Source organism: Cribrihabitans marinus (assembly GCF_900109035.1).
Taxonomy (GTDB): Bacteria; Pseudomonadota; Alphaproteobacteria; order Rhodobacterales; family Rhodobacteraceae; genus Cribrihabitans; species Cribrihabitans marinus.
Window position 1 is genome coordinate 1 of record NZ_FNYD01000017.1, and the last position, 40934, is coordinate 40934.

Annotated in this window: 43 protein-coding genes and 2 tRNA genes; 22 read left to right on the forward strand and 23 right to left on the reverse strand. The window is 66.0% G+C overall.

Annotated features, from left to right (window positions below):
* Positions 1 to 94 precede the first annotated feature (94 nt).
* From BMX57_RS19225 to fabI, 4 genes are read right to left on the reverse strand one after another with little or no spacing between them, the layout of a single operon-like run.
* Positions 95 to 1264: an aminotransferase gene (locus BMX57_RS19225; protein WP_092371256.1), complete on the reverse strand. Its 1170-nt coding sequence runs from the start codon at positions 1262 to 1264 to the stop codon at positions 95 to 97.
* Between the two features lie 12 nt (positions 1265 to 1276).
* Positions 1277 to 1780, reverse strand: coding sequence for a xanthine phosphoribosyltransferase (gene gpt / locus BMX57_RS19230; RefSeq protein ID WP_092371258.1), 504 nt, complete (start codon positions 1778 to 1780; stop codon positions 1277 to 1279).
* 16 nt (positions 1781 to 1796) lie between these two features.
* Positions 1797 to 2405, reverse strand: coding sequence for a LysE family translocator (locus BMX57_RS19235; RefSeq protein ID WP_092371260.1), 609 nt, complete (start codon positions 2403 to 2405; stop codon positions 1797 to 1799).
* A 5-nt stretch (positions 2406 to 2410) separates the two neighbouring features.
* The gene (gene fabI / locus BMX57_RS19240) at positions 2411 to 3217 is read right to left on the reverse strand and encodes an enoyl-ACP reductase FabI (RefSeq protein ID WP_092371262.1); all 807 of its coding nucleotides are present in this window, start codon (positions 3215 to 3217) and stop codon (positions 2411 to 2413) included.
* Between the two features lie 143 nt (positions 3218 to 3360).
* Between fabI and pdxH the strand changes: the two genes are divergently transcribed.
* The 4 genes from pdxH (at position 3361) to BMX57_RS19260 (ending at position 5221) form a co-directional block, all read left to right on the forward strand.
* Positions 3361 to 3966, forward strand: coding sequence for a pyridoxamine 5'-phosphate oxidase (gene pdxH, locus BMX57_RS19245; RefSeq protein ID WP_092371264.1), 606 nt, complete (start codon positions 3361 to 3363; stop codon positions 3964 to 3966).
* Positions 3967 to 4087: 121 nt separating this feature from the next.
* On the forward strand, positions 4088 to 4621 hold the full coding sequence (locus BMX57_RS19250; protein ID WP_092371352.1) for a cold-shock protein: 534 nt from the start codon (positions 4088 to 4090) through the stop codon (positions 4619 to 4621).
* 12 nt (positions 4622 to 4633) lie between these two features.
* Positions 4634 to 5101 (forward strand): DUF192 domain-containing protein, encoded by a 468-nt coding sequence (locus tag BMX57_RS19255; protein WP_092371266.1) that lies wholly within the window; start codon positions 4634 to 4636, stop codon positions 5099 to 5101.
* A 43-nt stretch (positions 5102 to 5144) separates the two neighbouring features.
* Positions 5145 to 5221, forward strand: a tRNA-Pro gene (locus BMX57_RS19260).
* 9 nt (positions 5222 to 5230) lie between these two features.
* Here the strand turns inward: BMX57_RS19260 and BMX57_RS19265 are convergent.
* On the reverse strand, positions 5231 to 5617 hold the full coding sequence (locus BMX57_RS19265) for a hypothetical protein (protein WP_143057961.1): 387 nt from the start codon (positions 5615 to 5617) through the stop codon (positions 5231 to 5233).
* A gap of 596 nt (positions 5618 to 6213) precedes the next feature.
* On the opposite strand from BMX57_RS19265, the gene BMX57_RS19270 reads away from it, so the two are divergent.
* The 3 genes from BMX57_RS19270 (at position 6214) to BMX57_RS19275 (ending at position 10886) form a co-directional block, all read left to right on the forward strand.
* A complete protein-coding gene (locus BMX57_RS19270) occupies positions 6214 to 9846 on the forward strand; it encodes a vitamin B12-dependent ribonucleotide reductase (protein WP_092371270.1) in 3633 nt (1210 codons plus the stop codon).
* A 12-nt stretch (positions 9847 to 9858) separates the two neighbouring features.
* Positions 9859 to 10122 carry a hypothetical protein gene (locus tag BMX57_RS20520; RefSeq protein ID WP_143057962.1) on the forward strand — a complete coding sequence of 88 codons (264 nt, stop codon included), beginning with the start codon at positions 9859 to 9861 and terminating at the stop codon, positions 10120 to 10122.
* A gap of 518 nt (positions 10123 to 10640) precedes the next feature.
* Positions 10641 to 10886 carry an EF-hand domain-containing protein gene (locus BMX57_RS19275; protein ID WP_092371272.1) on the forward strand — a complete coding sequence of 82 codons (246 nt, stop codon included), beginning with the start codon at positions 10641 to 10643 and terminating at the stop codon, positions 10884 to 10886.
* 127 nt (positions 10887 to 11013) lie between these two features.
* On the opposite strand, the gene BMX57_RS19280 is transcribed toward BMX57_RS19275, so the two are convergent.
* Positions 11014 to 12561 (reverse strand): trimethylamine methyltransferase family protein, encoded by a 1548-nt coding sequence (locus tag BMX57_RS19280; protein ID WP_092371274.1) that lies wholly within the window; start codon positions 12559 to 12561, stop codon positions 11014 to 11016.
* A gap of 358 nt (positions 12562 to 12919) precedes the next feature.
* On the opposite strand from BMX57_RS19280, the gene BMX57_RS19285 reads away from it, so the two are divergent.
* Positions 12920 to 13498, forward strand: a complete 579-nt coding sequence (locus BMX57_RS19285) for an outer membrane protein (RefSeq protein WP_092371276.1) — start codon at positions 12920 to 12922, stop codon at positions 13496 to 13498.
* A 39-nt stretch (positions 13499 to 13537) separates the two neighbouring features.
* Here BMX57_RS19285 and BMX57_RS19290 read toward each other — a convergent pair whose 3' ends face one another.
* Complete coding sequence (locus BMX57_RS19290) at positions 13538 to 13888, reverse strand: MmcQ/YjbR family DNA-binding protein (RefSeq protein ID WP_092371278.1); 351 nt, start codon at positions 13886 to 13888, stop codon at positions 13538 to 13540.
* A 220-nt stretch (positions 13889 to 14108) separates the two neighbouring features.
* On the opposite strand from BMX57_RS19290, the gene cysS reads away from it, so the two are divergent.
* The 3 genes from cysS to BMX57_RS19305 are packed head-to-tail and all read left to right on the forward strand — an operon-like array spanning position 14109 to position 17911.
* Complete coding sequence (gene cysS / locus BMX57_RS19295) at positions 14109 to 15479, forward strand: cysteine--tRNA ligase (protein WP_092371280.1); 1371 nt, start codon at positions 14109 to 14111, stop codon at positions 15477 to 15479.
* Between the two features lie 28 nt (positions 15480 to 15507).
* Positions 15508 to 17145: a citramalate synthase gene (gene cimA / locus BMX57_RS19300; RefSeq protein ID WP_092371282.1), complete on the forward strand. Its 1638-nt coding sequence runs from the start codon at positions 15508 to 15510 to the stop codon at positions 17143 to 17145.
* Complete coding sequence (locus BMX57_RS19305) at positions 17135 to 17911, forward strand: squalene/phytoene synthase family protein (protein ID WP_092371284.1); 777 nt, start codon at positions 17135 to 17137, stop codon at positions 17909 to 17911. Before cimA ends, BMX57_RS19305 begins: the two co-directional genes overlap by 11 nt.
* A 3-nt stretch (positions 17912 to 17914) precedes the next feature.
* Here BMX57_RS19305 and BMX57_RS19310 read toward each other — a convergent pair whose 3' ends face one another.
* Entirely contained in the window at positions 17915 to 19141 is a 1227-nt protein-coding gene (locus BMX57_RS19310) for an MFS transporter (RefSeq protein ID WP_092371286.1), read from the reverse strand.
* Between the two features lie 100 nt (positions 19142 to 19241).
* On the opposite strand from BMX57_RS19310, the gene BMX57_RS19315 reads away from it, so the two are divergent.
* From BMX57_RS19315 to BMX57_RS19325, 3 genes are all read left to right on the forward strand, one after another.
* Positions 19242 to 19874, forward strand: a complete 633-nt coding sequence (locus BMX57_RS19315; protein ID WP_092371288.1) for a DNA-3-methyladenine glycosylase family protein — start codon at positions 19242 to 19244, stop codon at positions 19872 to 19874.
* Positions 19871 to 20536 (forward strand): alpha/beta hydrolase, encoded by a 666-nt coding sequence (locus tag BMX57_RS19320; RefSeq protein WP_092371290.1) that lies wholly within the window; start codon positions 19871 to 19873, stop codon positions 20534 to 20536. The genes BMX57_RS19315 and BMX57_RS19320 overlap by 4 nt, the downstream gene beginning before the upstream one ends.
* A gap of 106 nt (positions 20537 to 20642) precedes the next feature.
* Entirely contained in the window at positions 20643 to 20942 is a 300-nt protein-coding gene (locus BMX57_RS19325) for a putative quinol monooxygenase (RefSeq protein WP_092371292.1), read from the forward strand.
* On the opposite strand, the gene BMX57_RS19330 is transcribed toward BMX57_RS19325, so the two are convergent.
* The gene (locus BMX57_RS19330; RefSeq protein WP_092371294.1) at positions 20939 to 21382 is read right to left on the reverse strand and encodes a VOC family protein; all 444 of its coding nucleotides are present in this window, start codon (positions 21380 to 21382) and stop codon (positions 20939 to 20941) included. The genes BMX57_RS19325 and BMX57_RS19330 overlap by 4 nt on opposite strands.
* Positions 21383 to 21394: 12 nt before the next feature.
* On the reverse strand, positions 21395 to 21970 hold the full coding sequence (locus BMX57_RS19335; protein ID WP_092371296.1) for a pseudouridine synthase: 576 nt from the start codon (positions 21968 to 21970) through the stop codon (positions 21395 to 21397).
* Positions 21971 to 22178: 208 nt separating this feature from the next.
* Between BMX57_RS19335 and BMX57_RS19340 the strand changes: the two genes are divergently transcribed.
* Positions 22179 to 22763, forward strand: a complete 585-nt coding sequence (locus tag BMX57_RS19340) for an HNH endonuclease (protein WP_092371298.1) — start codon at positions 22179 to 22181, stop codon at positions 22761 to 22763.
* A gap of 114 nt (positions 22764 to 22877) precedes the next feature.
* On the opposite strand, the gene BMX57_RS19345 is transcribed toward BMX57_RS19340, so the two are convergent.
* Both BMX57_RS19345 and rocF read right to left on the reverse strand, forming a co-directional pair.
* Complete coding sequence (locus tag BMX57_RS19345; protein ID WP_092371300.1) at positions 22878 to 23921, reverse strand: ornithine cyclodeaminase; 1044 nt, start codon at positions 23919 to 23921, stop codon at positions 22878 to 22880.
* A 68-nt stretch (positions 23922 to 23989) separates the two neighbouring features.
* A complete protein-coding gene (rocF, locus tag BMX57_RS19350; RefSeq protein WP_092371302.1) occupies positions 23990 to 24916 on the reverse strand; it encodes an arginase in 927 nt (308 codons plus the stop codon).
* A 110-nt stretch (positions 24917 to 25026) separates the two neighbouring features.
* On the opposite strand from rocF, the gene BMX57_RS19355 reads away from it, so the two are divergent.
* Positions 25027 to 25452 carry an Lrp/AsnC family transcriptional regulator gene (locus tag BMX57_RS19355; RefSeq protein ID WP_092371355.1) on the forward strand — a complete coding sequence of 142 codons (426 nt, stop codon included), beginning with the start codon at positions 25027 to 25029 and terminating at the stop codon, positions 25450 to 25452.
* A 6-nt stretch (positions 25453 to 25458) separates the two neighbouring features.
* Here the strand turns inward: BMX57_RS19355 and BMX57_RS19360 are convergent, their stop codons facing one another.
* Together BMX57_RS19360 and BMX57_RS19365 are read right to left on the reverse strand one after the other, a co-directional pair.
* Positions 25459 to 25923 (reverse strand): disulfide bond formation protein B, encoded by a 465-nt coding sequence (locus tag BMX57_RS19360; protein WP_092371305.1) that lies wholly within the window; start codon positions 25921 to 25923, stop codon positions 25459 to 25461.
* Positions 25920 to 26498, reverse strand: coding sequence for a YqaA family protein (locus tag BMX57_RS19365; RefSeq protein WP_092371308.1), 579 nt, complete (start codon positions 26496 to 26498; stop codon positions 25920 to 25922). The genes BMX57_RS19360 and BMX57_RS19365 overlap by 4 nt, the downstream gene beginning before the upstream one ends.
* A 156-nt stretch (positions 26499 to 26654) precedes the next feature.
* Here BMX57_RS19365 and BMX57_RS19370 point away from each other — a divergent pair.
* Positions 26655 to 26740: transfer RNA gene (locus tag BMX57_RS19370), tRNA-Leu, on the forward strand.
* A gap of 186 nt (positions 26741 to 26926) precedes the next feature.
* On the opposite strand, the gene mepK is transcribed toward BMX57_RS19370, so the two are convergent.
* Positions 26927 to 27496: a peptidoglycan L,D-endopeptidase MepK gene (mepK, locus tag BMX57_RS19375; RefSeq protein WP_092371311.1), complete on the reverse strand. Its 570-nt coding sequence runs from the start codon at positions 27494 to 27496 to the stop codon at positions 26927 to 26929.
* Positions 27497 to 27856: 360 nt separating this feature from the next.
* Here mepK and BMX57_RS19380 point away from each other — a divergent pair, with 360 nt between their 5' ends.
* From BMX57_RS19380 to BMX57_RS19395, 4 genes are read left to right on the forward strand one after another with little or no spacing between them, the layout of a single operon-like run.
* On the forward strand, positions 27857 to 29470 hold the full coding sequence (locus tag BMX57_RS19380) for a L,D-transpeptidase family protein (RefSeq protein ID WP_092371314.1): 1614 nt from the start codon (positions 27857 to 27859) through the stop codon (positions 29468 to 29470).
* Positions 29471 to 29507: 37 nt separating this feature from the next.
* Entirely contained in the window at positions 29508 to 30599 is a 1092-nt protein-coding gene (lpxD, locus tag BMX57_RS19385; RefSeq protein WP_092371317.1) for a UDP-3-O-(3-hydroxymyristoyl)glucosamine N-acyltransferase, read from the forward strand.
* Positions 30600 to 30633: 34 nt separating this feature from the next.
* Positions 30634 to 30891 (forward strand): acyl carrier protein, encoded by a 258-nt coding sequence (locus BMX57_RS19390; RefSeq protein ID WP_092371320.1) that lies wholly within the window; start codon positions 30634 to 30636, stop codon positions 30889 to 30891.
* Positions 30892 to 30899: 8 nt separating this feature from the next.
* Positions 30900 to 32108: a beta-ketoacyl-[acyl-carrier-protein] synthase family protein gene (locus BMX57_RS19395; RefSeq protein ID WP_092371323.1), complete on the forward strand. Its 1209-nt coding sequence runs from the start codon at positions 30900 to 30902 to the stop codon at positions 32106 to 32108.
* Between the two features lie 71 nt (positions 32109 to 32179).
* On the opposite strand, the gene BMX57_RS19400 is transcribed toward BMX57_RS19395, so the two are convergent.
* Positions 32180 to 32782: an invasion associated locus B family protein gene (locus BMX57_RS19400; protein ID WP_092371326.1), complete on the reverse strand. Its 603-nt coding sequence runs from the start codon at positions 32780 to 32782 to the stop codon at positions 32180 to 32182.
* 495 nt (positions 32783 to 33277) lie between these two features.
* Between BMX57_RS19400 and BMX57_RS19405 the strand changes: the two genes are divergently transcribed.
* Positions 33278 to 34819 carry a helicase HerA-like domain-containing protein gene (locus BMX57_RS19405; RefSeq protein ID WP_092371329.1) on the forward strand — a complete coding sequence of 514 codons (1542 nt, stop codon included), beginning with the start codon at positions 33278 to 33280 and terminating at the stop codon, positions 34817 to 34819.
* 16 nt (positions 34820 to 34835) lie between these two features.
* On the opposite strand, the gene BMX57_RS19410 is transcribed toward BMX57_RS19405, so the two are convergent.
* The 7 genes from BMX57_RS19410 to BMX57_RS19440 form a co-directional block, all read right to left on the reverse strand.
* Positions 34836 to 35087, reverse strand: a complete 252-nt coding sequence (locus BMX57_RS19410) for a hypothetical protein (protein ID WP_092371332.1) — start codon at positions 35085 to 35087, stop codon at positions 34836 to 34838.
* A gap of 68 nt (positions 35088 to 35155) precedes the next feature.
* Positions 35156 to 36460 carry a branched-chain amino acid ABC transporter permease gene (locus tag BMX57_RS19415; protein ID WP_092371335.1) on the reverse strand — a complete coding sequence of 435 codons (1305 nt, stop codon included), beginning with the start codon at positions 36458 to 36460 and terminating at the stop codon, positions 35156 to 35158.
* The gene (locus tag BMX57_RS19420; RefSeq protein WP_092371338.1) at positions 36457 to 37467 is read right to left on the reverse strand and encodes a branched-chain amino acid ABC transporter permease; all 1011 of its coding nucleotides are present in this window, start codon (positions 37465 to 37467) and stop codon (positions 36457 to 36459) included. The genes BMX57_RS19415 and BMX57_RS19420 overlap by 4 nt, the downstream gene beginning before the upstream one ends.
* Positions 37467 to 37838: a hypothetical protein gene (locus BMX57_RS19425; protein WP_092371341.1), complete on the reverse strand. Its 372-nt coding sequence runs from the start codon at positions 37836 to 37838 to the stop codon at positions 37467 to 37469. The genes BMX57_RS19420 and BMX57_RS19425 overlap by 1 nt, the downstream gene beginning before the upstream one ends.
* 2 nt (positions 37839 to 37840) lie before the next feature.
* Positions 37841 to 38665, reverse strand: a complete 825-nt coding sequence (locus tag BMX57_RS19430; protein WP_092371344.1) for an ABC transporter ATP-binding protein — start codon at positions 38663 to 38665, stop codon at positions 37841 to 37843.
* Complete coding sequence (locus tag BMX57_RS19435; protein ID WP_092371347.1) at positions 38662 to 39450, reverse strand: ABC transporter ATP-binding protein; 789 nt, start codon at positions 39448 to 39450, stop codon at positions 38662 to 38664. The genes BMX57_RS19430 and BMX57_RS19435 overlap by 4 nt, the downstream gene beginning before the upstream one ends.
* A 128-nt stretch (positions 39451 to 39578) precedes the next feature.
* Positions 39579 to 40775 (reverse strand): ABC transporter substrate-binding protein, encoded by a 1197-nt coding sequence (locus tag BMX57_RS19440; RefSeq protein ID WP_092371350.1) that lies wholly within the window; start codon positions 40773 to 40775, stop codon positions 39579 to 39581.
* Between the last annotated feature and the right edge of the window lie 159 nt (positions 40776 to 40934).

A 40934-nucleotide genomic window follows, 5' to 3' on the forward strand; every position in this document is an offset into this window, starting at 1 on the left:
GCCCAGAACCTTGATGTCCATCAGATGCTCCTCTCTCCACCTATGCCCGCCACGGTAGCAGCGGGTTGGTGGGAAGGCAGTTCATCCCATTAGCTCAGATGGAAAGCGCCTGCAGGCGCTTGAAAAGCGTGCCGATCCCGGTCGGATCGAGATTGGCGAAGGCCACCCGCAGCTGCCGCGCGCCGGCGGGGTCCGAGGCTGGCATGAACATGGTTCCCGGCAGCAGCAGGATGCCCGCCTCGGCCACCAGGTGCCGCGCCAGATCGTCCGAGCGCATGTCGAACGGATGCTCGAGATAGGCGAAATAGGCGCCCAGCCCCAGCAGCCGCCACCCGCGCGCCTCCAGCTTCGGCATTTCCCGGAGAATGGCCGCCCGGCGGTCCAGGATCTCGGCTCGTTCGCCGGCCAGCCATTGGCCCAGGTTGCGTATCCCCCACAGCGCCGCGTGCTGTCCGATCTGACCGGGGCATATCGCAACCGTGTCGAGAAACTTCTCGATCTGAGCCAAGCGGGCAGGGCTGGTGGCCATCGCGCCGACCCGGTGGCCGGTCAGCCGATAGGCCTTGGAGAACGAATAAAGATGCACCAGCGTCTCGTCCCAGCCAGGGCGCGAAAAGAGGTCGTGCGGCGGGCCGCTCCGGCTGTCGAAATCGCGATAGGTTTCATCGACGATCAGCGCCAGGCCGCGGTCCCGGGCCAGGTCGAAAAGGGCCGCCACCAGTTCGGCGGGATATTCGACGCCGCCGGGATTGTTCGGGGTGACCAGGGTGATCGCGCGGGTGCGTTCGGTAATCAGCGCCGCGGCCCGGTCCGGATCGGGCAGCAGGCCGGGGCCGGTGGCCAGCGGCACGGCCCGCACGCCGCTCATGTCCAGCCACATCTTGTGATTGAAATACCACGGGGTCGGCAGGATCACCTCGTCGCCCTCGCCGGTCAGGGCCGATAAGGCCGCGGCAAAGGCCTGGTTGCATCCCGAGGTGATCGCAATCCGGCCCGGATCCATGTCGGCGCAATAGTGCTCGGAGATTTCGGTCGCCAGCGCCGCCCGCAGCTCGGGGTTGCCCAGAACCGGTCCGTAGAGATGTGCGGCATCCTCGGTCAGCGCGAACTCGGCGATGGCCCGTCGCAGCCCGTCGGGCGGCGGATCCACCGGCGCGGCCTGGCTGACATTGATCAACGGCCGGTCGGGCGGAAAGCTCACGCCCTCCAGCCAGCGCCGTGCTTCCATCACCGGGGGTGCGAAGGTCTGTGCCGTGCGTGTCATGGCGCGGGCGCTTCAGTCGGTGCCGCGATAGGGCTCGACATATTGCAGCGCCATGTCCCAGGGAAAGAAGATCCAGGTGTCCTGGCTGACCTCGGTGATGAAAGTGTCGACCATCGGGTTGCCCTTGGGCTTGGCATAGACGGTGGCGAAATGCGCCTTGGGATACATGGCGCGCACCAGTTCCAGGGTCTTGCCGCTGTCGACCAGGTCATCGACGATCAGGATGCCGGTGCCGTCGCCCATCATCTCGGCATTCGGCGCCTTGAGGACCTCGGCCTCGCCCTGCGACTGGTGGTGATAGGACTTGACGCTGATCGTGTCGACGGTGCGGATGTCCAGCTCGCGCGCGACGATCATCGCCGGCGCCATGCCGCCGCGGGTGATCGCCACCACGGCCCGCCAGCCGCCATCGTCGGGGCCATGACCGTCCAGCCGCCAGGCCAGCGCGCGCGAGTCGCGGTGGATCTGGTCCCAGCTTATGTGAAATCCCTTCTCGTGGGGCAGGCGGTCGGTCATGTCGGCATATCCTTCGTTATTGTCGGCTGATCAGCAGGCGCAGGCCCAAAATCCCCAGAACCCCGGCGGCGATGCGGTCGAACAACGGTTTCATGCGCAGGTATCCATTGCGCGCGGGCCCGGTGGCCAGCAGCAGGGCAAAACCGGAATAGGCGATCCATTCGACCAGCAGGTGGTTGAGCACGATCAGCGCCTTTTCCCCCGGCGCCAGGTCCGGCGGGAAGATCACCAGAAGCACGGCCGAGGCAAAAAGCACGGATTTGGGATTTCCGAGGTTGACCAGGAACCCGGTGCGAAAGGCCCGGCCGCGCGGCACGGCCACGGCGTCGCCCACCGGCCGGCGCGCATCGCGCCACATGCCCCAGGCGATCCACAGCAGGTAGCCGGCCCCGGCCAGCTTGATCGCGGCATAGGCCCAGGGCACCAGTGCGAACACCGCCTCCATTCCCAGCAACGCCAGCATCGTCCAGAGCGCGGCCATCAGCCCCAGCCCCAGTCCGGTGGCGATCCCGGCGGCGGCGCCGGAGACCAGCGACGTGCGCAAGGCAAGCAGCAGCGCAGGGCCCGGCGAGGCCAACGCCGCCAGCAGCGTCAGGTTGAAGGCGAGGAGGTGCTCCCAGCCCATCGCGCTCAGTGCTTCTCGATATCCGGCGCGTCCACGGCCTTCATCCCGACGATGTGATAGCCCGAATCCACGTGCAGGGTCTCACCCGTCACGCCCGAGCTGAGATCGCTCAGCAGATAGAGTGCCGATTTGCCCACGTCATCGGTGGTCACGTTGCGGCGCAGCGGCGAGTTGAACTCGTTCCATTTCATGATGTAGCGGAAATCGCCGATGCCGCTGGCCGCCAGCGTCTTGATCGGGCCGGCCGAGATGGCGTTGACGCGGATGCCGTCCTTGCCCAGGTCCTCGGCCATGTATTTCACCGACGCCTCCAGCGCCGCCTTGGCCACGCCCATCACGTTGTAATGCGGCATCACCTGTTCGGCGCCGTAATAGGTGAGGGTGAGGGCGCTGCCGCCTTCGCCCATCATCTTCTCGGCGCGTTGCATGACGGCGGTGAAGGAATAGACCGATATGTCCATGGTGAGCGAGAAGTTGCCCCGGCTGGTGTCCACATAGCGGCCGCGCAATTCGTTCTTGTCGGAGAACCCGATGGCGTGGACCACGAAATCCAGCTCGCCCCAGGTCTCGGCCAGCGCGGCGAACAGGGCATCGAGCGAGTCCTCGTCACCGACGTCGCAGGGCAGGACGATCTGGCTGCCCAGCTGCGCGGCCAGCGGATCCACCCGCCGTTTCAGCGCCTCACCCTGGTAGGAAAAGGCCAGTTCGGCCCCGGCGTCGGCCAGGGACCGGGCGATACCCCAGGCAATGGACTTGTCGTTGGCGAGGCCCATGATGAGGCCGCGTTTTCCGGCCATCAACGCATTTGACATATTCGGTTCTCCGCCTGTCGTCCCGTTCCTGTTCAGGTGGTTTAGGCGATTGCCGTGAAGGCATCAAGGCCGGGAGACGCGCACCCTTGCGGCGTGTCCCGCTTGCGCCTAACGTCCGGCCGTCAACGGCACGAGGGCAGGGCATGAGCGACAGGGACGGCATATTCGCAGGCGGCGACCCGTTCGAGATCGCCCGCCGTTGGCTGGCCGAGGCCGAGGCGACCGAACCCAACGACCCAAACGCCATCGCGCTCTCCACCGTCGATTCGAGCGGCCTTCCGAATGCGCGGATGGTGCTGCTCAAGGAGATCGAGGCCGACGCCTTCGTGTTCTACACCAACTATGAAAGCGTGAAGGCGCAGGAAATCGAAGGCGCCGGCAAGGCTGCTTTCGTGATGCACTGGAAATCGCTGCGGCGTCAGATCCGCGTGCGGGGCACGGTCAGCCGCGAGGAGGGCCCGCAGGCCGATGCCTACTACGCCTCGCGCTCGCTCAAGAGCCGGCTCGGGGCCTGGGCCTCGGCCCAGTCGCGCCCGTTATCGAGCCGGACGGCCCTGATGGCCGAAGTGGCCAAACTGACCTCAAAGCTCGGCACCAATCCGCCGCGTCCGCCGTTCTGGGGCGGGTATCGGATCAACCCCAGTGAGATTGAGTTCTGGGCCGACGGCGCCTTCCGGTTGCACGACCGGTTTCGCTGGACTCGGGCCGAGGGCGGCGATGGATGGCAAATTTCGCGTCTGAATCCCTGAATTCCACGTGACGCGAAATGCAACCTCTTGATTTCAAGTCGTGTTTTTTGCTTGAACTTTTGTTGTAAAATCTTGCACACCAAGAGGATAGTTTACGATAACATTCCCGTTGGGACATCCGGTGGCAGAAGACTTGACGGAAATGCAGCATGTGAAGGGCCGCGTGAAGTGGTTCGACCCTTCCAAGGGTTACGGGTTCGTCGTTGCGGCTGCGGGCGGCCCGGATATTCTGTTGCATGTTAACGTCTTGCGTAACTTCGGTCAAAGCTCCGTCGCCGATGGCGCCGAGATCGAGATTGTGACCAACCGGACCGACCGCGGCGTGCAGGCGGTGGAGGTGGTCAGCATTGCGCCGCCCGAGCGCGCCGATACCGGTGTGCTTGCCGATTTCGCCGAACTCGACCCGGAAACCATCCGTGCCGCGCCAATGGAACCGGCCCGAGTCAAGTGGTTCGACAAGGGCAAGGGCTTCGGTTTTGCCAACGTGTTCGGTCGCAGCGAGGATGTCTTTCTTCATATCGAGGTGCTGCGCCAGTCCGGGCTTGCCGACCTGCAGCCCGGCGAGGCGCTTGCGATGCGCGTGATCGAGGGCAAGCGCGGCCGGATGGCCGCTGAGGTGCTGGCCTGGGAAGCGGCGCTTTCGCTCAAGACCTGAAGGGTGATGTGTATGCGTGCGTTGTTTCTCGCCTGTCTGCTCTGGGTCGCAGTGTCGGGTGCGGCACGCGCGGGAGAATGCAGCCCCGATATAGTGACCCTGCGCACCGACCAGGGTGTTCTGCAATTCTCGGTCGAACTTGCCGACACGCCGCAAGAGCGGTCGCGCGGCCTGATGTTCCGCGAAGACTTGCCGAAATGGGCCGGCATGCTCTTTGTCTACGAGCGTCCGCAGCCCGCAAGCTTCTGGATGAAGAACACGCTTATCCCGCTGGATATGCTGTTTGCGGACCGGACGGGGCGCGTCACCCGTGTTCATCACCGCGCTGTGCCCGGCGACCTGACCCCGATCGACGGGGGGCGGGAGGTCTTTGCGGTGCTGGAAATCAACGGGGGATTGGCCGAGGAGCTGGGCTTGGACCCGGGGGCGGTGATGCGTCATCCGGCGTTCGCGGGCGGGCCCGCGGCCTGGCCCTGTTAGGGCTTTTCGAATCCTTTGCGCCCCGCTAGGAAGGCGCACGGTCCGGGGCGTGGCGCAGTCTGGTAGCGCACCTGTTTTGGGTACAGGGGGTCGTGAGTTCGAATCTCGCCGCCCCGACCAGTTTTCCTACTACATCGGCTCCCCGCCCGCGGCGCGGTAGAGACGGTTGATCTGGCGGGTGATCCGCGGATCCGACGGCGCGATGCGCCGGGCCAGGCCGGTCCGCTGCGGGACGTTCAGGAACAGTTCGGAATCCACCCGGTAACCCGGCGCGTCCTCGCTGGCGAGAAACCGGATCACCAGCTGCGGCAGGTCCTGCGGATAGCCGTCATATTCCACGATCGCGGCCGCGGTGGCGGCCGGGGCCATGAATTCGCGGCATTCCAGCGCGCCGGTGCTCAACTCGCGGAACTCGCGCGCGGGCCCGATGCAGGACGCCTCGAACGCCTCGAGGAATCGCGTCGGCGGGTCTTCGAACCGGGCCGAAGGCGCCACCGGCCCAACATCTTGTGCCACGCATCCGCCAAGCAGGAATATCATCAATGCGGATCCCCGGACGGGCATGACAGCAACCCTTTCGGCCTTGGTGCGCTCTTTCGGTGACGGTAGGACAAACCGCGCGGGGCGGCGAGGCGCGATTTGCCGCTACCGCCGGTTGTGGCCATTCAGGCGCAGGCCGACAGGCCGATTTCCCCGCGCCGCCCGGAAAACCCTGATGCGGCCGGCATTTGGCGGCACAAGGGCAGGGCGCAACCCACGGGCGACCATGTGGAGGAATCGGAACGCAGCGCCCTGCGCCCCGCGATCCCCCGCAGGTCAACAAAAAAGAGTTCCCGAAATTTGAAATTTTGCGTTGACCAATTGGGTGAACATACGCCAGATTGTGTGGACCGACCGCGCCGACACTAAATCTGGTAGGCAATGCCAGAAATCGGGGCGCAGGGACAGATGACAACCTGACATGATGGACGGGGCTTGCCGCGTCTTCTTGGCCGGTGCGCATGGCGCGGCGGCATGGGATCTGTCCGGTCGGACAGCCCGGCGCGGCCGGGAAGGGAATGCGGGGCCACGCCCCGGCTAGGGACGGATCGAAAAGCTCAGGGGCGGCGACCATGAAGATCGAAAGAAAGTTCACCACGGCAGGTCAGGATGCATATGCGGACCTGGATTTCGTTTCGGCGACGTCCGAGATCCGCAATCCTGACGGCACCATCGTCTTCCGACTGGAAGGTATCGAGGTGCCCGCGACGTGGAGCCAGGTCGCCAGCGACGTGATCGCGCAGAAATACTTCCGCAAGGCCGGCGTGCCGGCGCGGCTGAAGAAGGTGCGCGAAAAGGACGTGCCGGAGTTCCTGTGGCGGTCGGTCCCCGACGGCGACGATGTCGAGATGGGGGGCGAGACCTCTTCGAAGCAGGTGTTCGACCGACTGGCCGGCGCCTGGGCCTATTGGGGCTGGAAAGGTGGCTATTTCACCACCGAAGAGGACGCGCGCGCCTATTTCGACGAGATGCGCTATATGCTCGCCACCCAGCGCGCCGCGCCCAACAGCCCGCAATGGTTCAACACCGGCCTGCACTGGGCCTATGGCATCGACGGGCCGGCGCAGGGGCACCACTATGTCGATTACAAGACCGGCAAGCTGACCAAGTCCAAATCCGCCTATGAACATCCGCAGCCGCATGCCTGCTTCATCCAGGGGGTGCAGGACGACCTGGTGAATGACGGCGGCATCATGGACCTGTGGGTGCGCGAGGCGCGGCTGTTCAAGTATGGCAGCGGAACCGGTACCAATTTCAGCCACTTGCGCGGCGAAGGTGAAGCATTGTCCGGCGGCGGCAAGTCGTCGGGCCTGATGGGCTTTCTGAAGATCGGGGATCGTGCCGCCGGCGCGATCAAATCAGGCGGGACAACCCGTCGGGCAGCGAAGATGGTGATCGTTGATGCCGATCACCCCGATATCGAGCAATTCATCCAGTGGAAGGTGCTCGAAGAGCAGAAGGTGGCCTCGATCGTTGCCGGATCGAAGATGCACGAGAAGATGCTGAACGGTATTTTCGAGGCCATCCGCACCTGGGACGGAGGCGAGGCGGATGCCTATGACCCGAAGGTCAACGAGGCGCTGAAGGGCGCGATCCGCGAGGCCAAGAAGGTCGCGATCCCGGAGACCTATATCAAGCGCGTGCTGGACTATGCCAGGCAGGGCCATACCAGCATCGAGTTTCCGACCTATGATACCGACTGGGATTCCGAGGCCTACAACTCGGTCTCGGGGCAAAATTCGAACAATTCCATCCGCGTCACCAACGCGTTCCTGCGCGCGGTGGAAAAGGACGCCGACTGGGAGCTGGTCAACCGCGTGAACGGCAAGGTCGCCAAGACCGTCAAGGCGCGAGACCTGTGGGAAAAGGTCGGCCACGCCGCCTGGGCCTGTGCCGATCCCGGCATCCAGTATCACGACACGGTCAACGAGTGGCACACCTGCCCGGCGGATGGCGAGATCCGCGGCTCGAACCCGTGTTCCGAGTATATGTTCCTCGACGACACCGCCTGCAACCTGGCCTCGATGAACCTGCTGACCTTCCTCAAGGATGGCGAGTTCCAGGCCGAGGATTACATGCACGCCACCCGGCTGTGGACGCTGACGCTGGAGATCAGCGTGATGATGGCGCAGTTCCCGTCCAAGGAAATCGCGCAGCTTTCCTATGACTTCCGCACGCTGGGTTTGGGCTATGCCAATATCGGCGGGCTGCTGATGAACATGGGCTATTCCTATGACAGCGACGAGGGGCGGGCGATCTGCGGGGCGCTGACCGCGATCATGACCGGCGTGTCCTATGCCACCTCGGCCGAGGTCGCCGGCGAGCTTGGCCCCTTTGCCGCCTACGAGCGCAATGCCGAGCACATGCTGCGGGTGATCCGCAACCACCGCGCCGCCGCGCAGGGCAAGGCCAACGGTTATGAGAAGCTGAGCGTGAAGCCGGTGCCGCTGGATCACGCCAACTGCCCCGATGCGCGCCTGGTCGAACTGGCGATGACCGCCTGGGACGAGGCGCTGTCCCTGGGCGAGAAGAACGGTTACCGCAACGCGCAGGCCACGGTGATTGCACCCACCGGCACGATCGGCCTGGTGATGGATTGCGACACCACAGGGATCGAGCCCGATTTCGCTCTGGTGAAGTTCAAGAAGCTGGCCGGCGGCGGCTATTTCAAGATCATCAACCGTTCGGTTCCCGCCGCGCTCGAGAAGCAGGGCTATTCCAGCGCGCAGATCGAAGAGATCGTGTCCTATGCCGTGGGTCACGGGACCATCGGCAACGCGCCGGGGATCAACCACACCTCGCTCACCGGGCACGGGTTCGGCCCGAACGAGCTGGCCAAGGTGGATGCGGCACTTGGCTCGGCCTTCGACATCCGCTTCGTCTTCAACCAGTGGACGCTGGGCGAGGAGTTCTGCACGCAGGTTCTGGGCATCCCCGGCGACAAGCTGAACGATCCCACCTTCGACCTGCTGCGGCACCTGGGCTTCTCCAAGGCCGATATCGATGCGGCCAACGATCATGTCTGCGGGACCATGACCCTGGAAGGCGCGCCGCATCTGAAGGAAGAGCACTATTCGATCTTCGATTGTGCCAATCCCTGCGGCAAGCGCGGCAAGCGGTTCCTCAGCGTGGACAGCCACATCACCATGATGGCGGCGGCGCAGAGCTTCATCTCGGGCGCGATCAGCAAGACGATCAACATGCCCAATGACGCCACCATCGAGGATTGCCAGAAGGCGTATGAACTCAGCTGGTCGCTGGGCGTCAAGGCCAACGCGCTCTACCGCGACGGCTCCAAGCTGAGCCAGCCGCTGGCCGCCGCCCTGGTCGAGGATGACGACGACGCGGCCGAGATCCTGGAAAGCGGCACGCCGCAGGAACGGGCCGCGGTGCTGGCCGAGAAGGTCATCGAGAAGGTCGTGGTCAAGGAGATCGTGCGCTCGCATCGCGAGAAGATGCCGGAACGCCGCAAGGGCTATACCCAGAAGGCGATCGTCGGCGGGCACAAGGTCTATCTGCGCACCGGCGAATACGGCGACGGGCAGCTGGGCGAGATCTTCATCGACATGCACAAGGAAGGCGCCGGCTTCCGCGCGATGATGAACAACTTCGCCATCGCGGTCTCGGTCGGCCTGCAATACGGCGTACCGCTGGAGGAGTTCGTCGACGCCTTCACCTTCACCAAGTTCGAACCGGCGGGGATGGTCCAGGGCAACGACTCGATCAAGAATGCCACTTCGATCCTCGACTACATCTTCCGGGAACTGGCGGTCAGCTATCTCGACCGCACAGACCTGGCGCATGTGAAGCCCGAGGGTGCCAGCTTCGACGATCTGGGCCGGGGCGAGGAAGAGGGCGTGTCCAACGTCTCCCAGCCCAGCGACACCGCCGCCACGCGGTCGCTGGAGGTGCTCAAGCAGATCAGTTCGACGGGCTATCTGCGCAAGCGCCTGCCGCAGGAGTTGGTGGTGTTCAACGGTGGACAGGCGGTGCCGACCGGGATGTCCGAGGCAGCGGTGACATTCGAAACCAAAAGCCAGACCACCGTCGTCGCCGAGACGGCCACCGGGATGGACGCCCGCACCAAGGCCAAGATGCAGGGTTATGAGGGCGACCCCTGCGGCGAATGCGGAAACTACACGCTGGTGCGCAACGGCACCTGTATGAAGTGCAACACCTGCGGATCCACGAGCGGGTGCAGCTGAGGAGAGACGAAAATGATGGTTCCAGGGCACTTCAGAATTGATGACGCAGTATACCCTTTCAGCTTCGAGTTGGTTGGTGACAGCGGATTGCTGGTTCCGCCCGTCAAGTTCTTGGCTCAAAACAAGAATAAAGCTCATCGAATTTCTGTCGTGCTTGATGCCGAAGGCGTGAACGCGTCCCCGGCTCAATATATGGATGGATTGCTGCCGGACGGTCGATCTAAAGATACCGCGCGTGTGCCAGTGAGCTTCCATATTCAAAGGCGGGAAGGCTAACCAGATCGCGTCCCGAACGGGGCGTGTAGGGGCCGGGGAGTGTCTTCTGGACGCCGGCCCCGACGAAACCAGAGGGAGATCGGTGATTTCCCGCAGCTACGGGGTGGGACGGAATATCAGTCCTCCCACTCTCATCCGGGGCGGGTGCGCTCGCCCCTGCGACGTCCAGGCCGCAGGCAAAAAAACACCGGGCGGTCAACGAACTGAGCCTGGACGGCGAAACTGGGGGGCTTCGGCCCCCCACTTTTTTTGTTCCATCGAGTCGGCGAAATAGACCTTGCCGCCCGTGCATCGGCGAGGAGTTGCCGGAAACACCGACTCGCGTCAGAGGAGAGCCGCCCACCCATGCGCGGCATGTCGCCAATCGCAAGGAGCCGCCCAGCCCCGCGGCGATTCTGGCAGGCTTTGGCGCGTTTTACGCCCACCGGCTCAAGGAGGATGACGGGGCCGCGAGAATGCCCATGTTGGTCCTGTCCGACGCGATCGGACGATCAAAAAACGAAACAGGAGTTCTCGTAATGAAACCGCAAAACCTCACCGCAGTGGCCGCTCTGATCATTGGCATCCCCGCGCTGGCGATGGCCCAGGGTTCGGCCGACGCGAACGGCGACGGCATGCTGACCATCGACGAGGTGCAAGCGGCCTTTCCCGAAGTGACCGCGGATGCCTTCGCGGCCATGGACGTGAACGCCGACGGTGCGCTGGACGAGGAAGAAATCACCGCCGCGCAGGAAGCCGGCCTGATGCCGAGCACCGAGGGTTGATCTGATCTCCCCCAGGGTGCGGATTCCGCTCACGGAACCGCACCTGCCCCGGGAAGGGGCGTGAAGCCGGACACGGACATTCCGGCGGCGCGGCGGCTGTGCAAGGGCATGGCCGCCGCGAGCCGTTTCAGCCCGGCGGCAGGTGGATGGCGAACCGCGACCGGATCGCAGCGTCGGTGATCGGGTCGAACCGGGCGCTGGCGCGCTCGGCCAGGATCTCGACCTTGCGCGCGGTGGCCCGCTCGATCAGGTCGGGCCGGCCGCGCTCCTGCCATTCCTTGGGCGAACTGCGGTCGCCGAGCGCGGGATAGACGTGATCGGACTGCATCCGGCCCAGCGTCTGCTCGGTGCCCAGGTAGTGACCGCTGCCACCCAGGCAGACCTGCCGCATCTGCTCCAGCGCCAGCGTGTCGTCGCTTACCTCGATCCCGCGCACGCAACGCAGGGCCTGGCCGATCAGGTCGTCGCCCAGGATCAGCGACTCGTGGCAAAATCCCAGCAGCGAGGCGTGCATGCCGGCGGCCTCGTAGACCATGTTCAGCCCCGACAGGCCCGCCATCACGTTCGAGCACATCTGCTCCCAGCCCGCCTGCATGTCCGGCAGCTTGCTGTCGGCGATCCCGGCCGCCGCGCCGCCCGGCAGGTCGTAGAACCGGTGCATCTGCGCGCATCCGGCCGTCAGCAGCGCCTGTTCGCCCGACCCGCCGGTCATCGCGCCGGTGCGCAGGTCGAGGCCGAAGGGCCAGGTGCCGAACACCGCCGGATGACCCGGCTGCATCACGTTGACATAGACCAGCCCGGCCAGGCATTCGGCCACCGCCTGCACGATGGCCCCCGCGATGGTCGAGGGCGCGGTCGCCCCGGCCATGCCGGCCGACAAGAGCAGAACAGGCATCCCGCCGCGAATACATTCCTCCATGACCAGGCAGGCCTCGGTGGCGAATTTCATCGGCGGGACGACGAAGCAGTTGCTGTTGCCAAGGAACGGCCGCGCGCGCCACTTGTCCTCGCCACCCGCGATCAGGTGCAGCATTTCCAGCGCGTCGGCCACATAGGCCGGGTCGGTGAACGAGGTGCCCACATGCTTGGTGGTGCCGGCGCAGCAGGCATAGATCGTGTTCAGGTCCATCTCGCGGTTGTCGGCGATGTCGCGGGCGACCATCGGGCGTTGCAGGAAATGGATGTTGTCCAGCTGGTCGGCGATGCGGGCGGCGTCGTGCAGATCCTGCAAGGTGCTTTCGCGGTAGTCGCGGGTCCCGACATCGACCATGTGGACGGCGGCGCCTGCGGTGCCGTAATGGACCCGTGTGCCGGACAGGTCCAGATCATGCGCACCGTCGCGGCTGCACAGCGTGACCGCGCGGTTGGCCTTGGCCAGCATGTCCTCGACCAGCGCGCGGGGAAAGCGCAGCCGCCCATCCTCGCCCAGAAGGCACCCCGCTGCGGTCAGCATGGCGACGCCGCTGGGCGGCGCATCCGCCAGGCCGATCTGTTCCAGCGCGTCCAGCGCGGTGTGATGGATGCGCTCGACCTCGGGCTGGCTGAGCGGGGCATACTGGCCGCCGGTCAGTCCCGGTCGCACCGGGCGCAGGTGATCGGGCAGGGCGGTGGCGCGGGCGGCGCGGCGCGCGGCACGGCCGCCACTGCGCAGGGAAAGGCTGGGCTGAGGAGTCATCTGGGATCTCGATCTTTCAGGGATTCGGACAAGGGCGTGTGAAATGCGCCTCAGGGCCGCCCGCGTGCCGCCAGCCCACGCTCCGCACCGATGGTGCGGCAGACGATCGAGATCTTGCATTCATCACGCTGCATGGGCGCTCCTGACATTTGAAACCAGAGTGAACGCAAAAATCCGCCTGTCTGTTCCATTTGCGACCTGCGCTCTCGGCATGTTTTTGCTGCAACGCAGCGCGTTTCGGCCATTCCATGCCGCCACCCCGCCCGCGCCGGTCGCGGGGGCTGGAAACCCGCGCGCCGGATCCATTTGTAGGTCCAGCGGGCGCGACATGGCGCCCCGAACGACAGGAGAAGTCAAAATGACCCGTATCATTTCCACGGCCGCCATCGTTGCGGCGCTGAGCAGTCCCGCATTTGCCGGAAACGTGTCCGAACCCGTCATCGAGCCGGCACCGGTCGCCCCGGCGCCCGCCCCGAACCTGGGGGGCGACTGGACCGGTGCGTATATCGGTGGCCAGATCGGCCAACTGGACGTCGAGCCCGAAGGCGCCCCGGACGGTGACGATGTCGCCTATGGTGTGCATGGCGGCTACAACTACGATTTCGGCCGCTTCGTGCTGGGTGGCGAAGTCGATTATGACGCCACCGACCTGGACCTGGGCGGCGCGGCCAGCGTCGATTCCGTGCTGCGCGGCAAGCTGAAAGCAGGCTACGATTTCGGCCAGGTTCTGGCCTATGTCACCGGCGGTGCGGCGCGGGCCGACACCTCGCTGGGCGACGAGACCGGCGAGTTCTACGGCCTCGGCGTGTCCTACCAGGTGACCGACCAGTGGATCGTCGGCGCCGAGTTGCTGGAACACCAGTTCGACGACATCGGCGGCAGCGGCATCGACGCCGACGCCCGGTCGGCCTCGGTCCGGGCCTCGTTCCGGTTCTGATCGAACGGTTGGGCGGTGCGGCCGGGCTGGCCGCGCCGCCTATCCGCCCTCGCGCGGGGGCAGGGCGGCCTGTGCCTTTTTCGTCAGACCGCCGCGCACGATGTCATAGGACATCCCGAGCCGGTGGTGCAGTTCCTCCGGATCGGCCTCCCAAGGCAGCTTGATCCAGCTGCGGTGGAAATAGGGTGCGCGCCGACCGACGCCTGCCTCGATCAGCATCGCGGCGGTCTCGACATCGGGGGTCTTGACCGACACACCGTCATCGACGGTGCCGACGCAGGCGAACATCTTGCCGCCCACCTTCCAGGCATCATGGCCACCGCCCCAGGGGTCCGAGACCTCGGCGCCGGGGAAGTCCTTGCAGATGTCGTTCACGAGATCGCGGGTCATGGGGTAGAGGATGCGCCCGCCGGCCCTTGCAATCAAGGCTTGGCGCAATCCGCCGCCCGTGCTATCCCGTGTCCCATGAACCGGGTGATCCGCATCATTATCTGCTGCATTCCCTGCTGAGTTTTTCTCGCGGGCCGGTTTGTTGTCGTTTCTTTCCTGAAGACAAGTTGCTAAGCCCGCGGCGTCGCGCAGGGCATTCACGCGTCTTGAGGAATTGAACATGACCACGATCAGGCTTTTCAACACGGCCACCCGCAGCAAGACGGATTTCGCGCCGCTCGATCCCGACAATGTGCGCATGTATGTCTGCGGGCCCACCGTCTATGACCGCGCCCATATCGGAAATGCCCGCCCGGTGATCGTGTTCGACATTCTGTTCCGGCTGCTGCGCCATGTCCATGGCGCGGAAAACGTGACCTATGTGCGCAACTTCACCGACGTGGACGACAAGATCAACGCGCGCGCCGCCGAAAGCGGGCGCAGCATCGGCGAGATCACTGCCGAGACCACGCAATGGTATCTCGACGACATGGGCGCGCTGGGATCGCTGCAGCCCACGCATATGCCGCGCGCCACCGCCTATATCGCGCAGATGGTCGAGATGATCGGCGTGCTGATCGACAAGGGCCATGCCTATGAGGCCGAGGGGCATGTCCTGTTCGCGGTGGACAGCTGGCGCGCGGACTACGGCAAGCTGTCGGGCCGGTCGGTGGACGACATGATCGCAGGCGCAAGGGTCGAGGTGGCGCCCTACAAGCGCAACCCGATGGATTTCGTGCTGTGGAAACCCTCGGATGCCGACCTGCCGGGCTGGGACAGCCCCTGGGGACGCGGGCGGCCGGGCTGGCATATCGAATGCTCGGCGATGGCGCATGAGCTGCTGGGCGAGACCTTCGACATCCATGGCGGCGGCAACGACCTGCTGTTCCCGCACCACGAGAACGAGATCGCCCAGAGCCGCTGCGCCCACCCCGAGGGCGGTTTCGCCCGGGTCTGGATGCACAACGAGATGCTGCAGGTCGAGGGCCGCAAGATGTCCAAGAGCCTGGGCAATTTCTTCACCGTGCATGACCTGCTGGAGCAGGGCGTGCCGGGCGAGGTGATCCGGTTCGTGTTCCTGCAGACCCACTACCGCAAGCCGATGGACTGGACCGCGCAGAAGGCGCGCGAGGCCGAGGCGGTGCTGCGCAAATGGCGCGCCCTGAGCGAGGGCGTTTCGCCCGCCGATGCGCCCGTCGCGTCGGTTCTGGAGGCCCTGGCGGACGATCTGAACACCGCCGGCGCGATTGCCGAACTGCACGGTCTGGTGGCAGAGGGCAAGGCGGCCGAGTTGCTGGCCTCGGCGCAGCTTCTGGGTCTGCTGACGCCTGAGATGGGTGCCTGGGCGGATGTCTCGGCGCTGGACCTCGACGCTCATGCCGAGAGGTTGGAGGAAGCGCGGATGGCGGCGATGGACAACCGCGACTTCACCGAGGTCGACCGGCTCAAGGCGCTCTACATGGCCGCCGGGCTTGAGGTGCGCATGTCCAAATCCGGTGTCGAGCTGGTGCCGGGTCCGGGCTTCGACGCCAAGAAGCTGGAGGCGCTGTGATGGGCGGGGCAGGCAGAGGGCTGGTGCAATGAGTTCGGAACGTCTCTATCTCTACGACACGACGCTGCGCGACGGACAGCAGACGCAGGGTGTGCAGTTCTCGACCGCCGAGAAGGTCCGTATCGCGGAGGCGCTGGACGCGCTGGGGGTGGATTACATCGAGGGCGGCTGGCCCGGCGCCAACCCCACCGACAGCGCGTTTTTCGACGCGAGCCCCGAGACCCGCGCGCGGTTGACCGCCTTCGGCATGACCAAGCGGGCCGGGCGGTCGGCCGACAATGACGAGGTTCTGGCGGCAGTGATGAATGCCGGGACCGGGACGGTCTGCCTGGTGGGCAAGACGCATGACTATCACGTGCATCACGCGCTTGGCGTCGCGCTGGAGGAGAACACCGAGAACGTGCGCGCCTCGATCGCGCATGTGGTGGCGCAGGGGCGCGAGGCCCTGTTCGATGCCGAGCATTTCTTTGACGGCTACCGCGACAACCCGGACTATGCGCTGGAGGTCTGCCGCGCGGCGCTGGAGGCCGGAGCGCGCTGGATCGTGCTGTGTGACACCAATGGCGGCACGCTGGCGGGCGAGGTCGGCCGGATCGTGGGCGAGGTGATCGCCGCGGGCATCCCCGGCGACCGGCTGGGCATCCACACCCATAACGACACCGAGCAGGCAGTAGCCGGGTCGCTGGCGGCGGTCGAGGCCGGCGCGCGGCAGATCCAGGGTACGCTGAACGGGCTGGGCGAACGCTGCGGCAACGCAAACCTCACCTCGCTGATCCCGACGCTGCTGCTCAAGGAGCGCTATGCCGAGCGGTTCGAGACCGGCGTAAGCCTCGAGGCCTTGGCCGGGCTCACGCGAACCAGCCGGATGCTGGACGAGATCCTCAACCGTGTGCCGATGAAACAGGCGCCTTACGTGGGCGCCTCTGCCTTCGCCCACAAGGCGGGGCTGCATGCCAGCGCGATCCTCAAGGATCCCGCGACCTATGAGCATGTCGATCCCGCCACGGTCGGCAACACGCGCATCATCCCGATGTCGAACCAGGCCGGCCAGTCCAACCTGCGCAACCGCCTGGCCGAGGCCGGGCTGGAGGTCGAGCCCGGCGACCCGGCGCTCGGCCGGATCCTTGAGCGGGTCAAGGCGCGCGAGACCGAGGGTTATTCCTATGACACCGCGCAGGCCAGTTTCGAACTGCTGGCGCGCGAGGAACTGGGCCGTCTGCCCGAGTTCTTCGAGGTCAAGCGCTACAAGGTCACGATCGAGCGCCGCAAGAACAAGCGCAATCGCATGGTCAGCCTGTCCGAGGCGGTCGTCGTGGTGAAGGTCGATGGCGAGAAGCGCCTGTCGGTCAGCGAATCCTTCGACGAGTTGGGCGAGGATCGCGGCCCGGTCAATGCGCTGGCCCGGGCGCTCGCCAAGGATCTGGGCCAGTATTCCGGCCTGCTGGCCGACATGCGTCTGGTGGACTTCAAGGTGCGCATCACCCAGGGCGGCACCGAGGCGGTCACCCGCGTCATCATCGACAGCGAGGACGGCAAGGGCCGCCGCTGGTCCACCGTGGGTGTCAGCGCCAACATCGTCGACGCCTCGTTCGAGGCGCTGACCGACGCGATCAAGTGGAAGCTGATCCGCGATTGCGGAGCGCCGCACGGCCGCAATGGCGTTTGACGCCGACCTGACCGCCTGCGCCGACCTGGTGCGCCGGGCCGACCCCGACCGGTTCTTGGCCGCGATGGCCGCCCCTGTGGCGGCGCGGCGGGTGCTGTTCCCGCTCTATGCGCTGAATGTCGAGGTCTCGCGCGCGCCCTGGGTCACGCAGGAGCCGATGATCGCCGAGATGCGGCTGCAATGGTGGCGCGACGCGCTGGCCGAGATCGCCGCCGGCGACGCGGTGCGGCGGCACGAGGTGGTCACGCCGCTGGCCGATGTGCTGAGCCCGGAGATGGCCGCCGGGCTGGACGAGTTTGTCGCGGTCCGGCGCTGGGACATCTACCGCGATCCGTTCGAGGATGCCGAACATTTCGAGCGCTATATCGACCACAGCTTGGGCAGCATTGCCTGGGCCGCGGCGCGGGCCCTGGGCGCGGCGGACGAGGCGGTGGTGCGCGACGCGGCCTGGGCCTCGGGCGTGGCCAGCTGGCTGCGGGCGATCCCGGACCTGGAGGCGCGCGGCCGGGTGCCGCTGCTGGACGGCACGGCGGACGGGGTTAGGGCGCTGGCGCAGGATGCGCTGGACCGTCTGGCGCGGGCGCGGGCCGGGCGCGCCAGGGTTCCGGCCCCGGCGCGGCCGGCGCTGTTCTTTGCCTGGCAGGCCGAAACCGTCCTGAAACAGGCCCGCACCGCGCCCGGCCGGGTGGCCGAAGGAAGCCTTGGCACCAGCGAGTTCCGCCGTCGCACCAGCCTGATGTGGCGGGCCGCAACCGGGCGCTGGTAGGCGTCAGGCCGGTCTTTCGTCGCCCGGGCGCAGCAGCAGCCAGATCAGCGCGCCGCCGGCAAGCACCAGGAACGGCGCCATTGCCAGGTTCACCGCGGTCCAGCCCTCGACCGCCGAGCCGCCCGAGCAGTTCATCAACCCGCCCGAGGCCAGCGAGGCAAAGGTCACGCCGCCGAAGACCAGCAAGTCGTTGAGCCCCTGCATCCGGCCGCGCTCATGCGGGGCGTGGGCTGCGGCCAGCATCGAAGTGGCCCCGATGAAGCCGAAATTCCAGCCCAGCCCCAGCAGGATCAGCGCGAGAAAGAAATTGTCCAGCTCCACCCCCTGAAGCGCGACCGAGCCGGCGCCCGCCAGGATCAGCAGCCCCAGCGCCACGATCTTCTCGGCACCGAACCGCGCGATCAGGTGGCCGGTAAAGAAGCTGGGCACATACATCGCCAGCACATGGCTGGTCACCACGTCGGCGGCATTGCCCTGGGTAAAGCCGCAGCCCACCACCGCCAGCGGCGTGGAGGTCATAACCAGGTTCATCAGCGCATAGGAGACCATCGCGCAGATCACCGCCACCGCGATATGGGGCGTTGTGATCAGTTCCCATCGTGTGCGCCCGCGCGGGCTGTCCTCGGCGGGCGGCGGTGGCTTCGGTATGTCAAGGAACAGGAACAGCGACGATCCCACAACGTTCAACGCGATGATCGCCAGGTAGGTGCCCAGAAAGGGGATCACGAAGGCCTGGCTGGTCGCCTTGACCAGCTGCGGGCCGATCACGGCGGCGGCCAGCCCGCCGGCCATCACGTAGGAGATCGCCTTGGGCCGGAACGTGTCCGAGGCGGTGTCGGCGGCGGCGAAGCGGTAGAAACCATGCGCGCTCATGTAGATGCCGGTCAGGAAACTGCCGGCCAGGAAGATCGGAAACGAGGCGTGGTAAAGGCCATAGGCGCCTACGACGCCCCCCAAGGCCCCGGCCGAGGTGCCGACGACAAAGCCCGTGCGCCGGCCCCATTTCTGCATGATCGCCGAGATCGGCGTGGCCGCCAGCATCGAGCCCAGCACGATCAGCGAGATCGGCAGCGTTGCAAGGCAGGCGTTGCCCGCCAGCGATTGCCCGGCAAGCCCGCCCACGGTGAAGATCATCGGCATCTGCGCGCCCAGGATCGCCTGCGCGGCCACCAGAACGGCCACGTTGCGCCGGGCGCGGCCATCATCGGAATAGGCGGCGGCAGTCGTCATGACGCATGCGTATTATTGAATTCGGTGCGGCACAAGCGGCTTGATCCGACGCGCCGGGCGGCTAGGGTGCGCCGGCGGGCAGAAGGGCAGGAAGGCGCTGATGAGTGTGGGACGCATAATCGAAGGCGACAGTTGCGTGGCCGAGGGCGCGGCGTGGCTCAGTGCCCAATGCCCGCGCATGGCCCATGCCATCGACCTGTGCGCGCCGCTGCCCCTGCGGCGCAAGCCCGACGGGTTCGCCGAACTGCTCAGCGCCATCGTCAGCCAGCAGGTCAGCGTCGCCTCGGCGCGGGCGATCTGGGGCCGGATGGCGGCGGCGGGGCTGACCAGTCCGGAGCGGGTGGCCACGGCCACTGAGGACGATCTGCGCGCCGCCGGGCTGAGCCGGCAGAAGATCCGCTATGCACGGGCGCTGGCGGCGGCGGGGATCGACTATGCCGGGCTGCGCGAGCTGCCCACCGAAACGGTAGTGACTCGTCTGACCGAAGTGCCGGGGATCGGCGTCTGGACCGCCGAGATCTATGCCATGTTCAGCCTCGGCCGAGCGGATGTCTTCGCCCCGGGCGACCTGGCGCTGCAGGAGGCGGCGCGGCTGCTTTATGACCTGCCGGAACGGCCGCGCGACAAGGCGCTGCGCGACATGGCGGCGGCCTGGTCGCCCTGGCGATCGGTTGCGGCCCGCGCGCTCTGGGCCTATTACCGCGTGGCCAAGGACAGGGAAGGAATTGCATGACACGGGTATTGAACGCGGGCCGCAAGGCGCCCCAATCCGGCACCACGCGCTCGGTCGTGGTGTTCCTGCACGGTTATGGCGCCAACGGGGCCGACCTGCTGGGGCTGGCCGATCCGCTGGCCGAACACCTGCCCGATACGCTCTTCGTGGCGCCCGACGCGCCCGAGGCCTGCGCCGGGGCGCCGATGGGGTTCCAGTGGTTCCCGATCCCCTGGATCGATGGCTCGTCGGAAGAGGAGGCGATGCGCGGCATGGCCGCGGCGATCGACGACCTGAACGCGTTTCTCGACGCGCTGATGGTGGACGAGGATGTGCTGCCCGAACAGGTGGTACTGTTCGGCTTCAGCCAGGGCACGATGATGGCCCTGCATGTCGCGCCCCGGCGCGAGGATGCGGTCGCGGGCATCGTGGCCATCTCGGGCCGCCTGCTGGAGCCCGACCTGCTGGCCGACGAGGCGGTGAGCCGGATGCCCGTGCTGCTGGTGCATGGCGACAGCGATGACGTGGTGCCGCCGCAATCGCTGCCCGAGGCCGCCGACGGCCTGCAGAAGGCAGGATTCAAGGAGGTCTATGCCCATGTCATGAAGGGCACCGGCCACGGCATCGCGCCCGACGGGCTGAGCGTGGCGCTGGCCTTCATGCGCGACAAGCTGAGCCTTTGATGGCGGTGGCCGTCCGGGCCATGGCTGCGCGCCACATGCCGCGGGTCGGCGGCGCGTCATTGCGCTGAATACGCAAAACCTTCGATCCGATGCAGGGAGACGCCAAATGCTGATCGTGACCGGAACCATCGAGCTGGACGAGGACAGCGTTGCGCCGGCGCGCGAAGCGGCCCGCGTGATGATGGAAGAGACGCGCCGCGAAGACGGATGCCTCACCTATGAGTTCGCCCAAGTGATCGGCACCGAGACCCGGTTCCGCATCTACGAGGAATGGCGGGACCGGGCCGCACTCGAGGCGCATTTCGCCACCCCGCACATGGCGACGTTCCGCGCTGCTCTGGCCGGGCTCAATGTGGTGTCGCGGCGCCTGGTGACGATCAGCGACGGCCGCATCGAACCACTCTAGCCCGGTTTCAGGTCGTCCCAAAGCCAGCTTTCGGCGAACTCCACCGAGTTGCCGGCCGGATCGCGCACATAGAGCGACCGCGCTCCGTTCGGCCAGTCGAAGGCGGTGTCGATGGTGACGTTGGCCCGGGTCAGCCGCGTCTGCATCGCTGCTATTCCCTCGCGGTCCAGCGTCAGGCAGACATGGCCCGGCCCGCGCGCGCCATGCGGCGGCACCGGCATGCGCGGGTTTCCGGGCGGTGCCTCGGTCTCGTCGGGGTTGAAGACCAGCAGAACCGAGGCGCCCACGGCAAAGAACACGTGGCGGTTGCCGACCCGCTGGATCCTGGGCAGGCCCAGAAGCTCGCCATAGAACACTTCAGCGAGATCCAGGTCATCGGCATAGACTGCGGCTTCGAGAACGGCGTTGGGAATGGGGGCAGGGGGCAGATCGTCTGTCATGCGGCCAGACTATCAACGCCGGTGCGGCCTGTCAGGGGGGGGCAGGGCCTCCCAGCGGCCCGGGGCCAGCCCGTCCAGCGTCCAGTCGCCGATGCGCGCCCGGATCAGGCGCAGCGTGGGATGGCCCACCGCGGCGGTCATCCGCCTGACCTGACGGTTGCGCCCCTCGCGCAGGGTCAATGCGATCCAGCAATCGGGCACCGACTTGCGCACCCGGATCGGCGGGTCGCGCGGCCACAGCCCTTCGGGTTCCTCCATGCGACTTGCGCGGGCAGGCCTCGTGCGCCCGTCCTTCAGATCGACGCCCCGCGACAGCGCCTCCAGCGCCGCGGAATCGGGGATGCCTTCGACTTGCACCCAGTAGGTCTTGGGCATCTTGTGGCGCGGATCGGCGATGCGCGCCTGCAGCCGGCCGTCATCGGTCAGCAGCATCAACCCCTCGCTGTCCCGGTCCAGCCGCCCGGCCGGATAGACCCCCGGCAGGTCGATGAAATCCGACAGCGTCCGGCGCGGCCCGCCTGCATACCCCGCGTCGGTGAATTGCGGCAGAACGTCATGGGGTTTGTTGAAGCGGATGAACCAGGCCATGCGCCCGAATAGCGCGCCGGCCTGGGCGCGGCAAGCTGTGGATAACTGTCACGGTTCCGTCACGCGAATATGTGACCGTGGAAGCGAGATGTTGTGGTCACACAATGCTTGCCAGAGGGCAACCACGATATATAGTGAATCGCAGGCTGGGGCGGTCTCCCTGCTCCGGTCGCGGGACCGGGCAGTGCTGTTGAGGAGACAAAAGCAGATGGCGGCGGAGTTCAGAACCGAGTTCGTGCGCGAGCCGGGCGCACTCAGACAGCATCCGGCGCTGGTGCTGAATGCGGATTACCGGCCGCTTTCCTACTATCCCCTGTCGCTCTGGCCCTGGCAGGAGGCGATCAAGGCCGCCTGGCTGGAGCGGGTGGATATCGTGGCCGAATATGACGAGGTTGTACGCAGCCCCAGCACGGTGATCCGCATACCCTCGGTGGTTGTCCTCAAGGATTACGTGAAACCCCAGAAGCGCGTGGCTTTCACGCGCTTCAATCTTTTTCTGCGCGACCAGTTCCATTGCCAGTATTGCGGAAGCCGGGGCGAGCTGACCTTCGACCACGTGGTGCCCCGCGCCGCCGGCGGGGTGACGAGCTGGGAAAACGTGGTGGCCGCCTGTGCGCCCTGCAACCTGCGCAAGGGGTCCAAGTCGTTGCGCCGCGCCGGCATGGCCCTGCGCAAGCCGCCGCGCCGGCCCCAGGCCGAGGAGTTGCGCAATGCCGGCCGCAAGTTCCCGCCCAACCACCTGCATGACAGCTGGATGGATTTCCTCTACTGGGACGCCGAGCTGGAGGCGTAGGCGGCCAGCGGCGCGACGCTTTGTCGATGCATTTCAGCCAGCGCGAAACACCGGCTTTTCCTCTCGCAGCAAATACTTCGGAGCGCGAGGCAGAGCCTCGCAAAGCCCGGCCTGTCAGCTCGCCGAACGCTGCAGCATCCCGAACAGGTCGCGGGGATCGTCCGGGTCCGCCAGCAGGTCGAGCGGGTGGTAGAACTCGGTTCCCGGCAACTGATCGCGGACATAGCGCAGGGCGCTGAAATCCTCGATGGCGAAGCCCACGCTGTCAAAGAGGGTGATCTGCCGGTCGCCGGTGCGGCCCGGTGCGGTGCCGTTGACCACCTGCCACAGCTCGGTCACCGGGTGGTCGGCCTCCAGCTGCTGGATCTCGCCCTCGATCCGGGTTTGCGGCGGATATTCGACGAAGATGTCCGACCGGTGCAGGATCGCCGGCGCCAGTTCCGTCTTGCCGGGGCAGTCGCCGCCGATGGCGTTGATGTGGACACCGGCACCGACCATGTTGTCGGTCAGGATGGTCGCATATTGCTTGTCGGCGGTGCAGGTGGTGATGATCTGCGCGCCCTCCATCGATTCCTCGGCACTGGCGCAGGTCACGACCTCCAACCCCGACCCGGCCAGGTTGCGGGCGGCCTTGCGCGTGGCCTGCGGGTCGGTGTCGTAAAGGCGCACGGTCTTCAGCCCGCAGATCGCCTTCATCGCCAGGCTCTGGAACTCCGACTGCGCGCCGTTGCCGATCATCGCCATGGTGTCGGCTCCCTTGGGCGCCAGGTGCTTGGCCACCATCGCCGAGGTTGCCGCCGTGCGCATCGCCGTGAGCATGGTCATCTCGCTCAGCAGGACCGGATACCCGGTCTCGACCGAGGCCAGCAGGCCGAAGGCGGTCACGGTCTGCAGCCCCTCGCGCGTGTTCTTGGGGTGGCCGTTCACGTATTTGAACCCGTAAAGCTCACCATCCGAGGTGGGCATCAGCTCGATCACGCCGACGTCGGAATGGCTGGCCACACGCGGGGTCTTGTCGAACAGGTCCCAGCGGCGGAAATCGGCCTCGATATACTCCGCGAGCCCGCGCAGCATCTCCTCGACGCCGATGCGATGGATCAGCTGCATCATGTGATCGACCGAGACGAAGGGCACCAGGGCCTTTTCCGAAGGTTTCATGTGTCAGTCCTTTCTTCCAGCGGTCCGGCCGCACCGGGCTGGCCGCAACGCGGCCCACGCCGCCAATGTCACGAATAGCTCTGGGTCGGCCGGTCGAACACGCGCCGCCCCAGCGCCGAGGCGGCCAGGTCGACCATCACCTGCGCCGTGCGCCCGCGCTCGTCGAGAAACGGGTTCAGCTCGACCAGATCCAGCGAGGTCATCAACCCGCTGTCGCAGATCATCTCCATCACCAGGTGCCCCTCGCGGATCGTCGCGCCGCCCGGAACCGTGGTGCCGACCGCGGGCGCGATGGCTGGGTCCAGGAAATCCACGTCCAGCGAGACGTGCAGCAGTCCGTTCTGTGCGGCGACATGCTCCAGGAACGCGGCCAGCGGCCGGGCGATGCCGTTCTCGTCGATCTCGCGCATGTCGTGGAACCGGATCCGCGTCGCCTGCAGCGCCTCGCGCTCGGCGCCATCGACAGAGCGCAGGCCGAGGATGCAGATGTTCTCTTGGGGCACAGGGTTTCCGATCACCGGAAAGCCGGCAAATCCGCCGCGCCCGGTGACGTAGCCCAGCGGCGTGCCGTGCAGGTTGCCCGACCCGGAGGTATCCGGCGTATGGAAATCGCTATGGGCGTCCAGCCACAGCACGAAGAGCGGCCGGCCGGTGCGCGCGGCATGGTTGGCAGCACCCGCCACGCTGCCCAGCGACAGCGCATGATCGCCGCCCAGAAAGATCGGCAGGCCGCGGGGCAGGGCCTCTTCGGCGGCGCGGATCAGCCGGTGGGTCCAGCCGATCGTGCGGTTGGGCTGGTGCAGGCGGCCGGTATCGTCATCGGGCGCATGCGAGGCCGGGGTGAGGTTGCCGATATCCTCGACGCGGTGGCCGAGCGAACCGAGCGCCTGGGCCAGCCCGGCAGTGCGATAGGCGTCGGGGCCCATGAGGCAACCGGTGCGCCGCTTGCCGCTGTCCACAGGTGCGCCGATCAGGATGCAGTGTCGGGGTGTCATGAGAAACCGTCTTGTGAAAACTGGAACATCCAGACTCTGCGCGATTTGCGTTGAATTCCACCCGGCTTTTTGTGCAGATGGGAATGCTATTGGTCAAAATGGGGGCAAGGTTGGACAAAACGGATGAACGGCTGATCGCCGCCCTGCGGCACGACGCGCGCGCCTCGCTGTCGGATCTGGCGCTGCAGCTCAGCCTGTCGCGTACCACCGTCCGGGCGCGGATCGAACGGCTGTTGCAGCGTGGCGAGATCCTGGGGTTCACCGTGGTCCTCAAGGCGGACACGCTGCAGGATCCGGTGCGCGGGATGATGATGATCGGAATCGAGGGGCGCGGCGCCGCGCGGATCACCCGGCAGTTGCAGGGGCTCAAGGAGGTGCGGGCGATCCACTCGACCAACGGGCGCTGGGATCTGATCGTCGAACTGGGTACCGAGACGCTGGAACAGCTCGATCACGCGCTTGCGCGCATCCGCACGATGGACGGGGTGCAGACCAGCGAGACCAACCTGCTGCTGTCGACGAAAAAGGCGACGTGACGCGGCTCAGGCCCGGGCGCGCGCCGCCATCAGCCACAGGCCGGCAAGGCCCAGCGAGATCAGCGCGTTCCAGCCGGCCATCGAGATGCCCAGCATCTCCCACGGGATGTCGTCGCAGCGCACCAGGGGGGCTGCCATGATCTGGTCCATCAGCTCTTCGGCCGACAGCCCGCCGACGGGCCCCGAGGAACAGGTGGACGGCCCCGACCACCATCCCTGTTCGACGCCGGCGTGAAACGCGCCGATGCCCGCCGTCGCCAACGCCGCAAGCGCGCCCAGCAGCGGCAGCGCACGGCCGGGCAGGGCGAGCGCAGCCAGTCCCAGCAGCGCGGCCACCGCGTGGGGATAGCGCTGCCAGTAGCAGAGCTTGCACGGCGCGAGTCCGCCGAGATACTGGAACCCCCAGGCCCCCAGCAGCAGCGCCGCCGAGCCTCCGGCCGCCAATGCAATCCATGTTCGGCGCCTGATCATAGATACCTCACCACGGCAAATCCCCCGATCAGAAGGGCAACGAAGACGCTGAACACCAGGCCCAGCCGCTGCTCGATGAAGCCGCGCACCGGCGCCCCGAAAGCCCAGAGCAGGGCCGCCACGGCGAAGAACCGGATCGCGCGCGCCAGGATCGACGTTGCAATGAAGGTGCCCAGCGGCATGGCGGTCCAGCCGGACATGATGGTGATGACCTTGTAGGGGAAGGGCGTGACGCCCGCGGTCAGCACCGCCCAGAACCCGAAATCGTTGAAACGCGTGTTGAATTCGGCCATCGCGGCCTCCTTGCCCATTGCGGCCAGTATGGGCTGGCCGATGCCCTCATAGAAGAACATGCCGATCGCGTAGCCAAGAAGCCCACCCAGGACCGACGAGACCAGCGCGACCGAGGCGATCAGCCAGGCCCGGCCCGGCGCGGCCAGGATCATCGGGATCATCAGCACGTCGGGGGGAATCGGAAAAACCGAGCTTTCGATGAACGCCACAAGGGCCAGGACCCACAGGGCCCTGGGATGTTCGGCCAGGTCGATCGTCCAGTCGTAGAGCCGTCTCAGCATCGTGTCCGCATATCCGTGCCCCGGTCGGGAAATCGCGGGGTCGCGCTGCAAAACCATGCCGCGGGCGCGGGGTCAACTGCAACCGGCGCAAGCGGCGCGCGGCGGCGCATTTTTGTCTCTGGACGTCGGCGCGCGGGGGCGATAATTCAGGGGCGTGCCCAAGTGGCGGAATGGTAGACGCAGGGGATTCAAAATCCCCCGCCTTTACGGGCGTGTCGGTTCGAGTCCGACCTTGGGCACCAACTTTCCGCATTTTCCAGGAACCGGCGCAGGCTCGGTTGCGTTCACAGGGTATGAAGGCGCGAACCGGATCCAGACGGGACATGCAGCCACGACAGGCGCACCGCAAATGCGGGCCGTCCGGTGAGCGCGCACAAAAAAGCCCCCGGCCGAGACGGGGGCTTTCGTTGCGCAGGGCCTGGGCAGGATCAGCCGCCCCAAGTGCGCACGTCGCCGCAATCCATGTGCACGAAGTTCGAGCGCGAATAACGGCCCACCCCGCCGGCGCGGACCGATTGGGCCGCGCGGGCCATCTGGCCGACCGAGCGCGAGCTCAGTCGCAGGTCGGCAGCCTGCCCCTTGATGTGCAGCGAGTTCTTGGCCACGCCACGCGAGCGGCTGCGCAGCATCGCGTTGGTCTGCGGGCTGCGATAGCCCGACAGCAGCATGTAGGGTTCGTTCACGTCCAGAAGGTTGTGCGCGGCGGCCATGATGTCCAACGCGCGCAGGTCGATTCCCTTGACCTGATCGGTGCGCCAGTCGCGCATGAAGTGATTGACCTCTTTGACGGCCTCCTTGATGTAGTCGCCGTCGATCCAATACACCATGTCGATCCGCTCGCCGGTGCGGCCGGAATACATCCGGATCCGGCGAATGTCGCCTCCACCGCGCAGGAAACCCGCGGCCTGAGAAAAGGTTGGTGCTGCTGAGATTGCTGTTGCTGCGAACGCACCAAGTAGTGCGCGCCGGGAAAGTCCCGTTGAGCCGCTTTCCGTCATGTTCTGCCGTGTCCCGTCCGTAGTCCTGCCTCTGACACGATGTTACGTGCCACTTGTTAACATCCATCCCCGAATGAGGGATGTATGCCATAGCCCGAATGTCGGGCCAAGGCGTGATCGGATATTGCCTGCGGAAGGCTGCGATTTCGGCGGGTTTTTGCGCATCGCGTGACGATCGGCGGTTTATTTGCATCATTGTTGCATTTTGGCCGCGACGGCGCCGCGTTGTGCCATTGCCTCAGTGCCGTCACGGTTCAGGCTGATAATGGTGTTGTGATTGGACAGGGCGGGCTGTATTCCTTGAGTATTTACAGACGCAAACCAAATTCGCCTTGAGAGATTCGACCAAAGGATTCCCGAATGATTCCGACTCCGCTGTGTCAACCCGCAAAACGCCTGTCGGCAATTCTCTGCGCGGCCGGGCTAGCCCTTGTCCTGGCGGGCCCCGCAGTTGCACAGGTGACCGCATTCAAGCAGTCCGTTGCGGTCGCGTCCTATGGCAACGACGAGATCGGCGCGTTCTACCGCGACCGGAACTATGCGCCGCTCTGGACCGGGCAGGGGCCCGAGCAGACCGCGCGGCGGGCCGCCCTGATCGAGGCGCTGTCCTCGGCGGACCTGCACGGCCTGCCGCAGGGTCGCTATGACGTCGATGCGCTGATGCGCCGGATGGCCGCTGCGCGCACCGCACGCGATCTGGGCGAGGTCGAGGTGGCGCTGAGCCGGGAATTCGTGCGCTTCGCCCGCGACATCCAGACCGGTTTGCTGACACCGGCCTCGGTGGATGGCGGCATCGTGCGCACCGTCGAGCGTCAATCGCCCGACACCTATCTGCGTGGTCTGGCGGAAGGCCCGGCCCGCGACTACATCCGCGGCCTGCCCCCGCGCTCGCAGCAGTATCGCACGCTGCTCAAGGAGAAGCTGCGCTTGGAGGCGCTGATCGCGACTGGCGGTTGGGGTGCAAAAGCGCCGGGCGGAAAATATGAACCCGGCGATGCGGGAACCGGCGTCGTGGCGCTGCGCGACCGGCTGATCCGGATGGGTTATCTGCAGCGCAGCGCCAGCCCGCGCTACGACTCGGCGATGGAATCGGCGGTGCGCGACTTTCAGGCCGCGCACGGGCTGGCCGAGGACGGCGTGGCCGGTTCCGGCACGCTGGAAGAGATCAACCGCCAGGCCGGGGACCGTTTGAAATCGGTCATCGTCGCGCTGGAGCGCGAGCGCTGGCTGCCGCGCGACCGCGGCGACCGGCATGTTCTGGTGAACCTGGCCGATTTCTCGTCGCGGATCGTGGATGACGGCCGGGTGACGTTCCGCACCCGCTCGGTCATTGGCAAGAACACCTCGGACCGGCGCAGCCCCGAATTCTCGGACGAGATGGAGCACATGGTCATCAACCCCAGCTGGTTCGTGCCGCGCTCGATCGCGACCAAGGAATACCTGCCTAAGCTGCGGGCCAATCCCAACGCAGTGTCGCACCTGGTGATTACCGACAGCCGCGGAAGGCGCGTGAATCGCGGGGCGGTCGACTTCTCGCAGTTCTCCGCGCGCAGTTTCCCGTTCTCAATGCGCCAGCCGCCCGGCCAGCGCAACGCCCTGGGGCTGGTCAAGTTCATGTTCCCGAACAAATACAACATCTACCTGCATGACACCCCGGAGAAAAACCTGTTTGCGTACGAGGTGCGGGCCTTCTCGCATGGCTGCATCCGCCTGGCCGAGCCGTTCGAGTTCGCCTATGCGCTGCTGTCTCGGCAGGAGGAGGACCCCAAGGCCTTCTTCCACCGCGTCCTGAACAGCGGGCAGGAGACCAGGGTGGATCTCGACGTTCACGTGCCCGTGCATATCGACTATCGCACCGCGGTGGCCGGCACGCGCGGCGAGGTGGAGTATCGCCGCGACGTCTATGGCCGGGATGGCCGGATCTGGTCGGCGCTCAGCGCGGCGGGGGTGGTCCTTCCCTCGGTTCAGGGGTAATCACTGGCCCCGATCGATCCGTCAGACGGGGGGCGCCATGACCTATACAGTTCAACAGATCGCCGATGCGCTCGGGGCCGAGGCTGCGGGCGATACCACGCTGCAGATCGACAGTGCAGCCGAGCCGGGCGACGCGGGCGCGTCCGACCTGGCGCTGGCGATGTCGCCGAAATACGCCGAGGCGTTGGGATCGGGCGCAGCGCGGGCAGCGATCCTGTGGCCCGACGCGGATTGGCAGGCGCTGGGGCTGAAAGCGGCGATCTTCGTGGCCCGGCCGCGCATGGCCATGTCCGGCGTCACGGCGATGCTGGACACCGGCCAGTGGGATCAGGCGGGCATCCACGCCGCGGCGGTGATCGATCCCTCGGCCGAGCTGGGCGAGGGCGTGTCCGTTGGCCCCTTCACGGTGATCGGCGCGCGGGCCCGCATCGGTGCGGGATCCGCCATCGGGCCGCATTGCACGATCGGCAAGGACGCGGTGCTGGGCCCTGATGCCCGGCTGCGCGAAATGGTCAGCATCGGTGCGCGCGCGACCATCGGCGCCCGGTTCATCGCCCAGCCGGGCGCGCGGATCGGGGCGGACGGGTTCAGCTTCGTCACGCCCGAGGTCTCGGGCGTCGAGAACGTGCGCCGGACGATGGGCGACCAGGCCGGCGCGCGGGCGCAGAGCTGGTTGCGCATTCATTCCCTTGGCGCGGTCACCATCGGCGACGATGTCGAGGTCGGCGCGAACGCGACCATCGACAACGGCACCATCCGCGACACGGCGATCGGTGACGGCAGCAAGCTCGACAACCTCGTGCATGTGGGCCACAACACCCGCGTCGGGCGCGATTGCCTGCTGTGCGGCCAGGTCGGCATCTCGGGCTCGGTCGAGATCGGCAACAACGTGGTCCTCGGCGGGCAGGTCGGCGTGGTCGACAACATCTATATCGGTGACGGGGCCATCGCGGCGGGCGGATCCAAGATCCTGTCCAACCTGCCGGCGGGCCGCGTGGTCATGGGATACCCGGCGGTCAGGATGGAAACCCATACCGAGATCTACAAGGCACAGCGCCGGCTGCCCCGGCTGGCCCGTGACGTCGAGACGCTGAAAAAGGCGGTTTCCAAACAGGGGTCGAGCGACTAAATCTCGCGCAGAACCAAAAGTGACGGGAACCGACATGAACATCAGCGACCGGGTTGTGGCGATCATTGCCGAACAGGCGATGCTGGACCCCTCTGACGTCACGCCGGACAGCACGCTCGAGGATCTGGGCATCGACAGCCTGGGGCTGGTCGAGAGCATCTTCGCCATCGAGGAGGAGTTCGACATCACGATCCCCTTCAACGCCAACGAGCCGAACGCGAGCGATTTCGACATCTCCAGCGTCCAGGCGATCATCGACGGGATCCACCAGCTGGTTTCGCAGAAGGCGTGAGACGCCAAATGAAACGCGTCGTCATCACCGGGGCCGGGACCATCAACGCCCTCGGCCATTCCGTACCCGCCACGCTCGAGGCGATGCGCGAGGGGCGTTGCGGAATCGGAGAGCTGGAATTTCGCGATGTCGACCGGCTTGCCATCCGGATCGGCGGCCAGGTGCGCGGCTTCGAGGCCGAGGGCCGGTTCAACCGCCAGCAGATGTCGCTCTATGACCGGTTCACCCAGTTCACGCTGACCGCCGCGAAAGAGGCGATTTCCCAGTCCGGCCTGCAGTTCCACGGCGACCTCGCCGCGCGCACCGGGGTGGTTCTGGGCACTGCCGGCGGCGGCGTCAGCACCTGGGACGACAATTACCGCTCGGTCTATGAGGATGGCAAGAACCGGGTGCATCCCTTTGTCGTGCCCAAGCTGATGAACAATGCCGCGGCCAGCCACGTGTCGATGGACCACAACCTCAAGGGGCCGAGCTTTACCGTTTCCACCGCCTGCGCCTCGTCCAATCACGCGATGGCGCTGGCCTTTCAGATGGTGCGCAGCGGCGCCGCGCCGGCGATGATCACCGGCGGATCGGAATCCATGCTGTGTTTCGGCGGCGTGAAGGCGTGGGAGGGGCTGCGCGTGATGTCGCGCGATGCCTGCCGCCCGTTCAGCGCAAATCGCAACGGCATGGTCCAGGGCGAGGGGGCCGGTATCTTCGTGTTCGAGGATTACGAGCACGCCCGCGCCCGGGGCGCCGAGATCCTGTGCGAGGTGGCGGGCTTTGCCATGACCTCCGATGCCGCCGACATCGTGATGCCCTCGAAACAGGGCGCATCCCGCGCCATGGCCGGGGCGTTGGCGGATGCCCGGATCGCGCCGGACGAGGTGGGATACATCAACGCTCACGGCACCGGCACCGCCGCGAACGACAAGACCGAATGCGCGGCGGTGGCCGATGTGTTCGGCCCGCATGCCGACAATTTGATGATCTCATCGACCAAATCGATGCACGGGCACCTTATCGGCGGCACCGGCGCGGTTGAACTGCTGGCCTGCATCATGGCCCTGCGCGACGGCGTGATCGCACCCACCATCGGTTACGAGGAACCCGATCCCGAGTGCGCGCTTGACGTGGTGCCCAACGAGGCGCGAGAGGCCAGGGTCGATGTCGCGCTGAGCAACGCCTTCGCCTTTGGCGGCCTGAACGCCGTCCTGGCCCTGCGCAGGATCTGACCCCGGCACGAAAAAACCGCCGGGCCATGATCGGCCCGGCGGTTCGTCTGAGCATTTCCGCGGGTGCGGGGTCAGTTCTCGACCACGTCCACCGCGTCGAAGGCCGCGGTGAAGCCCGACAGCGACAACGCCAGGTCGATCTTCTGATCCGGGGCCGGGGCGGGGACCAGCGACACGGTCGCCTGCTTGCCGCGCTTCATCGCGTCGATATCCGCCTGGGTCAGGCCGATCTGGGCGATGCAGCCGACCGGGTTGCAGAAGGAATAGTTGTAGCGCTTGCCCGGCGCACCGTCGATCGAGATGGTCAACTGCGCTGTCAGCAGCGTCTCGAGCGGCACGATCACCGTGGCGCCGGCCACGGCCGGACCGGAGTTCTTGAGCCGGAACATCGACACCTCGGCGATCGGGTTGCCATCGTCGCCGTTCAGGATCTGCAGCATCGAGCAGGGGTCGGTCTCTCCCTCTGTCTTGACGCAGGCCAGGGTCCAGTCGTCGAACTCCTCCTTGGCGTAGCGGCTGCCCAGCTGCGGCGTGTCCGTGGCCGGCTGGCCGAGGTCGAGCGTGGGCGTTTGCGCGCCTTCGGTCGCGCCTTCGTCGCTGCTGTCCTGCGCGGCGACACCGCCGCCCAGGACCATCAGGCCAATGGCGCAAGCGGGGAACAGGTTCTTGATCATCAATGCCTCATCGAATTGATTTGTCGTTGCACGCCCCTCTAGCACGGCTGATGCCGGGTGTCAGGGCCAATCGCGGCACGAATTTCGTCGGGCAAGCTGTCGCACCGGGCGGATCCGGCCCGGCGCCGAGGCATCAAGCCCCTGATGGGAAATAAAAAAGGAGGCCGCGACCCGGGCCTCCTTCTCGATTTTGTCACTCCCCGTCGGACTGGCCGACTTAGTTATGTGCAAACGTTACGAAAGGGGAGGCATCCGGTCAACAGGAAACAGGATTATTTTTTCAACCCCGGGGGGTTACGTCCCTGTGTCGCCCAGACCGCGCCCCTCGTCGGGTGGAAAAAGCGCCGTGCCCGAGGGCACGGCCAGTCTGACAGGGAGGAAGTTGCCCCGACCCGTTGCGCAAGCGCGTGGGGCCGGGACAGAAACCACTATCGCAGGCAAAGGTTAACTTTGTATGGTCGGGGAAACACGGTGCAGGCGAGGGGTGCAAGTCTAATGGACGGCAAGGTTTTTCTGGGCGGCGGTGGCGGGGATTATGGGCAGAAGCAGGGCCTGGCCCTGAAATACGCGAACCGCCACGGCCTGATCGCCGGGGCGACCGGCACGGGCAAGACCGTGACGCTGCAGATCCTGGCCGAGGGATTTTCCCGGGCGGGGGTTCCCGTCTTCCTCTCCGACGTCAAGGGCGACCTGTCGGGCCTGGCCAAACCCGGCAGCCCGGATCACAAGCTTCACGGCGCCTTCACCGAGCGGGCCGCGCGGATCGGGTTCGACGATTATTCCTACGGCGCCTGCCCGGTGACCTTCTGGGATCTGCTGGGCGAGCAGGGCCACCCGGTGCGGACCACCGTTGCCGAGATGGGGCCGCTCCTGCTGGCCCGTCTGCTGGAGCTGAGCGACGCGCAGGAGGGGATCCTGAACATCGCCTTCCGCCTGGCCGACGAGGAAGGTCTGCCGCTGCTGGATCTCAAGGACCTGCAGGCGCTTCTGGTCTGGATCGGCGAGAACCGGGCCAGGCTGGGCCTGCGTTATGGCAATATCTCGGTCGCCTCGGTCGGTGCGATCCAGCGGCGTCTGCTGGTGCTGGAGAACCAGGGCGGCAACAGGCTGTTCGGCGAACCGGCGCTGGAGCTTTCGGACATCATGCGGCTGGACGCGCAGGGCCGGGGCCGGGTCAACATCCTGGCGGCCGACAAGCTGATGGCCGCCCCCCGGCTCTATGCCACCTTCCTGCTGTGGCTGCTCAGCGAGCTGTTCGAGGATCTGCCCGAGGTCGGCGACCCCGACAAGCCGAAACTGGTGTTCTTCTTCGACGAGGCACATCTGCTGTTCGAGGATGCGCCCAAGGCGCTGGTCGACAAGGTGGAACAGGTGGCGCGGCTGATCCGGTCCAAGGGGGTCGGCGTCTATTTCATCTCGCAGAACCCGGCCGACGTGCCCGAGGACATCCTGGGCCAGTTGGGCAACCGCATCCAGCACGCCCTCCGCGCCTTTACCGCGCGGGACCGCAAGAACCTCAGGATGGCGGCCGAGACCTATCGCGAGAACCCGCGCTTCGACACCGAGGAGGCGATCCGCGAGGTCGGCGTGGGCGAGGCGGTGACCTCGATGCTGCAGAAGAAGGGCGTCCCCGGCATCGTCGAGCGCACCCTGATCCGCCCGCCCGGCTCGCAGCTGGGGCCGATCACTGCGGAGGAACGTCGGCAGATGCTGGCCGCATCGGACATGGCGCGGAAATATGACACGGCCCTCGACCGTAAATCGGCGTTCGAGATGCTGGCCAAACGCGCCGAGCAGGCGGCGAAGGCGGCCGAGCAGGCGGAAGCGGCGGAAGAGGAAATGGACGCTGCGCACCGGGAATACTCGGCCGGCCGGCGCTACAGCGGAAAGCGGGTCCCGCGCTCCTCGACCCGCAGCCCCCGCCGCGGCGACAGTTTCGGCAGCGTGCTGACCGATGTGGTGGTCAAGGAGCTCAAGGGCACCACAGGGCGCCGCATCGTGCGCGGCATCCTGGGCAGCCTTTTCAAGGGGCGCTAAGCCCCGCCCCGATGCGTCAGCTTGCCTGCATCCGGCGATAGCCCTCGTCGACGCAGATCTTGTCGGCTTCCTGGATCGACATGCCGGCCGGCGCCGCGATCGCGCGATCCCAGACCACTGTCTGATCGGTGTAGAGCTGGCAGGTCACCGCTCCCTTCGGCGTGTCGATCCGGACCGGGTCGGTTTCGAAATTCCGCGGATCCGGGCTGCAGGCCGCAAGCAATCCGGCGGCCGTGATGGCGGTGGCGGTTTTGGCAAGAAGGCGCATGTGGCTGTCCGTTTTTCTCGTTCAATCAAGGCAAGTGACGTGGTGCCGGCGGAGCGATCCGCCGACGCTCATTTCTCGGGGATCAGGCCGCGCGGGCTGAAGCGCAGCACCAGCAGCAGGATGACCCCCATCGTCAGCAGGCGCATATGCGCGGCGCTGTCCAGCAGGTGGGACTTGAGCGCGCTGCCTTCGGCCATACCCGACGTCACCAGCTGCATCAGCGCCAGCCCCATCGGTTCGACCTGGACCCACAGGAACCAGATCAGCATCCCCCCCAGCACCGCGCCGAAATTGTTGCCCGATCCGCCGACGATGACCATCACCCAGACCAGAAAGGTAAAGCGCAGCGGCTGGTAGGTGCCGGGCGTCAGCTGACCGTCCAGCGTGGTCATCATCGCGCCCGCGATGCCGCACACGGCCGAGCCCAGAACGAAGATATGCAGATGACGGCGGGTGACGTCCTTGCCCATCGCCTCGGCCGCCACCTCGTTGTCGCGGATGGCGCGCATCATCCGGCCCCAGGGGCTCTTCAGGGCCATCTGCGCCATCCACAGCAGGATCACCAGCACCACCAGGAACATCAGCGCATATTCCAGCTTCACGTAGAGGGTCGAGGCGGTGACCGGATCGATGCCCAGACCGGAGGCCCTGTCGACAAAGCCGGGATCGTTCTGAAGGTCGATCTCGTAGGGGACCGGGCGCGGCAGGCCGATCACGTTCTTCACGCCACGCGCCAGCCAGTCCTCGTTCTTCATCACCGCGATGATGATCTCGGCGATGCCCAGCGTGGCGATCGCCAGGTAATCCGAGCGCAGCCCCAGCGCGGTCTTGCCGATGAGCCACGCGCCGCCGGCGGCAAGCACACCGCCCACCGGCCAGGCCAGCACCACCGGCAGGCCCAGCCCGCCGAGATAGCCGCTGACCGCGGGGTTGACCGCCTCGACCGCCTCGACGCCCGGATCGAACACCGCGCGGAACAGGAAGAACCCGGCAACCAGCACGCCGAGGATCGCCAGGCTGCGGGTCGCGCCCTTGGGCAACCGGCTGGCCACCAGGGCCGCGGCCACGATCGTCGCGGCCCCCAGCGCCAGGCCCAGTACCACGCCGGCACCGCCCTGGCTCCAGGCCTCGGGAACGGGCGGCATCGACACCAGCACGGTGGCCAGCCCGCCCAGCGCGACGAAGCCCATAACACCCACGTTGAACAGCCCGGCAAACCCCCATTGCAGATTTACGCCGATGGCCATGATCGCCGAGATCAGCCCCATGTTCAGGATCTGCAGGGCCGAGTTCCAGCTCTGCATGTAGCCGGTCAGCAGGATCAGCGCGCCCACCAGCGCGAAGAGGCCGAGTTTCTTCATCTGTTCACTCATACCGCTTTCCCCCTGAACAGCCCGGTGGGTTTGAACAGCAGCACGATCAGCAGGATCACGAAACTGACCGCGAACTTGTAATCGGTGCTCAGCAGCTGCACGAGCCCGTCCGGCTCAAGGCTCTCGGGCACCAGATAGCCCAGCACCTTTTTCCAGGCATAGGTGATCGTCACCTCGGAGAAGGCGATCACAAAACCTCCGGCGATGGCGCCCAGCGGGCTGCCCAGCCCGCCGACGATGGCCGAGGCGAAGATCGGCAGCAGCAGCTGGAAATAGACGAAGGGCTTGAAGCTCTTGTCGAGCCCGTAGAGCACCCCCGCCGTCGTGGCCAGCGCCGCGACGATCAGCCAGGTGATCATCACCACCCGCTCGGGGTTGATGCCCGACAAAAGCGCCAGATCCTCGTTGTCGGAATAGGCCCGCATCGACTTGCCGGTGCGGGTCTTGCCAAGAAACCAGAACAGCAGCGCCACGCAGATCACCGCGACCACCACCGTGATGCCCTGGCTGGTCTTGATCGCCAGCCCCTCGTCCAGCCCCGACCAGGTCTTGAAGTCGCGCGCCGAGATGATGAACCGCTCGCCATCGGCAAAGCGCTGGTCGCCGGGGCCGATGATGAAGCGCACCAGCCCGTTGAGGATGAACATCACGCCCATGGACACGATCACCAGGATCACCGGCTTGGCCTTTTGCGCGCGGTAGAAGCGATAGACCAGCCGGTCGGTGACCAGCACCAGCGCCATGCAGCCCATGATCGCGAGGGGCAGGGTCAGCAAGGCGGTGGGCAGCGGGCCGAAACCGATGCCCATGGCCTGGAACCACCAGGTCAGCAGCACCGCGATCATCGCCCCGAAGGCCATGGTGTCGCCGTGCGCGAAGTTGGAGAAGCGCAGGATCCCGTAGATCAGCGTCACCCCCAGCGCGCCAAGCGCCAGCTGGCTGCCATAGGCGATGGCCGGGATCAGGACGAAGTTGGAGAGCGCCACGACGGCGTTGAGGAGATCCATCAATCCGCTACCTCGCAATGGCCAAGGCTGGTGAGGCTGACGCCCTGATCGACGAATGTGTGCGTCGAATAGGCAAACATGCCGTCGGAGAACAAGCTAAAGGCGTATGCTGTTGGTTTTTCGCGGTTTAATCCATGCGCGGACATCAAGTCGGTCGAGGCCTCCATAACTTTCAGGATTGGTACGGACTCTCCCCCAAGATCAAGCCTAAGCTCGTTATCAGGCAGCGTTTCGAACTCGAATTCCATTGGTGTAGGCTTGCAGGGCGCGGTGTTCACACACGTATAGTCCATGACGCATTTTGTGACCTCCCCGGCCAACCCCATTCCGCCCGACAGAAGAATGGGCACACAAGTGATGATCGTCTTCACAGTTACCCTCCCAAAAACGACTTGCGCACTTCGGGATCGGCCAGCAGTTCCTTGCCCGTTCCGGAATAGGCGTTGCGGCCCTGGACCAGCACGTATCCGGTGTCGGCGATCTCCAGCGCCTGCTTGGCGTTCTGTTCCACCATCAGGATCGGCAGACCGGTGCGGGCGACCTCGATGATGCGGTCGAAAAGCTCGTCCATCACGATGGGCGAGACGCCGGCGGTGGGTTCGTCAAGCATCAGCACCTTGGGCTGGGTCATCAGCGCGCGGCCCACGGCGACCTGCTGGCGCTGGCCGCCAGACAGCTCGCCGGCGGCCTGGTGGCGCTTGTCGCGCAGGATCGGGAACAGGTCGAAGACCTGCTCCATCGTGCCCCGGATGTCGTCGCGCCGGATAAAGGCGCCCATCTCCAGGTTCTCCTGCACCGTCATCGAGGTGAAGATGTTGCTGGTCTGCGGCACGAAACCCATGCCCTTGACCACCCGGTCCTGCGGGCTGAGCCCGGTGATGTCCTCGCCGTCCAGCCGCACCGAACCCTGGCGCATGTCCAGCATCCCGAACACCGCCTTCATCGCGGTGGATTTGCCGGCGCCGTTCGGGCCGACGATCACCGCGATCTCGCCGGGATCCACGGCGATGGTGCAGTCATGCAGGATGTCCGGCCCCTTGCCGTAGCCCGCCGTCATGCTGTCGCCGATCAGGAAGGCGTTGGCGGTCGACATCGGGTGCCTGGTGCCCGGCGAGGGCTGCAACGTGCCCGTGCCCTTGGGGTTGGTGATCGAATGATCCCTGTTGCCGCGCCCTTCCTGGTAGGGATTGCCGCTCATGCCCCGGCCTCCAGCTTGTCCTTGTTCTTGAGCCCGGTGCCCAGATAAGCCTCGATCACCTGCTCGTTGGCCTTGATCTCGTCCAGCGTGCCCTGGGCCAGAACCTTGCCCTCGGCCATGCAGATCACCGGATCACACAGCCGGTCTATGAACTCCATGTCATGCTCGATCACCACGAAGGTATAGCCGCGTTCCTCGTTCAACCGCTTGATCGCATCGGCGATGGTGTAGAGCAGGGTGCGGTTCACCCCGGCGCCGACCTCGTCCAGGAACACGATCTTGGCGTCGACCATCATGGTCCGGCCCAGCTCCAGCAGCTTCTTCTGCCCGCCCGAGACCTGGCCCGCCTTGAGGTCGGCGATCTGCTCGATTGTGAGGAACTCCATCACCTCGTCGGCCTTGGCCCTGAGCGCGCGTTCCTCGTCGGCGATCCGGCGGCGCCCGAACCAGGTGTTCCACAGCGTCTCGCCGGATTGCCCGCCCGGCACCATCATCAGGTTCTCGCGGCAGGTCATCGAGCCGAATTCATGCGCGATCTGGAAGGTGCGCAGCAGCCCCTTGTGGAACAGTGTGTGCGGCGGCAGGCCGGTGATGTCCTCGCCATCCATCGTCACGCGCCCGGAGGTAGGGTCAAGAACCCCGGCGATCACATTGAAAAGAGTGGTTTTTCCAGCGCCGTTCGGTCCGATCAGCCCGGTGATAGTCCCCTCGGCGATCTCAAGCGAAGCGCCATCCACGGCGTGGAACCCGCCGAAATGCTTGTGCAGGTCGTCAACGACGATCATGTCTCCCCCAGAAGGCCGTCGCCGGTGGCGCGGCCTTTCTTTGTTTGCCCCGGAAAGCTGCGGCCTTTTGTCATCAAAACAGCCCGGACACAAGGTCCGGGCTGAATTGCATCACGTCGTGGCGCCGATCAGCGGTACTTGACCGTGGTGATCTTGCCATCCTTGATCTCGTACTGGCGGTAGTTGCCGGCACTTTCGCCGCCACCGATCAGCTCGACCGCGGTGGCCCCGACATAGTCAACCTCGCCGCCATCCTTGAGGATCTGCAGCGCCTTGCCCAGTTCGCCGGGATAGATCTTCTCGCCGGGCTCGTTGGCGACATCCATCACCTTGTCCTTGTAGTCGGCCGGATCCTTGGAATCGGCGGCCTGCATGGCCAGCATGATCAGCGCCGCGGCGTCATAGGATTCACCCACGAAGGACGAGGTTCCGTCAAAGCCGTGCTCTTCGCCCATCTTCTTGATGGCGTCGGCGCCGGGGCTGTCGGTGCCCGGAACCTGGCCGGTGGAGCCGTCGATGTCGCTGCCGAAATCATCTTCCAGCTTGGCGCCATACATCCCGTCGGGGAAGTGGAAGCTGTCGAAGGCGCCGCTGTCCAGGGACGCCCGGATGATGCCGGACCCGCCCTGATCGACATAGCCCGCGATGACCAGCCGGTCGCCACCGGCCGCGGCCAGCGCGCCAACCTCGGCCGAGTAGTCGGCCTTGCCGTCCTCATGCGCCGCCGAGATGGTGACGGTGCCGCCGGCCTCCTCGAAGGCCGACTGGAAGCTGTCGGCCAGGCCCTTGCCGTAGTCGTTGTTGGTATAGGTCAGCGCGACCTCTTCGATGCCCATCTCCATCAGCACGTCGGTCATCACCACGCCCTGGCGGGCATCCGACGGGGCGGTGCGGAAGAACAGGCCGTTATCCTCGGCATCGGACAGACCCGGCGAGGTCGCCGAGGGCGAGATCATCACGACGCCGTTGGGCAGCGCCACATTGGCCAGGATCGCGCCGGTCACGCCCGAGCAGTCGGCGCCGACGATGCCGTTCACCCCGTCCGAGGTGATCAGGCGTTCCGCGGCGGCTGTGGCGGCACCGGAATCGATGCAGGTGGAGTCCGCGCGCACCGGCGTCACCTTGGCCGCGTCCAGCAGCATGCCGCTGTCGGTGACTTCCTTCATCGCCAGCTCGGCGCCGTCCGCCATATGCGGGGTCAGCGATTCGATCGGGCCGGTAAAGCCCATGATGATCCCCAGCTTGACTTCCTTGCCGTGGCCGCCCGCGCTGGCGGCGCCCGCGACCAATGCCGTGGCCGCAGTGGCCAAAAGCAGTTTCTTCATATCATTACTCCCTTATTGGAACGCGATCGTTCTGCCGCGAGCCTATGCAAGCCGATGAAAAAAGAAGGCGATTGTATATTTGACAAACCCGTAGCCTAAGCGTTTCGGTGCCGCCTTAGACCATCAAGTGCAAGCTGGTTTAGATCGACGCCATAGTCG

Excerpts from the sequence above, each read along its gene's own strand:
- BMX57_RS19285 (WP_092371276.1), top strand. The coding sequence starts at position 12,920 with ATGACCCGTATCATTTCCACGGCCGCCATCGTTGCGGCGCTGAGCAGT.
- BMX57_RS19270 (WP_092371270.1), top strand. The coding sequence starts at position 6,214 with ATGAAGATCGAAAGAAAGTTCACCACGGCAGGTCAGGATGCATATGCG.
- BMX57_RS19365 (WP_092371308.1), bottom strand. The coding sequence starts at position 26,498 with ATGCTGAGACGGCTCTACGACTGGACGATCGACCTGGCCGAACATCCC.
- BMX57_RS19415 (WP_092371335.1), bottom strand. The coding sequence starts at position 36,460 with ATGAGTGAACAGATGAAGAAACTCGGCCTCTTCGCGCTGGTGGGCGCG.
- BMX57_RS19310 (WP_092371286.1), bottom strand. The coding sequence starts at position 19,141 with ATGACGACTGCCGCCGCCTATTCCGATGATGGCCGCGCCCGGCGCAAC.
- BMX57_RS20520 (WP_143057962.1), top strand. The coding sequence starts at position 9,859 with ATGATGGTTCCAGGGCACTTCAGAATTGATGACGCAGTATACCCTTTC.
- BMX57_RS19435 (WP_092371347.1), bottom strand. The coding sequence starts at position 39,450 with ATGATCGTCGTTGACGACCTGCACAAGCATTTCGGCGGGTTCCACGCC.
- mepK (WP_092371311.1), bottom strand. The coding sequence starts at position 27,496 with ATGACGGAAAGCGGCTCAACGGGACTTTCCCGGCGCGCACTACTTGGT.
- BMX57_RS19400 (WP_092371326.1), bottom strand. The coding sequence starts at position 32,782 with ATGATCAAGAACCTGTTCCCCGCTTGCGCCATTGGCCTGATGGTCCTG.
- BMX57_RS19290 (WP_092371278.1), bottom strand. The coding sequence starts at position 13,888 with ATGACCCGCGATCTCGTGAACGACATCTGCAAGGACTTCCCCGGCGCC.
- BMX57_RS19335 (WP_092371296.1), bottom strand. The coding sequence starts at position 21,970 with ATGGCCTGGTTCATCCGCTTCAACAAACCCCATGACGTTCTGCCGCAA.
- BMX57_RS19330 (WP_092371294.1), bottom strand. The coding sequence starts at position 21,382 with ATGACAGACGATCTGCCCCCTGCCCCCATTCCCAACGCCGTTCTCGAA.
- BMX57_RS19235 (WP_092371260.1), bottom strand. The coding sequence starts at position 2,405 with ATGGGCTGGGAGCACCTCCTCGCCTTCAACCTGACGCTGCTGGCGGCG.
- BMX57_RS19325 (WP_092371292.1), top strand. The coding sequence starts at position 20,643 with ATGCTGATCGTGACCGGAACCATCGAGCTGGACGAGGACAGCGTTGCG.
- cimA (WP_092371282.1), top strand. The coding sequence starts at position 15,508 with ATGAGTTCGGAACGTCTCTATCTCTACGACACGACGCTGCGCGACGGA.
- BMX57_RS19420 (WP_092371338.1), bottom strand. The coding sequence starts at position 37,467 with ATGGATCTCCTCAACGCCGTCGTGGCGCTCTCCAACTTCGTCCTGATC.
- BMX57_RS19440 (WP_092371350.1), bottom strand. The coding sequence starts at position 40,775 with ATGAAGAAACTGCTTTTGGCCACTGCGGCCACGGCATTGGTCGCGGGC.
- rocF (WP_092371302.1), bottom strand. The coding sequence starts at position 24,916 with ATGACACCCCGACACTGCATCCTGATCGGCGCACCTGTGGACAGCGGC.
- BMX57_RS19340 (WP_092371298.1), top strand. The coding sequence starts at position 22,179 with ATGGCGGCGGAGTTCAGAACCGAGTTCGTGCGCGAGCCGGGCGCACTC.
- BMX57_RS19320 (WP_092371290.1), top strand. The coding sequence starts at position 19,871 with ATGACACGGGTATTGAACGCGGGCCGCAAGGCGCCCCAATCCGGCACC.
- BMX57_RS19275 (WP_092371272.1), top strand. The coding sequence starts at position 10,641 with ATGAAACCGCAAAACCTCACCGCAGTGGCCGCTCTGATCATTGGCATC.
- BMX57_RS19305 (WP_092371284.1), top strand. The coding sequence starts at position 17,135 with ATGGCGTTTGACGCCGACCTGACCGCCTGCGCCGACCTGGTGCGCCGG.
- BMX57_RS19410 (WP_092371332.1), bottom strand. The coding sequence starts at position 35,087 with ATGCGCCTTCTTGCCAAAACCGCCACCGCCATCACGGCCGCCGGATTG.
- cysS (WP_092371280.1), top strand. The coding sequence starts at position 14,109 with ATGACCACGATCAGGCTTTTCAACACGGCCACCCGCAGCAAGACGGAT.
- BMX57_RS19390 (WP_092371320.1), top strand. The coding sequence starts at position 30,634 with ATGAACATCAGCGACCGGGTTGTGGCGATCATTGCCGAACAGGCGATG.
- gpt (WP_092371258.1), bottom strand. The coding sequence starts at position 1,780 with ATGACCGACCGCCTGCCCCACGAGAAGGGATTTCACATAAGCTGGGAC.
- BMX57_RS19430 (WP_092371344.1), bottom strand. The coding sequence starts at position 38,665 with ATGAGCGGCAATCCCTACCAGGAAGGGCGCGGCAACAGGGATCATTCG.
- BMX57_RS19380 (WP_092371314.1), top strand. The coding sequence starts at position 27,857 with ATGATTCCGACTCCGCTGTGTCAACCCGCAAAACGCCTGTCGGCAATT.
- BMX57_RS19255 (WP_092371266.1), top strand. The coding sequence starts at position 4,634 with ATGCGTGCGTTGTTTCTCGCCTGTCTGCTCTGGGTCGCAGTGTCGGGT.
- lpxD (WP_092371317.1), top strand. The coding sequence starts at position 29,508 with ATGACCTATACAGTTCAACAGATCGCCGATGCGCTCGGGGCCGAGGCT.
- BMX57_RS19395 (WP_092371323.1), top strand. The coding sequence starts at position 30,900 with ATGAAACGCGTCGTCATCACCGGGGCCGGGACCATCAACGCCCTCGGC.
- BMX57_RS19345 (WP_092371300.1), bottom strand. The coding sequence starts at position 23,921 with ATGAAACCTTCGGAAAAGGCCCTGGTGCCCTTCGTCTCGGTCGATCAC.
- BMX57_RS19360 (WP_092371305.1), bottom strand. The coding sequence starts at position 25,923 with ATGATCAGGCGCCGAACATGGATTGCATTGGCGGCCGGAGGCTCGGCG.
- BMX57_RS19225 (WP_092371256.1), bottom strand. The coding sequence starts at position 1,264 with ATGACACGCACGGCACAGACCTTCGCACCCCCGGTGATGGAAGCACGG.
- BMX57_RS19280 (WP_092371274.1), bottom strand. The coding sequence starts at position 12,561 with ATGACTCCTCAGCCCAGCCTTTCCCTGCGCAGTGGCGGCCGTGCCGCG.
- fabI (WP_092371262.1), bottom strand. The coding sequence starts at position 3,217 with ATGTCAAATGCGTTGATGGCCGGAAAACGCGGCCTCATCATGGGCCTC.
- BMX57_RS19315 (WP_092371288.1), top strand. The coding sequence starts at position 19,242 with ATGAGTGTGGGACGCATAATCGAAGGCGACAGTTGCGTGGCCGAGGGC.
- BMX57_RS19405 (WP_092371329.1), top strand. The coding sequence starts at position 33,278 with ATGGACGGCAAGGTTTTTCTGGGCGGCGGTGGCGGGGATTATGGGCAG.
- pdxH (WP_092371264.1), top strand. The coding sequence starts at position 3,361 with ATGAGCGACAGGGACGGCATATTCGCAGGCGGCGACCCGTTCGAGATC.